This is a genomic window from Streptomyces sp. NPDC017246 (assembly GCF_044331325.1).
Taxonomy (GTDB): Bacteria; Actinomycetota; Actinomycetes; order Streptomycetales; family Streptomycetaceae; genus Streptomyces.
The window spans coordinates 722868-777486 of the sequence record NZ_JBIRMW010000002.1 but is presented as its reverse complement, the minus strand read 5'-3'; the positions used below and the strand labels follow the sequence as shown (position 1 = coordinate 777486).

Sequence of the window (54619 nt, the reverse complement as noted above, 5' to 3'; positions counted from 1 at the left end):
GCGGGAAACGTACGCGATTCGGACATAGGGTTCCGTGCGGGGTTCCGTTCGGGGTTCCTCCCGGCGTTCAGCGCGGGTTCCCCGTCACAGGTGCAGAAGCATCCGGCTGTTGCCCAAGGTGTTCGGCTTCACTCGTTCGAGACCGAGGAACTCCGCGACTCCCTCGTCATAGGAACGGAGGAGCTCGCTGTAGACATCTCCGTCGACCGGGGTCTCGCCGATCTCGACGAAGCCGTGCTTCGCGAAGAAGTCGACTTCGAAGGTCAGGCAGAATACCCGCCGCACCCCGAGCCATCGGGCGGTGTGCAACAACTTGTCGAGCACCTGATGTCCCACTCCGGCGCCCTTGAAGTCGGGATCGACGGCGAGAGTGCGGACTTCCGCGAGGTCTTCCCACATGACGTGGAGTGCGCCGCAGCCGACGACGGTGGCGTCCTCGTCGCGTTCCGCCACCCAGAACTCCTGGATGGCCTCGTAAAGGGTGACGGTCGCCTTGTCGAGGAGGATGCCGCGGCTGACGAAGGGATCGACGAGACGGCGGACCGCGGCGACATCTCCGGTGCGGGCCCTGCGTACGGTGACGGCTTTGGCGGAGGCCGCGGAGGCGGCCTGGGAAGCAGACGGCGACATGGGGGGACGCTATCGCTCCCGGGCCCCGGATCCTTCGGCGCCCTCCTCGGGCGGCGGGGCGGGAAGCGGGTTGTCGCGCTGGACGATACGGATGGCGTCGTTCAGGGCTTCGCGCTGGTCCTGCGACATCATGCCGAAGAAGGCGACGAGCGCGGCGGCCGGGTTGTCGCTCTGAGCCCATCCCTCGTTCATCAGCGCGGCCGCGTATGCGGCACGGGTGGAGACCGCCGTATATCGATAGGCGCGGCCGTCGACTTCTCTGCGGACCCAGCCCTTCTGATGGAGATTGTCCATGACGGTCATGACGGTGGTGTAGGCGATGGACCGTTCCTGCTGAAGGTCCTCCAGAACTTCCCGGACGGTCACCGGACGGTTCCATTGCCAGACGCGCGTCATGACGGCGTCTTCGAGCTCTCCCAAAGGACGGGGCACACCGCCACTTTAGTGCGCAAAACACCTATCAGCGGTCATTGGCGGAGGGAAACGCAAAAAAGGACGTACGACCTCGAAGGGTCGTACGTCCCGGGTGCTGCGGCCGCCCGCGGGGGCTCAGCCGGAGGTGGTGCCGTCCGCCTGGCGCGTGGCCTCGGCGCGGGCGAACGCGGCGTCCACGACCGCGTCCTCCTTGGCCTTGTTCGGACCACCCTGGCTCTTGATGATCGTGGCGACGACGCCGAAGAAGAACACGGCCATCACGATGGGGGGCAGGAGCGCGGATACGTATTCCATGCCGACCAGACTAGCTATCCGGCGACGCGCTCCTCCGGCGGGGGCGGGGGTACGGGCCGCCGGCGTGGCGGGAAGACCTCGGAGGGCTTGGGCACCGGGCGCTCCGCCGGGGCGGGCGGCGTCGGCTTCGGCTCGTCGGCCGCCGCACGGCCGCCGGGGAGGGCGAGCAGCCGGGCTCTGGGGGTGGCGGCCGCGGAGCTGGTGGTGGCCTGGGAGACCCGGGCCAGGCGCGCGCGTACGGAGCGCTCGGCGAGGATCTGGCAGCGGGCGAGCAGCGCGGCGGCGGCGGGGTTGCTGCGGAGCGCGCGCAGGGCGGCGAGGTCGTCGGCCGCGGGGTCGTACCCGGCGGCGAGCGCGTCCCGGAGGAGCTCCAGGTAGCCGCCGAGGGACCCGGGGAGGGCCTCGCGGTAGCGGGCCAGGTCGTCGAGGAGGAAGGCGCGCAGCCGGCCGGCCTCGCGCACGGCCTCGTCGACGGATTCGGCCAGGCGCAGCGCGTCCTGGACGTCCTCGTCCTGGAGGGGGGCGGGGTGGAGGGCGACGGCGAGGGCACGGCGGAGCACACGCAGCTCGTCCGCGCTGAACGCCATGCCGCCGCGGGTTCCGTATGGCGTGGGCATGGGGCGACGATACGCGCTAATCGGACAATTTTCTCTTAGCGATCATTCCGGCGCGCCGACGGCCGGGGTGCCCGACGGGGCGCCCCACCTGCGGCGGCCGGTCCCGCCGGGGCCACCACGGGGGCCCGGGCCGGCGGGGCCCCGGGGTCCGGCGGATGCCCGGCCCGGCCGGCGGATGCCCGGCCCGGCAGGAGCCCGGTCCGGCGGATGCCCGGCCCGGCGGGTGCCCGGGCGCGGGTTCTCACATGCGGGAGACGTTCCGCTCGTACACCAGGCGCAGGCCGATCAGGGTCAGCCAGGGCTCGTGCTCGTCGATCTCCTTGGAGTCGGCCAGGACCATCGGCGCCAGACCGCCCGTCGCGATCACCGTGACGTCCGACGGGTCGCCGTTCGCGCCGACGAGCTCCCGCTTCATCCGGGCGACCACGCCGTCGACCTGGCCCGCGTAGCCGTAGACGATGCCGGACTGCATCGCCTCGACCGTGTTCTTGCCGATCACGCTGCGCGGGCGCGCCAGCTCGATCTTGCGGAGCATGGCCCCCTTGACCCCGAGCGCCTCGACCGAGATCTCGATGCCCGGCGCGATCGCCCCGCCCGCGTACTCGCCGCGCGCGGTGATCGCGTCGTACGTCGTCGCCGTACCGAAGTCGACGACGATCGCCGGGCCGCCGTAGAGCTCGACGGCGGCGACCGCGTTGATCACGCGGTCCGCGCCGACCTCCTTGGGGTTGTCCGTGAGGACCGGGACGCCCGTCTTGACGCCCGGCTCCACCAGGACCGCCGGCACGTCCCCGTAGTAGCGCCGCGTCACCTCGCGCAGCTCGTGCAGCACCGAGGGGACGGTCGCGCAGATCGCGATCCCCTCGATGCCGTCGCTCAGCTCGACACCGAGCAGCGGGTGCATGCCCATGAGGCCCTGGAGCAGGACCGCCATCTCGTCGGCGGTGCGGCTCGGATCGGTGGAGATCCGCCAGTGCTCGACGATCTCGTCACCGTCGAAGAGACCGAGGACCGTGTGCGTGTTGCCGACGTCGATGGTGAGCAGCATCAGGCCCGCACCTCGCGCAGGTCGAGGCCGATGTCGAGGATCGGGGAGGAGTGGGTGAGGCCGCCGACCGCCAGGTAGTCCACGCCGGTCGCCGCGTACGCCGCCGCGTTCTCCAGGGTCAGCCGGCCGGAGGACTCCAGGACCGCCCGGCCGGCGACGAGGGCGACGGCCTCCTCGGTCTCGCCCGGGGTGAAGTTGTCCAGCAGGATCAGGTCGGCGCCCGCGTCCAGGACCTCGCGGACCTGGTCCATCGTGTCGACCTCGACCTCGATGGGCAGCTCGGGGAAGAGCTCGCGCACGGCCTTGAAGGCCTCCGCGACGCCGCCGGCCGCCACCACGTGGTTGTCCTTCACCAGGGCCGCGTCGGAGAGCGACATGCGGTGGTTGACGCCGCCGCCGCAGCGGACCGCGTACTTCTCCAGGGCGCGCAGGCCGGGCGTCGTCTTGCGGGTGTCGCGGACCTTGGCCTTCGTGCCCTCCAGGACGTCCGCCCACGCGCGCGTGGCGGTGGCGATGCCGGAGAGGCGGCACAGGATGTTGAGGGCGCTGCGCTCGCCGGTGAGCAGGTCGCGGGTGCGGGCGGTGACGCTGAGGAGCACGTCCCCGGCCTCGACGCGCTCGCCGTCCTCGACGTGCCGCTCGACCTCGAACTCGTCGGTGCACACGATGGACAGGACGGCCTCGGCGACCCGCAGACCGGCCACGACACCGGCCTCGCGGGCGGTGAAGTCGGCGGTGGCGACGGCCTCCTCGGGGACGGTCGCCACGGTCGTCACGTCGACGCCGCCGTCGAGGTCCTCGGCGATCGCGAGATGGGCGATGTCCTCGACCTGGACGGGGTCGAGACCGGAGTCCGCGAGGAGCTCGGCGAGCGCCGGGTCCAGCCCGCACTCGAACTCCTCGGCGCCGCCGCAGCCACAGCCGTCGCCGCAGCCGCCGGCGTCCCCCTCGGGAGACGCGGACGATGCCGAAGCGGCGCTGATCTGGATCAGAGGGACGTCCACGGGCTGCGGACGGGCTTCCTCGGGCGTGGTCACTTACGGCTCCCTGGGGGCATCGGAGGTGGGGGGAAGGTCATGCGTGGCGGTCGTCCGGACGTCGAGGGTCCGCTCCGGGGTGAGGCGTACGACGAGATGACGGCGCCAGTCCGTGTCGTCGCGGTCCGGGTGGTCCTCGCGCCAGTGGCAGCCGCGGGTCTCCTCGCGGCGGCGGGCGGCGGCGACCAGGACCCGGGCGACGCACAGCAGGTTGGTGGTCTCCCAGGAGTCCACCCCCGGCTCGCCGGCCTTGGTGTCGTCGGTGCCGCCCGCGACGGCGTCGCTGTGCAGGCCGTCGAGGGCCTCGGCGGCCTCCCGGAGGCTGGCCTCGGAGCGCAGCACTCCGGCGCCGGCCGTCATGACCCGCTGGATACGGGTCCGGGCGCCCGCCACGGGCAGCGGCAGGGTCACCGGGGCCGGGTGCGGCACCGGGGCGCCCGGCACGCGCGGGGCGGCGGCCGTGATGTCGTCGGCGATCCGCTCGGCGAAGACCAGGCCTTCGAGGAGCGAGTTCGAGGCGAGCCGGTTGGCGCCGTGGACGCCCGTGCAGGCGACCTCCCCGCACGCGTACAGGCCGGGAACGGTCGTACGGCCCCGCAGGTCGGTGCGGACGCCGCCGGAGGCGTAGTGGGCGGCGGGGGCGACCGGGATCGGCTCCGTCACCGGGTCGATGCCGTGCGAGCGGCAGGCGGCCAGGATCGTCGGGAAGCGCTCCTCCCACATCTCGGCGCCGAAGTGGCGGGCGTCGAGGTACATGTTCTCGGTGCCGTGCTCCTGCATGCGCCGCGTGATCGCCTTGGCGACGATGTCCCGGGGCGCCAGCTCGGCCAGCTCGTGCTGCCCGGTCATGAAGCGGACCCCGTCGGCGTCGACCAGGTGGGCGCCCTCGCCCCGTACCGCCTCGGAGACCAGCGGCTGCTGGCCCTCGGATCCGGCGCCGAGGAAGAGCACGGTGGGGTGGAACTGGACGAACTCCAGGTCGGAGACCTCGGCCCCGGCGCGCAGCGCGAGGGCGACACCGTCGCCGGTGGAGACGCCCGGGTTGGTGGTGGCGGAGAAGACCTGGCCCATGCCGCCGGTCGCGAGGACCACCGCGGGCGCGTGGACGGCGCCGACGCCGTCGTGCTGCCCCTCGCCCATGACGTGCAGGGTCACACCGGCCGTACGGCCCTCGGCGTCCGTCAGGAGGTCCAGGACGAGGGCGTGCTCGATGGTGCGCACCCCCCGGTCCCGTATCGCCTCGACCAGGGCGCGGGAGATCTCGGCGCCGGTCGCGTCCCCGCCCGCGTGCGCGATGCGGCGGCGGTGGTGGCCGCCCTCGCGGGTCAGCGCGATCTCGCCGTCGGCGGTCTTGTCGAAGTCGGCGCCGGTCGCGATCAGGCGGCGGACGGCGTCCGGTCCCTCGGTGACCAGGGCCCGTACGGCCCGCTCGTCGCACAGCCCGGCACCGGCGACGAGGGTGTCGTCGAGGTGCTGCTCGGGGGTGTCGCCGTCGCCGAGGGCGGCGGCGATGCCGCCCTGGGCCCAACGGGTGGAGCCGTCGTCGAGCCGTGCCTTGGTGACGACCACCGCACGGAGCCCGGCGGCGGTGCAGCGCAGGGCGGCGGTGAGCCCGGCGACGCCGGAGCCGACCACGACGACATCGGCTTCGATGGCCCAGCCGGGCGCGGGGGCGTGCAGCCGTATTCCGGTCACTGGGTCGCTCCGAACGTCAGGGGGATGTTGTCGATGAGCCGCGTACTCCCCACGCGCGCGGCGACGGCGAGGATCGCCTCCCCGTCGTGGTCGTCGGCGACCTCGGTGAAGTCGGCCGGGTCGACGAGGGCCAGATAGTCGAGGACCAGCGGCGGCGCGCTCTTCGACGCGTCGTCGAGGATCGCGCGGGCCGCGGCCCGTACGGCCTGGGCGCCGCTGCCGTCGGCGGCCTGCGCGACCGCGTGGGCGTCGGCGGCCGCCCGGGCCTCGCCGAGCCGGGAGAGCGCCTCGGCACGGTTCTGCGTGCCGGGCAGGGCCTCGGCACGCGCGCGCAGCGCCTCTTGGGCGGCGAGCCGGTCGCAGGCGGCGAAGAGCGCGCCGGACAGCGCGAGGGCCGTACGGCGCTCCTCGGACGACAGGTAGCGGTTGCGGCTGGAGAGGGCCAGGCCGTCGCCCTCGCGGACGGTCGGCACGCCGACGATCTCCACCGGGAAGTTCAGGTCGCGGGCCATCCGGCGGATCAGGGCCAGCTGCTGGGCGTCCTTCTGGCCGAAGAAGGCCAGGTCGGGGGCGGTGAGATGGAGCAGCTTGGCGACGACGGTCAGCATGCCGTCGAAGTGGCCGGGCCGGGAGGCGCCTTCGAGGCGCTCGCCCATGGGGCCCGCGGTGATCCGGACCTGGGGCTCCCCGCCGGGGTAGACCTCGTCGACGGAGGGCGCGAAGACGGCGCTCGCGCCCGCCGCGAAGGCCAGCTCCAGGTCGGCGTCGAGGGTCCGCGGGTAGCGGTCGAGGTCCTCGCCCGCGCCGAACTGGAGCGGGTTGACGAAGACGGTGACGACGACGGTGCCGTCGGCTCCGACCTGCTCACGGGCGGTGCGGACCAGGGTGGCGTGGCCTTCGTGGAGGGCGCCCATGGTCATGACCACGGCCCGGCGGGCACCGCTGCCGGAGTCCAGGGCGTGCAGCTCCCGCGCCGTGCGGACGGGCGCGAAGGGCGAGGTCTTCATCGGGGCTCCCCCTCGGCGAGTACGCCCAGCAGGTCCTCGGCCAGCTCGGGCTTGAGCAGACCGTGCGCGAGCGCCCGGTCGGCGGTGGTGCGGGCCATCGCCAGATAGCCGGCGACGGTGCCGGGCGCGTGCTTGCGCAGCTCGGCGACATGGGCGGCGACCGTGCCGGCGTCACCACGCGCGACCGGGCCGGTGAGAGCGGCGTCCCCGGACCGCAGGGCGTTGTCCAGGGCGGCGCCGAGGAGCGGGCCCAGCATCCGGTCGGGGGCGGCGACCCCGGCCTTGTGCAGCAGCTCCATCGACTGCGCCACCAGGGTGACCAGGTGGTTCGCGCCGAGGGCGAGGGCCGCGTGGTAGAGCGGGCGGGCCTCCTCGGCGATCCACTCGGGCTCCCCGCCCATCTCGATCACCAGGGCCTCCGCGGCGAGCCTCAGCTCCTCGGGCGCGGTCACCCCGAAGGAGCAGCCGGCCAGCCGCTGGACGTCGATTGGGGTGCCGGTGAAGGTCATGGCGGGGTGCAGGGCGAGCGGCAGGGCTCCGGCCCGCCGGACGGGGTCGAGGACCCGTGCCCCGTACCGCCCGGAGGTGTGCACGATCAGCTGTCCCGGCCGTACGGCTCCGGTGTCGGCGAGGCCCTCGGCCAGGCCGGGCAGGGCGTCGTCCGGCACGGTGAGCAGGACCAGGTCGGCGAGGGCCAGGACACGCGCGGGCTCGACGACCGGGACCTCGGGCAGGAGGGCCGCGGCGCGGCGCCGGGAGGCGTCGGAGACCGCGGAGACGGCGACGGGGCGGTGCCCGGCGAGCCGGAGGGCGGCGGCCAGGGCGGGGCCCACGCGGCCGGCGCCGACGACGCCGACGGTGAGCCGGGCGGGTCGGTCCTCGGCTCGGGGCTCTGGCGCTGCTGTTGCGTTCACGGTGGGGACGGCCTTCCGTTCCAGTCCTCGGCGGGTACCGGACGATTTCTGGTCATGCTACGCCAGCGTTTCGCGCTGCTCCGTGGCTGTCCACAGGGTGTGGGCGGTGGTGTGATGATCGGCCCATGAATCCTGTGGACCCTGCAGACCCTGTGGACGAGGAAGCGGCCCGGCTCCACCGGGCGAAGGTGTGGGGCGGCGCCGGGCGGAAGCTGTGGCACGCCTCCGCGGACGGCACGGTCGGAACGAGCCTGCGGGAGCTCGCCGACTGGGCGGAGGCCGACGGCCGCGCCGAGCGGCCGCTCGACACGTACGGGGACGGACCGGTCGAGGAGCTCGAACGACGCGTCGCCGAGGAGCTCGGCCTGCCCGCCGCCGTCTTCTTCCCGACCGGCACGATGGCACAGCAGGTGGCGCTCCGCTGCTGGGCGGGACGGACCGGCAGCCCCGTCGTCGCCCTTCATCCGCTCGCCCACCCGGAGGTCCACGAGGGCGGCGCGCTCGGGGCCGTCTCCGGGCTCCGGACCGTCCACCCCACCGACGCGCCCCGGCTGCCGACGGCCGAGGAGGTACGGGACCACCCGGAGCCCTTCGGGACGCTGATGCTGGAGCTGCCGCTGCGGGACGCCGGCTTCGTACTGCCGTCCTGGGAGGAGCTGACCGAGGTGGTGGAGGCGGCCCGGGAGCGGGACGCGGTGGTCCACTTCGACGGGGCGCGGCTGTGGGAGTGCCCGGCGCACTTCGGCCGTCCGCTCGCGGAGATCGCGGGGCTCGCCGACAGCGTCTACGTCTCGTTCTACAAGTCCCTCGGCGGCCTGTCCGGCGCCGTGCTCGCCGGCCCCGAGGACCTCATGGCCGAGGCCAGGGTGTGGCGGCACCGGTACGGCGGGCTGCTCTTCCAGCAGTACCCGGCGGCGCTCTCCGCGCTCCGCGGCCTGGACGTCGAGCTGCCCCGGCTGCCCTCGTACGTGGCGCACGCGCGCGTGGTGGCGGACGCGGTCCGGGAGGCGCTCACGGAGGCGGGCACCGGATGGTTCCGGATCCACCCCGAGACCCCGCACACCCACCAGTTCCGGGTCTGGCTGCCGTACGACGCCGAGACCCTCACGGCGGCGGCCCTCGCCCAGACCGAGTCCACCGGCACGGTCCTCTTCCGCCGCTGGTTCGCCCCGGGCGCGGACGGCCCGCCGGGGGTGGCGGTGACGGAGCTGACGGTGGCGGCGCCGGGCCTGGAGTGGACGGCGGAGGACGTGAAGGCCGCGGTACGGGACTTCCTGGCGCGGCTGGGGTAGCGGGCCCGCTCGCGTCCGGCCCCCGGCGGTCGGGAGGCGCGGAGTCGGAGCCGACGGCGCGGGGCGGCCCGCGGGCCGCCCCCGGTCAGCAGGTGCGCGGGCGCAGCAGACGGCGCAGGGCCGTGCCGGGGCCGCCCCTCGCCGGGCGGCCCGCGAGCACCCGTTCGAAGCGGCGCCGGTCGCGGACCGACCTCAGGACGGCGAGGTCATGGGTGCCGGGCGCCGGCGGCATCGGCTCACCGAGGCGAGCGGCGCGGTACGTGTCGAAGAGGTACTGGTGCATCGCGTTCATGACCTCACCGTGCGCCCCGCTCCGGCCCCCTGGCGCGCCGTTTGACGGGAGCCGTCAAACGGCGTTCCCGGGCCGCCGGACCCGTCGATTGACGGCTCCCGTCAAACGGCGCGACACCGCCCCCGCCCCACCCCGCACCATGGTGGGGTGAGCGTGACCATCGACATCACCGGACTGCCGCGCGAGCGGATCGCCTTCTGCCCCTCGCCGCTGGCCGAGCTGGGCGCCGCCCTGCACGCCCTCGCCGAGCCCGCGCACCACGCCAGGCTCCACGCCTGGACCACCACGACCGCCGCCGCGCTCAAGCCCGGGCTCGCGGACCGGCTCCACGAGGCCGACTTCATGTGGCGCTCCACCCGCTCCGACATCCTGCTGCCCGCCCGGCCCCGCGAGACCCTCGCCGAGGAGCTGGACGACCTCGACCGCATGGACGACGAGAAGTACGTGGGCTCGGCCCTGGAGATCTCCTGCGCCAGCCGCTACTCGGACGGCGCGCCCTCGCCGCTCGTCGACGAGCGGATGCGGCGCCGCACGCTCGATCTGGCCGCCGCGCGCGGACCGCGCCAGGCGGCGTTCGTGGAGCGGATGCTCGCCGACCCGCCCGGTACGCGCGCGTGGATCCGGCGGCTCCTGGAGGACTGCGACGAGGCCTTCTTCGCCGACACCTGGCGCCGGGTCCGGGTCCAGCTCGCCGCCGACGCCCGCCACAAGACGGAGCTGATGCGCCGCAAGGGCCTGGCCGAGGCCGTCGCCGACGCGTCCTCCGCGATGGTCCTGGAGGAGGACGAGGCGGGCTCCCGGATCGTCGTCGACAAGCTGGTCCAGGGCCGTACCAGTGCCGAGGGCTCGGGCGTGACGTTCCTGCCGACCGCCTTCGGCTGGCCGCACCTCTTCGCGCTGCACGCCCCCGGCTGGCAGCCGGTGATCCAGTACCCGGTGCCCGCCCGCGACCTGGGCGGCGGCGCCCCCGTCGACACCGTCAAGCTGCGCCTGGAGGCGGTCGCCCACCCGATGCGGATGCGGCTGAGCCGCAGCCTCGCCCGGGGCTCGTACTCCACGAGCGAGCTGGCCGACGCGTACGGCATCACCGCCCCCGAGGTCTCCCGCCACCTCGCGGTCATGAAGAAGGCCGGTCTGATCACCACCCAGCGCCGCGGCCGCTACGTCCTGCACCAGCTGGACGTGGCCGTCGTCGCCCGCCTCGGCAGCGACTTCCTGGAGAGCGTGCTGCGCTGAGCGATGTCCGGCCGGGACGAACGGGCGAGACGACCGGCCGCGACGACCGGCCGAGACGTCGGGCCGGGACGTCGGGACGGGACGTCGGGCCGAGACGACCGGCCGCGCTTCTAGTCGAAGCGGATGTGGGCGAGGCCGACCCGAAGCCGCCGCAGTCGGTGCCGCAGCGGCCCGTCCGTGTTCGGCACCGGCCGCAGTCCGGCAAGGTCCGCGATCCGGTCGGCCACCTGGGGGACCGTCAGCCGGTCCGTATGGAGGTGATGGGCGAACTCCGGCGCCGCGAGCCGCTCCAGGCACTCGTCCAGCTTGGCCACGGCGAAGCTCTCCCGCTTCAGGCCGCGCCCGAGGCCCCGCTCCGCCAGCCGCCCCAGGACCGTCTCCCGCGCCGCGAGCAGCGCGACGTGGTGCACCCGGTCCGTGCCGTGGTCCGCGCGCAGCCGGCCGACGGTCTCGGCGAAGTACCCCGGATCGGTGAGCGTCATCGGCACGATCACGGGCCCCTGCCCGTACCGCCGCAGCGCCAGGTCCAGTACCTCGTGCACGCCCTGCCGCCAGGCCGCCAGGTCCTGGAAGTCACCGCGCAGCGACGGCGGCAGCGTCCGGTGCAGCCCGAAGCCGATGTGCTCCGGGTCGCACACGACGCTGCCGGGCAGCCGTCGCCGCAGCTCGTACGCGGTCTGGGTCTTGCCGCCCCCGAAGGGACCGTTGATCCACAGCAGCATCGGAACGCCCCGGCTCAGCCGGCCGCGCCGCCGCCCGCCCGGACCAGGCCCGTCTCGTACGCGAGGACGACGACCTGGACGCGGTCGCGCAGGCCCAGCTTGGTCAGGATGCGGCCCACATGGGTCTTCACCGTCGCCTCCGAGAGGACGAGCCGGGCGGCGATCTCGCCGTTCGACAGGCCCTGCGCGACCAGCATCATCACCTCGCGCTCCCGGTCCGTGAGCCGCCCCAGCTCCTTGTGCTCGGGGTCCTTGCCCGAGGACGGCAGCATCGGCGAGAAGCGGTCGAGGAGCCGCCGGGTGGTCGAGGGCGCCACCACCGCGTCGCCGCTGTGCACCGAGCGGATCGCGCCCAGCAGCTCCGCCGGGGGCACGTCCTTCAGCATGAAGCCGCTCGCGCCCGCCTTGAGCCCCGAGAACGCGTACTCGTCGAGGTCGAAGGTGGTCAGGATCAGCACCTTCGGCGCGTCCGGCTGCGAACAGATCCGGCGGGTCGTCTCCACCCCGTCGAGCTTGGGCATGCGCACATCCATCAGGACGACGTCGACCGCCGTCGCGCGCAGCACCTCGAGCGCCTCGACCCCGTCGCCCGCCTCCGCCACGACCTCCATGTCCGGCTGGGCGGCGAGCACCATACGGAAGCCGGTACGCAGCAGCACCTGGTCGTCGACAAGCATCACGCGGATGGACATCAGATTCCTTCGGGGTCGTCAGTGAGCGGGCTTGAGGGGAAGCAGGGCGCTGATCCGGAAGCCTCCGCCGGGACGCGGGCCCGCGTCCAGCGTGCCGCCGACCATGCCGACTCGCTCCCGCATGCCGATCAGACCGTGGCCCCGGCCGTCGGCGCCGCCGTCCTCGTACATCTCCTGCGGGGATCCCCGGCCGTCGTCCTCGACGAGCAGCCCGAGACCGTCGTCGAAGTAGACCAGCCGGACGCTGGCGCCGACGTCGGGACCGCCGTGCTTGCGCGTGTTGGTGAGGGCTTCCTGCACGATCCGGTACGCGGTGAGCTCGACGCCGCTGGGCAGCGGGCGCGGGCTCCCCTCGATCGCGAAGTCCACGGTGAGACCGGCGCTCCTGACCTGCTCGACGAGGTCCTCGATCTGCTGCACGTCGGGCTGCGGCACGTACTCCCCGGCCTCCTGGTGCTCGCCGGTGCGCAGGATCCCGAGGAGTCTGCGCATCTCGGCGAGTGCCTGCCGGCCCGTGGTGGAGATGGTCTCCAGGGCCTGCTTGGCGGTCTCCGGGGAGGAGTCCATGACATAGGCGGCGCCGTCTGCCTGCACCACCATCACCGACACGTTGTGCGCGACGACGTCGTGCAGCTCGCGGGCGATCCGGGCCCGCTCGGCGGCGACGGCGACCTTGGCCTGCGCCTCGCGCTCCTTCTCCAGGCGGGAGGCCCGCTCCTCCAGCTGCGCGAAGTAGGCGCGGCGGGTGCGGAGCGAGTCGCCGAGGACCCAGGCGAGGGCGAACGGCACGGTCATGATGATCGTGAAGAAGATCCTCGCCCCGGCGGAGCCGATGCCCTCCATGGGCCATCTCAGCTGGGAGAGCGTCGAGGCGCAGAGCCCGCCGGCGAGCGCGAGCCGGGACGCCCAGCGGGGTCCGTCGTGCGCCGCGACGGTGTAGATGATCACGAGCATGGCGAAGTCGGCCATGAACGGGACCAGGCCGAAGACGAGCTGCGCGACCCCCAGGGTGATCGCGAGCACCAGCATCTTCTCGGGGGCACGCCGGCGCAGGGCCACGACCAGGGAGAACAGCACGACCACGACGCCGTACGCGACGGGGTTGGTGACCTTCGGGTAGACCGTGCCCACCCACAGCAGGGAGAACCCGAGGAGGACGACGCCCCAGAAGGTGTCGACGCCCGTCGGGTGTCTGCGGATGAAGTCGTAGAGGCGCTGCACGTCACCCAGAGTAGGGAAGGCCGATGGTCCAGGGATCAACCGTGGGGTCGATCCTTGACGCGGGAACCGTACTCCCCGAGGTGGAGACTGGACCGCGTGACGGATGAGACGTGTCAGTGGCAGGGGTGGCGTGAGGCCACGGAACGGGCGCTGTACGGGCCCGGTGGCTTCTATCTGCGCCCCGAGGGACCGGCGGGGCACTTCCGCACCTCGGTGCACGCCTCCCCGCTCTTCGCGGCGGCCGTGGCCCGGCTGCTCGGCGAGGTCGCGGAGGAGCTGGGAACGGCCGAGGTGGCCCTCGTGGACGTGGGCGCGGGGCGGGGCGAACTGCTCTCGGGGGTGCTCGCCGCGACCGACGCTGGTGCCGGGGCCGCAGGGAACGGCCCGCCGGGCGCCCTGAGGGTCCGGGCGTACGCCGTCGAGCGCGCCGCCCGCCCGGCGGGGCTCGACCCCCGCATCGAGTGGACCGACCGGCTGCCCCGGGGGGTGCGCGGGCTGCTCTTCGCGAACGAGTGGCTCGACAACGTGCCGGTGGACGTGGCCGAGGCGGACGCGGAGGGCACGGCCCGGTACGTGGAGGTCAGCGCGGACGGGACGGAACGGCTCGCGGGACCCGTCTCCGGCCCGGACGCGGAGTGGCTGGCCCGCTGGTGGCCGCTGCGGGAGCCGGGCACGCGAGCGGAGATCGGCCGGCCCCGCGACGAGGCGTGGGCGGCGGCGGTGGCCTGTCTGGCGGAGGGCCGCGCGGTGGCCGTGGACTACGCGCACGTACGGGCGGCCCGGCCGCCCTTCGGCTCCCTGACCGGCTTCCGCGCGGGCCGCGAGGTCCCGCCCGTCCCGGACGGGGACTGCGACCTGACCTCCCATGTGGCGCTCGACGCGTGCGCGGCGGCGGTCGGGGGCGGTGCCTGCGTCGGCAGTGGCAGGGGCGAGGACGGGCCGCCCGTGGCCGAGCTGGTCACGCAGCGGGAGGCCCTCCGGAAGCTCGGGGTGTCCGGCGGGCGGCCTCCGCTCTCGCTCGCCTCGACCGATCCCGCCGGGTACGTCCGCGCGCTCTCCTCGGCCGGGGAGGCCGCGGAACTCACCGCCCTCGGCGGCCTCGGCGACTTCCTCTGGCTGACCCAGCGGGTCCGTCCGGCGACGGGCTGACCCGCCGCCGGACCGGACCGGAAAGCAGGGGAAGCAGGGGAAGCAGGAACAGGAACAGGAACAGCTCAGACGATCGTGGTGTAGATGTTCCAGCCCCAGCCGACCTGAGTACGGGCGGCGTGGGGGGTGGCGTGGTAGAGCCAGAGACGGCCGTTCCGGTCGCGCGCGATGCCGTCACCGCGCCAGGTCAGCTGCTTGGTCATCTCGGCCGTCTCCGTGACGACGGTGTACGCGTTCCAGCCGCCGCCGACCCGGACGCGCGGCTTGAACGGGGCCTTCGCGTCGAACTCCTCCCCGTACCGGTCGGCGCCCTTGTGCTCGTACGACCAGAGCACCCCGCGCGCGTCGCGGGCCACGACCCTGTCCGCGAGGTTGGCGACGAGGTCGTAGGCGTTCCAGCCTCCGCCCACGCGCACGCGCGGCTTGAACACCGCCCGGTCATCGACGTTCGTCGTCCGCTCGTAGGCCCAGAGGACGCCGTCGCGGTCCCGGGCGACCAGATGTCCGCGCGTGCCGGTGATCGAGGTGTACGTGTTCCAGCCGCCACCGATCCGTACGCGGGCCTTGAACGGCTGCGCCGGGTTCTGGGAGTTCTCGTAGTACCAGAGCACGCCTGCCTTGTCCCGGGCGACGAGGCTGCCCGTGCCGTTCGCTCGCGTCGGCCGGAGTTTGGTGATCGCGGTGTACGCGTTCCAGCCGCCGCCGATCCGCGTGCGCGCCTTGAACGGCTTGGCGGGGTCGGAGGTGGCCTCGTACTGCCAGAGCACGCCGCTCCTGTCGCGCGCGTGGACCATGGCCCGGTCGTGCGGCTCCGGCGTGCCGGGGACGAAGTCGAGGGTGGCCGGTCCGACGGCCACCACGCGCCCGCTCGCGTCCTTCATCTCCAGCCTTCCGGACCGTTCTCCGATCAGGCTCCATCTGCTGGTGGCGATCCTGAGGTCGTAGGTGAGGGTCCGGGCCGCCTCGGTGGGCGGCAGGGACAGCGAGTAGCCGTCGTCCCAGCTGTCGGACGTCTCGGCGCTCTCCCACCCCCAGCCGCAGTCCTGGTAGGCGCCACCGTTCACCGAGCACGTGGCGGAGGGCAGGTTGCTGTCGCCCGCCGAGGGACCGGGCATGGGGACGAGCAGACCCAAAGTCACCCGGCCGGTCACGGACGCCGGCAGGGTGATGGTGAAGCGCGTCGTCACCGGGGCCTCGTCGCCCACGGGCACGACCAGCGGGCCGCCTTCCTGGACGACCCTCCCCGTCTCTGTTCCGGTCCCTGTCCCGCTTCCTGTTCCCGTCGCGGTGGTCGTCGGTGCGGCGACCGCGACGGCGGTCGGGACGACCGCGCAGACGAGAGCCGTCGCGGTGACCAGTGCGGCACGGAGTTGTGCCATGAATCCCCCAGGTGCGTTCGGGCAGAGCGGGAAGGCGGACCTCCCCGTCTCTCTGACACCGGTGTGACTCCCGACGTACGGCGAAGGTTGCCCCCGCGTCGGTCCGGGCAGGACCTGGGGCCGGGCGGCCCCGGAGCCTGTGGACGGGTCGACGAGGGGCCCGGGGCACGGGGGATACTGACCGCATGACGGAGACGACGGTCGGCATCGGCGGCGCGGCGGAGAGCACCGACATGGTGCTGAACATCGGGCCGCAGCATCCCTCGACCCACGGGGTGCTCCGGCTCCGGCTCGTGCTCGACGGCGAGGTCGTGCGGCATGCCGAGCCGGTGATCGGCTACATGCACCGGGGTGCCGAGAAGCTCTTCGAGGCGCGGGACTACCGGCAGATCATCATGCTGGCCAACCGGCACGACTGGCTCTCCGCCTTCTCCAACGAGCTCGGCGTGGTCATGGCCGTCGAGCGGATGCTGGGCATGGAGGTCCCCGAACGCGCGGTGTGGACCCGGACGCTCCTCGCCGAGCTGAACCGGGTGCTCAACCACCTGATGTTCCTCGGCTCGTACCCCCTGGAACTGGGCGGCATCACCCCGGTCTTCCACGCCTTCCGGGAGCGCGAGGAGCTCCAGGCGGTGATGGAGGAGGTCTCCGGCGGCCGGATGCACTACATGTTCAACCGGGTCGGCGGACTCAAGGAGGACCTGCCCGCCGGCTGGCTGGGCCGAGCCCGGCAGGCCGTCGCCGACGTGCGGTCGCGGATGGACGTGTACGACCGCCTCGTCCTCGGCAACGAGATCTTCCGGGGCCGTACGCGCGGGGTCGGCGTCCTGTCCCCGGCCGCGGTCCACGCGTACGGGGTGTCGGGGCCCATCGCCCGGGCCTCGGGCGTCGACTTCGACCTGCGCCGCGACGAGCCGTACCTGGCCTACGGAGAGCTCCAGGACACCCTGAAGGTCGCCGTGCGCGAGGAGGGCGACTGTCTCGCCCGGTTCGAGTGCCTGCTCGACCAGACGCACAACGCGCTGGACCTGGCGGACGCGTGTCTGGACCGGATGGCGGAGCTGGCGCCGGGGCCGATCAACCAGCGGCTGCCGAAGGTCCTCAAGGCCCCGGAGGGCCACACCTACGCGTGGACCGAGAACCCGCTGGGCGTCAACGGCTACTACCTGGTGTCCAAGGGCGAGAAGACCCCGTACCGGCTGAAGCTCCGCTCGGCCTCGTTCAACAACATCCAGGCCCTGGTCGAGCTGCTGCCGGGGACCCTGGTCGCCGACATGGTGGCGATCCTGGGGTCGCTGTTCTTCGTCGTCGGCGACATCGACAAGTAGCGGGCCCCGGCCGGGGGTCAGTGCCCGCGGCTCATCACGACGTACTCCCGCTCCTCCTTGCCGGGGCGGCGCCGGTCGACCACCGTCCAGCCCCAGCGCTCGTACCGGCCCGTCAGTTCCGGTACGTCGAGGGTCATGAGGAGGGCCCGTCCGGGCGTCCCGGTCGCGAGCAGGGCGTCGTGCAGCCGACGGCCGATGCCGCTCCCCTGGCTGCCGGGGGCGACCACGAGCTCGGCGAGTTCGAAGGCGGGCTCCCCGCCGGTCAGGATGGTGTCGGTCCAGCCGGCCGCGAGCCCGATCAGTGCGTCGTCGGCGTCGAGCGCGATCACCGCGCTGAAGCCGTCCTTGCGCGCGGCCGAGTCGAGCAGCCGGTCCACGGTGCGTACGGCGCCGCGCGGCGGCTCGTGCCAGGGGGCGCCGCAGAACGCCTGGGCGCACAGGGCGAGCAGCTCGTCGCGGTGCCGGGCGGCCTCGCCTGCCGGGAGGACGGCGAGGCGGTGGGTCACGAGTTCACCGCTCCGCGCAGCTCGGCCACGTCGAACTGCTCGGTCTCGTCGTGCGCGGTCAGGTCGATGACCTGGCCGACCGCCTGGGACTGCTCCGGGACACGGGGAGCGAGCGGGTTCCCGGGGGTGCCGGTGGGGCTGATGGGGGTGAGGATCGGCGCACCGAGCGCGGACTGGGCCAGGGCCTCTTCGAGGACCTCTTCGCCCACGACGTCCGCCAGGTCCGTGTTCTGCACGGCCTCGATGGCCGCCGCCTTCTGCGTACCGAAGAAGTCGAAGTTGCCCTCGGGGCGCGGGGCGGGCCTGCGGGCCGCGTACGGGACGATCGCGGACGCGGTCGGCACCGCGGGGACCATGGTGGAGGCGGGCGGGACCGGCGCGGCCGGCGGGAGCGCGAGGGCGGGGGCGGCCGGGCGGGTGTGCTCGGTTCCGGCGGCCGCCGCGTGCTTCCCCCGGGGCTCCTCCGTCTCCCGGGCCCGCTCGGCGAGGTCGCGCGCGCGGGCCGCCTCGGTGGTGCGGCGGGCCTGCTGGGCCGCGGCGTTGCGCGGGAGGTCCCGCAGGGCCTGGGCGGCGCGGCGGAAGGCCTCCGGGGTGGGCGTGGACGCTCCGGCGGGCAGTGCCTTGGCGGTGCCCGCGGACTCGAGCGCCAGGACCCGGGCGCCCTCCAGCGCACTGGCCCGCTCGGTCTCGGCGGTGGCGTACCGGCGGAGCAGGTCGGCGTGCTCGCCGCGCAGCCCGGCGAGCTCCACCCGCTTGGCGCGGAGCTTGGTGTCGAGCCTGGAGCGCAGCGCGCGGGCCTCTTCCAGATCGGACTCCAGCTCGGCGAGCCGTTCCTCGGCCTTCCACTGGTCGGCGGTGCGCGCCCGGTCGAGCTCGGCGACCCGCAGACCGGCGCTCCGGTCCCAACTGCGCATGAGGACGGCGCCGGTGACAGCGGCGGCGGCCGCCGCGGCCGCGAGCAGCCGCACGACGACCAGTTCACCGGGCAGCCAGGCGGCCGCGGCACACACGACCGCGGCGCCGGCGACCGCGGAGGGCGGCAGCAGCTTGTGCAGAGGCGGGGAATGGCGGTGGCGTCCACGTGGCATGGCCTGAAATTTACCGTGCGTAGGCGCTGTGTGGGGTGTCGGCCCGGCAATCTCTTGGCCACTTCTCGTCATCAGAAGTGGATATCCACCGTTCCGGTTCCGTTTCGGGCCGACTCCCCTCACCCGGTGCCTACTTCTTGAGCAGCCCCTTCGTCTCCAGATACTCCTTGGCGACGTCCTCCGGCTTCGCCCGCTCGGCGTCGACCTTGCGGTTGAGTTCGGCGAGATCCGCTGTGGTCAGCACCTTGGTGATCTTGTCCAGGGCGGCGGCTATCTCCGGAGAACCGGCGTCCTTGGCGTTGACCACGGGCAGCACGTTGTCGGCGTTCTGCAGCTTCTTGTCGTCTTCGAGGAAGACCAGGCCGTAGCTGTCGATCGTGGCGTCCGTGGTGGTCGTCAGGACCAGCTGGTCCACCCCGTCCTTCACCGCCTGCTTGGCCTGCGGGGTGCCGACGCCCTTGGGGTCGATCCCGGTCACGTCGATCCCGTACGCCTTCTTCAGACCGGGCGCGCAGAACGGCCGTACCGCGCATTCGTCACCGGCGGCGATCTTCACCTTCAGCTTCGCCCTGCCGAGATCCGAAAGCGTCGTCAGCTTGTTCTTCGCGGCGAATTCCTTCGTCACCGCGAAGGCGTTCTGATCGACCGCCCCACCGACCGCCAGCACCTTCAGACCGCGCGGTTCGGCGAGCTTGCGCAGCGCCTCGACCGTGGCCGTCGCGTCACCGGAGGCGACCGGCTTCTCCTCGGGCGCCTTCGGCCCGTTCACCTTCGCGTTGAGGAATTCCGCGATCGTCGCCGCGTATTCCGGGACGACGTCGATCTCGCCCTTCTCCAGGGACGGCTCGTACAGCTCGCGATTCTTCACCGTGGTGATCGACACGGAGTATCCGGCGTCCCGCAGCGTCTGTGCGTACAGCTCGGCGAGCACCTTGGCCTCGGTGAAGGCGGCGGCACCGACCACCAGCGAGCCCTTCTCCGCGCCGCCGGTGCCCCCTGAGGCTCCCGAGCCCTTCTCCTTGCCCTGCTCCAGGCTGTCGCCGCCGCACGCGGCCAGCGCGACGGTCAGCGCCGCCGTACCCAGCACCGCGCCCGCGATACGCGAGACCCTGTTCACGAGATCACCCATTCCCCAGTCAGCGTTCAGTAAGAAGTTCAGAGACGCGCGAGGCGTCCGAAGAGGCGCTCCGCGCCCACCAGCACGCCCTCCACCAGGAGGGCCAGCAGGGCGACGAGCACCGCGCCCGCGACGACCTGCGCCGTGTCGTACGTGGCGAAACCGGCCGTGATGATCCGGCCCAGGCCTCCCTGGCCGACCATCGCCGCCACCGTCGCCGTGGCGACCACCTGCACCGCGGCCGAACGCACCCCGGTCATCACCACCGGCCGGGCCAGCGGGAGTTCGACCTTCCGGAAGAGCTGACCGCCCGTCATCCCCATGCCCCGCGCGGCCCGGACCGCGGCCCGGTCCACCTCCCTCATCCCCACGTAGGCGTTGGTGAGGAGCGGCGGTATCGCGAACAGCACGAGGGCCACGACGGTCGGCACATAGCCGGCGTTCCTCAGGGGCGACACCATGAACAGGGCGAGCACCGCGAAGACGGGTATCGCCCGTCCCACGTTGGACACGTTCACCGCGAGGGTCCCGCCCCTGCCGAGGTGGCCGAGCCACAGCCCCAGCGGCAGTGCGAGCGCCCCGGCGATCAGCAGCGCCGCCCCGCTCACGTACACGTGCTCGGCGAGCCGCCGCCCGACGCCCTCCTCGCCCGTCCAGTGCGCGCCGGTGGTGAGCCAGCCCCAGGCGTCCGTCACGATGCCCATCTCACCCACCTCCCGGCGCGGTCCGTATCCGGGTCCACGGCGTCAGCAGCCGCTGGAGTCCCAGGAGCAACAGGTCGGCGGTGACGGCGAGCAGCACGCACAGCACCGAGGCGGCGAGCATCTGCGCCTTGAAGAAGGTGGGCAGCGCGTCCTCGATGAGATTGCCGAGGCCGCCGCGGCCGACGACCGAACCGACCGTCGTCAGCGCGATCGTCGAGACCGTCGCCATCCGTACGCCCGCCATCAGCACCGGGAGCGCGAGCGGCAGTTCGACCTGCCAGAGCAGGCGCAGCGAGCCGTACCCCATGCCCCGCGCCGCCTCCCGGGTCTCGGCCGGCACCGCGGCGAGCCCCGCCAGGGTGTTCCGCACGAGGATGGTCAGCGCGTACAGCACGAGTCCGGTCACCACGAGCGCCGACGACAGACCGAAGAGGGGCAGCAGCAGCGAGAACATGGCGAGCGACGGCACCGTGTAGAGCAGGGTGGTCAGTCCGAGGACCGGTCCCGCGAACCGGGGCCTGGCGCGGACCAGCAGGGCGAGCGGCACCGCGACGGCGAGCGCGATCAGCACGGACACGACCGTGATTCCCACATGCTGGAGCGTGGCGTCCGTCAACTCCTCGGCCCGCGTACGCAGATACTCCCCGCAGATCCAGTCGTTCGTGACCAGACAGTTCGGTGCGCCCATCCGTTCCTCCCCCCGGTCGTCAGCCTTCCGAACGTATGTGTGACGACCCTATCCCCCGCCACCGACAATCCCCGAGACCCGCCACAATGCGGCAACACGCCCTTCACACACCCCCGGCGTCCAGGGGCCAGAATGGGGAACCATGATCCGGTTCGAGCACGTGACCAAGCGGTACGCGGACGGCACCACCGCCGTCGACGACCTCTCCTTCGAGGTCGCGGAGGGCGAACTCGTCACCCTGGTCGGGCCGTCCGGCTGCGGCAAGACGACCACGATGATGATGGTGAACCGGCTCGTCGAGCCGACCTCCGGACGCGTCCTCGTCGACGGCGAGGACATCGCCGGCGTCGACCCCGTCGCCCTGCGCCGCAAGATCGGCTACGTCATCCAGCAGGTCGGGCTCTTCCCCCACCGCACGGTCCTCGACAACACCGCGACCGTCCCCGCCCTCCTCGGCTGGAAGAAGGCCGCTGCACGCGCGCGTGCCGCCGAACTCCTCGACCTCGTCGGCCTCGACCCGGCCACCTACGGCTCCCGCTACCCCGCCCAGCTCTCCGGCGGCCAGCGCCAGCGCGTCGGCGTCGCCCGCGCCCTCGCCGCCGACCCGCCGGTCCTCCTCATGGACGAGCCGTTCGGCGCCGTCGACCCCGTCGTCCGCGAACGCCTCCAGAACGAGTTCCTCGCCCTCCAGGCCACCGTCCGCAAGACCGTCCTCCTCGTCACCCACGACATCGAGGAGGCCGTCCGCATGGGCGACCGCATGGCCGTCTACGGACAGGGCCGCATCGAGCAGTTCGACACCCCCGCCACCGTCCTCGGCTCCCCCGCCACCCCGTACGTCGCGGACTTCGTCGGCAGCGACCGGGGCCTGAAGCGGCTCGCCGTCACACCGGTCACCGAGGCCGACCTCGAACCCGTACCGGCGGGGAGTCCCGGCCCGCCGGAGAAGCCCGGGAACCCGGACGGCGCCGCCCCCGTCCCCCTCGGGACCTCGCTCAAGGACGCCCTCGCCGTGCTCCTCCAGCACGACACCGGCCGCCTCACCGTCACCGGCGAGGACGGCCGGCCCCTCGGCGTCCTCACCCCGGAGGGCGTCCACCGCGCCCTGCGCCGGGCGTCGGCCACGGCCTCGTGATCCCCCGCCGGCACCGGCCCGAGCCGTGCTCCCGGCCTGCGCCGGACCCCCGGCCCGGGCCGTACTCCCGGCCGGCACGGCTCAGGTCGCGCTGAGCTTGCCGCCCATCCAGACCATCCCCGGCGGGATCTCCCGGTTCCACGTGTTGAAGTTGTGGCCGCCGCTCTCCAGCGTGATCGACGAGACGCTCGCCGGGCTCTTCACCTTCTTGACGAACTCCAGCGTGCCCCGCCGGTTGTCCTCGCCCCGCTTCGACGTCGTCACCAGGAACGACGTCCTGCCCTGCGGCAGATGGTCCAGGCTCCACAGCAGGTCGGCCCGCTTGCGCAGCCCGTCGTCCCCCTGGAAGAGGTCACCCGTCGTCACGTCCTCCGCCGCCCGGTAGTACGCGGAGAAACCCGCCCCCGCCGCGAACCGGTCCGGGTGGTGCAGGGCGATCTTCAGCGCGCAGTACGCGCCCGTGGAGTTCCCCATGAACCCCCAGTTCCGCGGCTTCGTCCCCACCCGGTACGTCTCCGAGACCGCCTTCGGCAGGTCCTCCGCGAAGAAGGTCTCCGTCTGCGGACCGCCGGGCACGTCCACGCACTCGGTGTCCCGGGGCGGAGCCACCGTCGGCCGCAGCATCACCAGGATCATCGGCTGCATCCGCCCCTCCTTCGCCTGGAGGTACGCCGTCTTCGGGTACTTCAGCCCCTTGATCAGGTTCTCCGCCGTCCCCGGATACCCCGTGAGCACCACCGAGGCCGGGAACGTGCGCTTCGCGTACCGCTCCTGGAAGTACTCCGGCGGCAGGTACACATAGGCCGGCGAGACGATCCCCGACCGCTCCCCCGCCACGACGACCTTCTGTATCTGGCCGCCGACCTCGGGACGGCCGCCGCCCGGCACGTCGAGCGCCTGCGTCCCCACCACCCGTACGTCCTTCGAACCGGCCCCGTGGTCGACGACCACGCCCATGTCCTGCTCCTGCCCGAACAGGTCGGCCCACGAGCCGTAGAAGAGGAAGGAACGGTTCGCCGCCAGCCCCACCGCCGCGAACAGCACCACCTGGGTCACGAGCAGCAGGCCCACCCTCCCCACCACCGCCCGCCAGCGGCGGCGCGCGAGCCGCGGCCAGAGCCAGACCGTGGCGAAGAACAGCGTCAGGGCGAGCACGACCGCCACCACGAGGACTTTGTTGCTGGTGAGACCCATGGGACGACCGAGCCTTCTTTCCGAGAATTTCCTGTGAACCGATGAACCCGACCCCGCACGGCTCCGTCCTAGAAGGCGCACCAACCGGAACGGCCCGCCGAACGCGCCGCAGGGCCCGACCGGAGTCAAGGACCCTTCGCAGGACCACGGGAAGTACGGGAAGCCATGTCTGTCACAGTAGATGGGGACAAATCGGGATTGGTTCCGGTTCGGGTACGCCGTGTTCTCCGCGGCCCCCGACCCGAGAAGGTCCCCGCCCTCGTCGGCACGGCCTGCACCCTGATCGGCCTCATCGACATCGCCGCCGGAGTGTTCCCCCGCTTCCGCGCCAGCCGCATGCACGCCATGGCGGAAGTCCTCCCCGGCACCCTCGGACCCCTCTCCGCCGCCCTCTCCCTCAGCGCCGGCGTGCTCCTGCTGCTCCTCGCCCACGGCCTCAAGCGCCACAAGCGCCGCGCCTGGCGCGCCGCCGTCGTCCTGCTCCCCCTCGGCGCCGCCGCCCAGTTCGTCTGGCGCCACTCGGTCCTCGGAGCCCTCCTCTCCCTCGTACTCCTCACCCTCCTCCTGCGCCATCGGAGTGAGTTCGCCGCCCTGCCCGACCCCCGCAGCCGCTGGCGCGCACTCGCCAACTTCGTCCTCATGGGCGCCGGATCCATCGCCCTCGGCCTCGTCATCGTCAGCGCCCACCCGCGCCGCGTCCTCGGCAGCCCCAGCCTCGCCGACCGCCTCGAACACGTCCTGTACGGACTCTTCGGCGTCGAAGGCCCCGTCGGCTACAGCAACGGCGTCGACTGGACCGTCGGCTACTCCCTCGGCGCCCTCGGCATGCTCACCGCCCTCACCACCATCTACCTCGCCTTCCGCCCCGAGCACCCCGCCGCCCGCCTCACCGACGAGGACGAGGTCCGCCTCCGCGCCCTCCTCGACCAGCACGGCGGCCGGGACTCCCTCGGCCACTTCGCCCTCCGCAGCGACAAGGGCGTCGTCTTCTCCCCCAGCGGCAAGGCCGCCGTCTGCTACCGCGTGGTCTCCGGCGTCATGCTCGCCAGCGGCGACCCCATCGGCGACGTCGAAGCCTGGCCCGGCGCCATCGAACGCTTCATGGACGAGGCCAAGGCCCACTCCTGGACCCCCGCCGTCATGGGCTGCTCCGAGACCGGCGGCCAGGTCTGGACCCGCGAGACCGGCCTCGACGCCCTCGAACTCGGCGACGAGGCGGTCGTCGACGTCGCGGATTTCTCGCTCTCCGGACGGGCCATGCGCAACGTCCGCCAGATGGTGAAGCGCATCGAACGCAACGGCTACACCACCCGCGTCCGCCGCGTCCGTGACCTCGACGACGCCGAACTCGAACGCGTCCGCCGCGCCGCCGCCGACTGGCGCGGCACCGACACCGAACGCGGCTTCTCCATGGCCCTCGGCCGCATCGGAGCCCCCGGCGACGGAGACGCCGTGATAGCGACCGCCCACAAGAGCGACGCCGGCGACGACCCCGACTCGCCCTACGGCGACCTCAAGGCGATCATCCACTTCGTCCCCTGGGGCACCGACGGCATGTCCCTCGAACTCATGCGCCGCGACCGCTCCGCCGACCCCGGCATGAACGAGCTCCTCATCGTCGCCGCCCTCCAGGCCTCCCCCGGCCTCGGCATCGCGCGCGTGTCCCTCAACTTCGCCATGTTCCGCTCCGCCCTCGCCCGCGGCGAGAAGATCGGCGCCGGACCCGTCCTGCGCGTCTGGCGCGGACTGCTCGTCTTCCTCTCCCGCTGGTTCCAGATCGAGTCGCTGTACAAGTTCAACGCCAAGTTCCGGCCCCGCTGGGAACCCCGCTTCGTCGTCTACCGCAAGAGCCGCGACCTCCCCCGCATCGGCTTCGCCGCCATGCAGGCCGAAGGCTTCGTGAACCTCTCCCTGCCCCGCCCCCTCGCCCGCCGGCGCCCCGCCCCGGCCCCCCGCCCCTGCACCCACATCGTCACCGCGCCCGCCGAGCGCGAGATGCGCGCGGCCTGATCCGCTCGCCGGGCCCTACGCTGGACACATGAGTACGACGATCGACCGGGGCACCGCCCGGGGCCTGCCGGAGTGGGACCGCTGCGCGGTCATGGGCGTGGTCAACGTGACCCCCGACTCCTTCTCCGACGGCGGCCGCTGGTTCGACACCACGGCCGCCGTCAAACACGGCCTCGAACTCGTCGCCGAAGGAGCGGACCTCGTCGACGTCGGCGGCGAGTCCACCCGGCCCGGCGCCAGCCGCGTCGACGAGGAGGAGGAACTCCGCCGCGTCGTCCCCGTCGTCCGCGGCCTCGCCGCCGAAGGCGTCACCGTCTCCGTCGACACCATGCGCGCCGTCGTGGCCGCCCGCGCCGTCGAAGCCGGCGCCGTCCTCGTCAACGACGTCAGCGGCGGCCTCGCCGACCCCGGGATGGTCCCCGCCGTCGCCGCCGCCGAAGTCCCCTTCGTCGTCATGCACTGGCGCGGATTCAGCCAGGACATGAACAGCCTCGCCGTGTACGACGACGTCGTCACCGAGGTCGTCGGCGAACTCCGCACCCGCCTGGAAGCCGTCGTCGACGGCGGGGTCGACCCCGCACGCATCGTCGTCGACCCGGGCCTCGGCTTCGCCAAGCTCGCCCCCCACGACCTCGCCCTCGTCGCCCACCTCCCCGAGCTCCGCGCCCTCGGCCGCCCCCTCCTGGTCGCCGCCTCCCGCAAGCGCTTCCTCGGCCACGTCCTCGCCCGGCGGGGCGCCGCCCCGCCGCCCGCCCGCGAACGCGACGCCGCCACCGCCGCCGTCTCCGCCCTCGCCGCCCACGCGGGCGCGTGGGCCGTCCGCGTCCACGAGGTCAGAGCCACCGCCGACGCCGTACGCGTCGCCCGCGCCGTCGAGGGAGCCGCGTGAGCCGCAGCACCGACGAGGCGGCCGTCGAAGCCGCCAACACCGCCTTCTACGAGGCGCTGGAGACCGGCGACTTCGAGCGCGTCTCGGAGCTCTGGCTCGACGACGGGGCCACCCCCATCACCTGCGTCCACCCCGGCTGGCCCGTCCTCACCGGCCGCGGCGAGGTGCTCCGCTCGTACGCGCTGATCATGGCGAACACCGAGTACATCCAGTTCTTCCTCACCGACCTCAAGATCTCCCTCGCCGACGGCACCGCCGTCGTCACCTGCACCGAGAACATCCTCAGCGGCGGACCCGCCGAGGACGGCGCCGAACTGGGACCCCTCGTCGGCCAGCTCGTCGTCGCCACCAATGTGTTCCGCCACACACCGGACGGCTGGCGGATCTGGTCCCACCACGCCTCCCCCGTCCTTGCGGACACCGACGGAACCGAGGACGACGAGCCCGGCGCGGCCGACGCGTAACCCCTCCCCGACCTGCCCTCCTGACCCGCCCGCGGCCCCCAAGGGCAGGCGCTGTCGGTCCCCGCAGGTAGATTCGATGCTGGACACCCGGCCGTCCGCACCCGGCTGCGTGGCCACCCGAACTACGACAGCAGGAGTGATTCGCGTGGATCGTGTCGCGCTGCGCGGCCTCAAGGCCCGGGGCCATCACGGCGTCTTCCCCAAGGAGCGCGAGGAGGGCCAGACCTTCATCGTGGACCTGGTCCTCGGCCTGGACACCCGCCCGGCGGCCGCCGCCGACGACCTGACGAAGACCGTGCACTACGGGATCGTCGCCGAAGAGGTCGTCGACGTCGTCCAGGGCGAACCCGTCGATCTCATCGAAACCCTCGCCGAGCGCATTGCCCAGCAATGTCTCAGCCATGCCGGGGTACAGGAGGTGGAAGTCGTCGTGCACAAGCCGGACGCCCCCATCACCGTGCCCTTCGACGACGTGACCATCACGATCACCCGGAGCCGACGATGATGCCGACGCAGAGCGATCCCACCGTCCAGCCCGTACCGGCCTCCGTCGTCGAGACCGTCGACGCGGCCGACACGACCCTGTCCAACCCCCGCTGGGCCGTCGTCGCCCTCGGCGCCAACCTCGGCAACCGCCTGGAGACCCTCCAGGGGGCCGTCGACGCCCTCGCCGACACCCCCGGCCTCCGGGTCAAGGCGGTCTCCCCCGTGTACGAGACGGAGCCCTGGGGCGTCGAGCCCGGCACCCAGCCCTCGTACTTCAACGCCGTCGCGCTGGTGAAGACGACCCTGCCGCCCTCCTCCCTCCTGGAGCGGGCCCACGCCGTCGAGGAGGCCTTCCACCGCATCCGCGAGGAGCGCTGGGGCGCCCGCACCATCGACGTCGACATCGTCGCCTACGCGGACGTGGTCTCCGCGGACCCCGTCCTCACCCTCCCGCACCCCCGCGCCCACCAGCGCGCCTTCGTGCTCGCCCCCTGGCACGACGTGGACCCCGAGGCCCGCATCCCCGGCCAGGGCCCCGTCGCCGAGCTCCTCACCGCCCTCGGCAGCGCCGGTGTCGCACGCCGCACCGACCTGGAACTCCGTCTGCCCGAGTAGTCGTTACGCTTCGTGGCAGACCGATCGCGACCACATGAAGGACACCCGGTGAAACAACTGCGGCTGAAGGTGCTCGCCGGACTGTTCCTCGTGGCCGGCATCCTCTCCTGGGGTGCCGCCCGGCTCTGGGACGCGGTCGGCACCCTCCCCAGCGTGCCGATCGCCGCGCCCATCGTCCTGGCCGTGATCGCGGTCGTCCTCACCGCGACCGCCCTCTCGATCCGCGCCCGCCTCAAGGCCCAGCGCGACCGCCGCCCCGGCGCCAAGGGCGTCGAGCCCCTGATGGCGGCACGCGCGGTGGTCTTCGGCCAGGCGAGCGCACTGGTGGCCGCCCTCGTCGCCGGCATGTACGGCGGCACGGGCGTCTTCCTCCTCGGCTCCCTCGACGTCCCGGCCCGCCGGGACCAGGCCCTCTACGCGGCCCTCGCGGTCGCAGCGGGCATCGGCGTCATCGCGGCAGCCCTCTTCCTGGAGCGCGTCTGCAAACTCCCGGAGGACGACGACAAGAACCCGGGCAAGGCCCGGGCCTGAGACCGCCCCGCCGGCTCAGCGGCAGAGCGCGTCGATGTCGTCGGAGAAGCTCGCGAACTCCGCCTGGGCCCCCTCGACGATCTCCCGCGCGGGCCGGCGCGGCGTCGTCGCGTAGCGCTCCGCGATCCCGGTCGGCGCCCCGTCCGGGCGGGCCTCCCGCTCCGGGTACAGCGCCGCCTCCATGGGCCCGTGGTGCGTGCGATCGCAAGGCGGAGGAGGGAGGCAACGCGGAGCGTTGTGGACCGACGACAACGCGGCGAGCGTGCGTGCCAGGCCCCGCGAGCCCGGCATGATCCGAAAGACAGGCCCTAGCCGCCTCCACTGACACCACCTGGCGCCGGCCCGGCCCGGGCACTAGCGGGGCTCGCGCACGAGGTGCCCGTTCACCAGGAAGGTCGGGTGCGGGGCCAGCCGGTAGCTGTAGAACGTGAAGGGCTTCGCCCCCAGAGCGGGGCGGGGACGGACCTCTTGGACCTTGATCCAGGCGGATTCGGGCGGAAGGATCGGGTGGTACTCGGGAGTGAAGGTGCCCCGGGTCCCCCAGTGATCCGCTACGCAGAGCTGCGAGGCCCCTTTGGCCTTCGGAGTGAAGCGCGCCCCGATGATGGGGCTACGAATGTATCGATGTCCCGCAGCACGACCCTGGGGAAGCGTTGTCGCATGTGGTGAGCGTCCCCGCCCACATAGTGCCGCAGCGCGTCGGCTGGGTACGAGGAGACCACGCGTACGCGGTAACCAGGCAGGTCCCGCTTCAGGTAGCCGGACGGCCGGGTCACCGCCTCAAGGCGGGCGGGAAGCCTGGTGCAGGACGTGAGTGCGGTCGCGTACCGGGATGCGAAGCGCTCCTCGTTCACGACCAGCGATACGTAGTTCCTGCCCACCGTGCCGTCGACACAGGTGGCGCCCACGAAGTAGCCGAACTCGTACCCCGGCCTGATCGTCAGCCGCTCCCGGCACAACTTCCGCGCATGCGTCCAGGCGGCCGTCTTGCCCGCCGCGTCCGCCGCGTGCGTCCAGCCGTCCGGCGTGGCCAGCAGCAGATCGGGACTGGCGGAGAACGTCATGTGGTCCGTCACCACGTCGACGGCGGCACGCGCTTTCGCCGCCGCCACGTCCACGACCGTGGTCCGCGCCGTCCGGTCCCCGTCCAGCGTCCACAGGGTGTTGCCCGGGACGACGTTCTTCGCCTGGGCACAGCCGTCCACCAGGTTCACCAGCATCTTGCCGGTCAGCCCGTACCCCATACCGATCCCCCTTGATCAGCCATCGGATCCACTGATCAGGGACGGTATGGAGCACGGCGGACAGGCCGCTACTAGCGAGCCAATATCAGGGACATGGCCTCGGCACGTGTAGTAGCGTCACGAAGTTGTCCACGTACCGCCGAGGTGGTCGTCTTCGCCCCCGGCTTGCGGACACCACGCAGAGCCATGCACATGTGCTCGGCCTCTATGACGACGATCGCGCCGCGGGCGTCGAGGATACGCATCAGAGAGTCGGCGATCTGTGTCGTCAGACGCTCCTGCACCTGTGGGCGTCGAGCGAAGACGTCAACGAGGCGCGCCAGCTTGGACAGCCCGGTGATCTTGCCCGATTCAGCCGGAATGTAGCCAATGTGAGCTACACCGTGGAACGGGAGCAAATGATGTTCACATTGAGATGTCAGTTCGATGTCCTTCACGAGGACCATTTCATCGTGTCCCAGGTCGAACGTCGTCGTCAGGACATCTTCAGGCTTCTGCCACAGGCCTGCGAAAAGCTCCTTGTACGCACGCGCCACCCGCGCCGGCGTCTCACGCAGACCCTCGCGGTCCGGGTCCTCGCCGACCGCGATGAGGAGCTCGCGTACGGCTGCCTCGGCGCGCTTCTCGTCGAACTCGCCGATCGTGCCCTCGCCGTCCAGCGTCACCGGGTCGGTCATCTCTGTGCCTCGTTCCGTCTGACTGATGTGCGCGGAAAAGCCGCGCCCCCACAGGCTAAAACCTGTGGGGGCGCGGCAGCCATTCCGGGGTGGGACGGTCAGTCCTCCGGGGTGTCCACCGGGGCGATGTCGATGCCCTTCGTGGTGTCGACCGCGGTGGTCGCCGAGCCGTTCGCGCTGTTCGTCAGGGCGAGCTCCTTGGGGGAGAGCACCGGCGGACGCGTGGACGGGGTACGGCGGGAGGAGCCGGTCCAGGCCGGGCGGGCCGGGCGCCGGACGATGGGGGTGAAGATCTCGGCGATCTCCTCCTTGCCCAGCGTCTCCTTCTCCAGGAGGGCGAGGACCAGGTTGTCGAGAACGTCGCGGTTCTCGACGAGGATCTCCCAGGCCTCGTTGTGCGCGGTCTCGATGAGCTTCTTGACCTCTTCGTCGACCAGCGCGGCGACCTCTTCCGAGTAGTCGCGCGGGTGCGACATCTCCCGTCCGAGGAAGGGCTCGGTGTTGTCTCCGCCGAACTTGATCGCGCCCAGACGCTCGGTCATGCCGTACTGCGTGACCATCGCTCGCGCGGTGGCCGTGGCCTTCTCGATGTCGTTGGCCGCGCCCGTGGTCGGGTCGTGGAAGACGAGCTCCTCGGCCGCGCGCCCGCCCAGCATGTACGCCAGCTGGTCGAGCATCTCGTTGCGGGTGGTCGAGTACTTGTCCTCGTCCGGGAGGACCATCGTGTAGCCCAGGGCACGGCCGCGGGACAGGATGGTGATCTTGTGGACGGGGTCGGAGTTCGGCGAGGCCGCCGCGACCAGGGCGTGTCCGCCCTCGTGGTACGCGGTGATCTTCTTCTCCCGGTCCGACATGATCCGGGTCCGCTTCTGCGGGCCCGCGACCACACGGTCGATCGCCTCGTCCAGCGCGTGATTGTCGATCAGCTTCTGGTCGCCGCGAGCGGTGAGGAGCGCCGCCTCGTTGAGGACGTTGGAGAGGTCCGCACCGGTGAAGCCGGGGGTGCGACGGGCGACGGCGCCGAGGTCGACGTCCGGGGCGACCGGCTTGCCCTTCTGGTGGACCTTGAGGATCTCCAGGCGGCCCTGCATGTCCGGGCGGTCGACGGCGATCTGCCGGTCGAAGCGTCCGGGGCGCAGGAGGGCGGGGTCGAGGATGTCGGGCCGGTTCGTGGCGGCGATCAGGATGACGCCGCCCTTCACGTCGAAGCCGTCCATCTCGACGAGGAGCTGGTTGAGGGTCTGCTCGCGCTCGTCGTGGCCGCCGCCGAGGCCGGCGCCGCGGTGGCGTCCGACGGCGTCGATCTCGTCGACGAAGACGATGGCCGGTGCGTTGGCCTTCGCCTGCTCGAAGAGGTCACGGACACGGGAGGCGCCGACACCGACGAACATCTCGACGAAGTCGGAGCCGGAGATCGAGTAGAACGGCACCCCGGCCTCGCCGGCGACGGCGCGCGCGAGGAGCGTCTTGCCGGTTCCGGGCGGGCCGTAGAGCAGGACGCCCTTCGGGATCTTGGCGCCGACGGCCTGGAACTTCGCGGGCTCCTGGAGGAATTCCTTGATCTCGTGGAGTTCCTCGACGGCCTCGTCCGAGCCTGCGACGTCGGCGAAGGTGGTCTTCGGCGTGTCCTTGGTGATGAGCTTCGCCTTGGACTTGCCGAACTGCATGACGCGGGAGCCGCCGCCCTGCATCTGGTTCATCAGGAAGAGGAAGACGACCACGATGAGGACGAAGGGGAGGAGGGAGAGCAGGATCGAGACGAAGGGCGACTGCTTCGTCGGGGAGACGGTGTAGCCCTTCTCGATCTGCCCGGCCTCGAACTTCTCCTGCAGCTTGTCGGCCAAGTCGGCGCCCTGGGTGCCGATGTAGCTGGCCTGGACCTTGCTGCTCTTGTCGATCTTCTGGCCGTCGATGAGCTCGATCTTGACGATCTGCTCGTCACCGGTGGTGATCTTTGCCTGCTTGACCTGGTTCTTGTCGATCGCCTGGACAACCTTGCCGGTGTCCACCGTCTTGTAGCCCTCGGACGAGCCGACGACCTGCATCAGCACGACCACGGCGAGGACGGCCAGCACGATCCACATGACCGGCCCACGGAAGTATCGCTTCACGTCCATCCATACGGAGCGAGAACGCCCCGTCCCTCCTGCCCGTAGGAAAATGCTGCTGTGAGAGCTGCTGTGTGAAAAAGCTGTTCTTCGGACGGTACCTCAGCATCGTCGCCCGCGACCGCCTTCCCGTGGTTCAACGGGGGGAAGGCGGTGCGGGTTCCCCGGACGGCCTCGGTGTTCAGCCGCCGTAGACGTGCGGGGCGAGCGTGCCGACGAACGGAAGGTTCCGGTACTTCTCGGCGTAGTCGAGGCCGTAGCCCACGACGAACTCGTTGGGGATGTCGAAGCCGATCCACTTGACGTCGATCGCGACCTTCGCGGCCTCGGGCTTGCGCAGCAGCGTGCACACCTCCAGGGAGGCGGGCTCGCGCGAGCCGAGGTTCGACAGCAGCCAGGACAGCGTCAGGCCGGAGTCGATGATGTCCTCGACGATCAGGACGTGCTTGCCCTTGATGTCGGTGTCGAGGTCCTTGAGGATCCTGACGACGCCCGAGGACTGGGTGCCGGCGCCGTAGGAGGACACGGCCATCCAGTCCATGGTGACGGGGGTGGAAAGGGCGCGAGCCAGATCCGCCATCACCATCACGGCGCCCTTGAGGACGCCGACGATGAGCAGGTCCTTGCCCGCGTATTCCGCGTCGATCTTCGCGGCCAGCTCTGCCAGCTTGGCGTCGATCTCTTCCTTGGTGATGAGCACCGACTGGAGGTCGGTGCCCATGTCCTTCTCGTTCACCCGGGTCACTTTCGTTGCAGCGTGCGTCAGCCTTGCCGGATGACCAGTCTGCCACCCTGGCGGCGGGCTTCGACGCGACCGGGCAGGTTGATGGCTCCCTGGCCGCGCCAGCCGGTGATGAGCCGGTCGACTTCTTCGATGTGCCGGGCGAAGAGGGAGCCGGCGGGGGCGCCCTCGGCGATGACGGCGCGGCGCAGCACCCGGCGGCGTACGGCGGGGGGCAGTCCGAAGAGCTTGGCGCATTCGAGGGTGCCCGCCTCGTCGCGTACGGAGGTCTCGGCGTCGGCGGCCCAGGTGTCGAGGGCGTCGGCGTCGTCGCGGGAGAGCTGGGCCGTTCGGGCGAGTGCTTCGACGACGCCCTTGCCGAGGGCCTTCTCGAGGGCGGGGAGGCCCTCGTGGCGGAGCCGTGAGCGGGTGTAGGCGGGGTCGCTGTTGTGGGGGTCGTCCCAGACGGCGAGTTCCTGTGCGACGCAGGCCTTGCGAATGGTCTGGCGGTCGAGCTGGAGGAAGGGCCGCCGGTAGCGGCCGGAGGCGCCGGAGATCGCGGCCATGCCGGAGAGCGAGCGGATGCCGGAGCCTCGGGCGAGCCCGAGCAGGACGGTTTCCGCTTGGTCGTCGCGGGTGTGGCCGAGGAGGATCGCGGTGGCTCCGTGGCGCTCGGCGGCGGCGTCGAGTGCCGCGTACCGGGCGTCGCGGGCGGCGGCCTCGGGGCCTCCTTCGCGGCCGACGGTGACGGAGACGGCCTCGACGGGGGTGAGGCCGAGGGCGGCCATGCGTCCGGCGACCTCACCGGCGCGGGTGTCGGAGCCGTCCTGGAGTCCGTGGTCGACGGTGATGCCGCCGGCGCGCACGGGAAGCTTGCGGGCCTCGAAGGCGAGAGCGGAGGCGAGCGCCATCGAGTCGGCGCCTCCGGAGCAGGCGACGAGCACGAGGGGGGTGTGCGCGTCGCGTGCGGGGGCGGGGTCGGTCTGGTGCTCGGTGAGAACGTCGTGGAGTACGCGGCGGACCGCCAGGCGTATCGCCGCGACCGCAGGATGGGGACCCATGTCCGGTGCCCTTCGTGATGGGGTGGGGTGCCTCGGTCGGAGTCTTAACGGTCGGAAAGGGGGGTTCGGTCACTCAGAGTGCGTCGATGGTGACAGAAACCCGGCCGTTACCCGAGCATTGCACGCCTCACCCCATGCCCAGGGTCCCTCGGATGGGTGATTGGTGAGGTGTTCTGACGTGTTCCTGTGCCGTCTGCCGCACCTGTCTCACGAGTCTGCCTTACGGTGCACCCTCGCGATCCAGTCGGCGGGGGCGGCGATCTCGGTCTTGGTGGGGAGCGTGTTGGGGGAGGTCCACACGCGGTTGAAGCCGTCCATGCCGACCTGCTCGACGACGGCCCGGACGAAGCGTTCGCCGTCGCGGTACTGACGGAGCTTGGCGTCGAGGCCGAGGAGCTTGCGCAGGGCGAGGTCGAGGCGGGAGGCGCCCCGTGCGCGGCGCTGCTGGAACTTCTCGCGGATCTCGGCGACGGAGGGCACGACCTGGGGTCCCACGCCGTCCATGACGTAGTCGGCGTGGCCTTCGAGGAGTGACATGACGGCGGTGAGGCGGCCGAGGATCTCGCGCTGCTCGGGGGTCTGGACGAGTTCGACGAGGGAGGGGGCGGGTTCGCCCTCCTCGCCCTCGGGGCGGCCGCCGGCGAGGGTCTGGGCGGCTTCGCGGAGGCGTTCGACGACGGTGCCGGGGTCGACGTCGGTGGCGGCGAGGAACGACTGGATTTCGCCCTGGAGATGGTCACGTAGCCAGGGGACGGCGGTGAACTGGGTGCGGTGGGTCTCCTCGTGGAGGCAGACCCAGAGCCGGAAGTCGTGCGGGTTGACCTCGAGTTCGCGTTCGACGTGGACGATGTTGGGCGCGACGAGCAGGAGGCGTCCGCCGCCGTTGGTCCCGGCGGGGAGTTCGCGGGTGGCGGGGGCGAAGGTCTCGTACTGGCCGAGGATGCGGGAGGCGAGGAAGGAGAGCAGCATGCCGAGTTCGACGCCGGTGACCTTGCCGCCGACGGCGCCGAGGACGGCGCTGCCGGGGTTGCTCGCCCTGCGTTCCTGCATCTTGCCGAGGAGCGGGGTGAGCAGTTCGCGGAATCCGGCGACGTTGGCCTTGATCCAGCCGGCCCGGTCGACGACCAGGACGGGGGTGTCGTGGTGTTCCATGCCCTCGGGGATCATCCGGGTGTAGGCACGGACGTGTTCCTCCGAGGCCTTGGCGTGCCTGCGGAGTTCGGCGACGACCTCGCGGGCCTCGTCGCGGCTGACTTCGGGTCCGGGCCGCACGAGGCGGGTCGCGGTCGCGACCGCGAGGTTCCAGTCGACCATCCCGGATGTACCTGCGCCACCGATGCTCGTCATGCGTCAACCGTACGGTCTCGAAGCCTGTTCGGTGCGGGTTCGGGACGGCTTCCGTGCGGGTCGGAACCGCGTCGGAACCGGGTCGGGGCGCGGCCCGGGCGAGGTCCCGGCGCGGTCCGGGCGGTGCCGGGGTGCGGCCGCGGGGCGGTCAGCCCTGTCCGGCGAGGGCGGCGGAGAGGCGGTCGAGGGCGGGCTGTGCCTCGTACGGGGAGAGGGTGCGGCCGGCGAGGAACGCGAAGGCGAGCAGACGCCCGTCGGGGGTGACGACGGTCCCGGCGAGCGTGTTGACGCCCGTCAGGGTGCCGGTCTTGGCGCGGACGAGTCCGGCGCCGGCGGTGGCGGGTGCGGTGTCGAAGCGGCCCGCGAGGGTGCCGGTGAAGCCGCCGACGGGCAGTCCGGTGAGGAGGGGGCGCAGGGCGGGGCGCGCGGGGTCGGCCGCCCGGGTGAGGAGTCCGGTGAGGAGGGCGGCGGAGACGCGGTCGCGGCGGTCGAGTCCGCTGCCGTCGGCGAAGCGGGCTCCGGCGACGGGGAGGCCGAGCCCGGCGAGTTCGTCCCGTACGGCCCTGCTCGCGCCGTCGAAGCCGGCGGGCTGTCTGCGGGCGAGGGCGGTCTGCCGGGCGAGGGCTTCGGCGAGGTCGTTGTCGCTGTGGGTGAGGGTGCGCTCGACGAGGTCGGCGAGGGGCGCGGAGTGGGTGACGGCGAGGGGCTCGGCCTTCGGGGTGCGGCCGGGGGCCGGGTCGCCGCCGACCTCGATCCCGGCCTCGGTGAGGAGTCCGGCGAAGGCGGTGGCGGTGTCGCCCGCCGGGTCGCCGCTGCGGGGCGCGGGGCCGCTGGTGCTGTCGTCGAGGCGTCCCTCGCGGGTCATGAGGGCGACGACGGGGGCGATGTTCTCGTTGGGGCCGATGGGGTGGAGCTGGGGGCCCGGGTACAGGGTCGTGTCGTAGGTGAGGCGTACGGAGGTGTGGCCGAGGGCGGTGAGGGCGCGGGCGGTGTCGCCGGCGAGGGCCTTCAGCCGGGCGGGGTCGAGCGTGGGGTCGCCGCCGCCGGTGAGGGTGACGGTGCGGCCGTCGGGGGCGGCGGTGACGGTGGTGGGGATGCGGTGGTCGGGGCCGAGGGCGGAGAGCGCGGCCGCGGCGGTGGCGATCTTGACGGTGGACGCGGGGGTCATGGGGGTGCCGGCGCCCTCGCCGTACAGCTGCCTGCCCGTCGCGGTGTCGACGACGGAGGCGGTGCGCAGCGGGCCGAGTCCTGGGTCGGCGAGGAGCGGTACGAGGAGGGCGGCGAGGTCCGCGGGGCGTCCGGCGGGGGCCGGGGCGTGGAGGGCGGTGAGGACGCCGGGGGCGCTCGGGGCGGGTGCGGGGCGCCGGGGCGGGGCGGGCGCGGGGGCCGGGGCGTGACGTGCGCCACCCGCCTGCGGGGCGGCGGCGCGGGCCCGCTCGGCCGTACGCTGACCCGAGTCCCACGGCCCGGCCGCGGTCACCGCCACGGCGGCCAGGGCCAGTCCGAGGGCGGCGGAGCCCGCCGTGAGCTGCCACATCCTCGGCTCGGGCATTGCTGACCAGCCCCTTTCGCGATCACACACGTGCGTGAGGGACACTTAATCACCGCGCGTCGTCGCGAGCATTCACTTGTGTTGATTCAGGAGGAGCCACCCGTGGAGTTCGACGTTCTCATCGAGATCCCGAAGGGATCGAGGAACAAGTACGAGGTCGACCACGAGACGGGTCGCATCCGCCTGGACCGCCGCCTCTTCACGTCGACGGCCTACCCGACCGACTACGGCTACGTCGAGAACACCCTCGGCGAGGACGGCGACCCGCTGGACGCGCTCGTCATCCTCGACGAGCCCACCTTCCCGGGCTGCCTGATCAAGTGCCGTGTCATCGGCATGTTCCGTATGACGGACGAGGCGGGCGGCGACGACAAGCTGCTGTGCGTCCCGGCCACGGACCCGCGCATGGAGCACCTGCGGGACATCCACCACGTGTCGGAGTTCGACCGTCTGGAGATCCAGCACTTCTTCGAGGTCTACAAGGACCTGGAGCCGGGCAAGTCGGTCGAGGGCGCGGACTGGGTCGGTCGCGCCGAGGCCGAGGAAGAGATCGAGAAGTCGTACGCGCGGGCCAAGGAGCAGGGCGGCCACTGAGCCCCTCCGGTCCGGTCGTCCGCTCGCTGACGACGGTCTGATTCCGTGAAGGCGGTGCACCCCTTGGGTGCACCGCCTTTCGCGCATCTGTCGCACACTCATACTGGAATCCATGGTTCCCAGGGAGTGAGGCGGTCAGAGTGGTGGCGGAGCCGGACGGCTCGAAGGACGGTCCGGGAGGGGTTCCGGAGGACCGGAAGCCCCAGTCGGACGAGGCACGGAGCGCATTCGCGCCCCCCGCCGGTGTGGAGCAGTTCGCGCCACCGGAGGAGGAGCATCCGACCTCCGAGTTCGCCCTTCCCCCGGGTCTCACGACGGAGCCGCCCGCCGAGCAGGAGGGTTCGGCGTTCGCGACGCCGGCCACGTATTCGGCGAAGAACTCGCCGCCCGCCTTCACCCCGGCGTACGGGGTGCCCCTGGTGCGGCTCTCGCAGGACGCCCCGTGGCAGGACCGGATGCGGACCATGCTGCGGCTGCCGGTGGGTGAGCGGCCCGTGCCGGAGGCGGCGCGCAAGGAGGACGAGACCGGCCCCTCGGTGCCGCGTGTGCTCGACCTGACCCTGCGTATCGGCGAGCTGCTGCTCGCGGGCGGGGAGGGCGCGGAGGACGTCGAGGCGGCGATGTTCGCGATCTCCCGCTCGTACGGTCTGGACCGGGTCGAGCCGACGGTCACGTTCACCCTGCTGTCGGTCACCTACCAGCCGTCGCTGGTGGACGACCCGGTCACCGCGAACCGGACCGTACGGCGTCGGGGGACGGACTACACCCGCCTCGCGGCGGTCTACACGCTGCTCGCCGACATCAACGCGCGGGCGCACGAGGTGACGCCCGAGGAGGCGTACCGGCGGCTCGCGGAGATACGGCGCAACCGGCACCCGTATCCCGGGTGGGTCCTCACGGCGGCGGCGGGAGTCCTCGCCGGTGCGGCCTCGGTGCTGCTCGGCGGCGGTCCGACGGTCTTCTTCGTGGCGGCGCTGGGCGCGGTGCTCGGCGACCGGCTCGCGTGGCTGTGCGCGGGGCGCGGGCTGCCGGAGTTCTACCAGTTCCTGGTGGCGGCGATGCCGCCGGCGGCGATGGGCGTGCTCCTGACGATGCTGCACGCGGATCTGCGTCCCTCGGCGGTGATCACCGGTGGTCTGTTCGCGCTGATCCCGGGGCGGGCGCTCGTGGCGGCGGTCCAGGACGGTCTGACCGGCTTCTACATCACGGCCTCGGCCCGGCTCCTGGAGGTCGCGTACTTCTTCGTCGCGATCGTGGTGGGCGTGCTGTCGGTGCTGTACATCGCGGTGCAGTTCGACGCGCAGCTGAACCCCGAGGGGGCGCTGGAGGCGGTCGAACGGCCGGTGACGCAGATCCTGGCGTCGATGGTGCTGTGCGCGACCTTCGCGATCCTCTTGCAGCAGTCGCGGGCGACGGTGCTGTTCGCGACGCTGAACGGCGGGGTCGCGTGGGTGATCTACGCGTCGATAGCGGTGACCGCGGAGGGTTCGACGGTCATGGCGACGGCGGTGGCGGCGGGCCTGGTGGGGCTCTTCGGGCAGCTGATCGCCCGCTACGAGCACACCTCGTCACTGCCGTACGTGACGGCGGCGATCGGCCCGCTGCTGCCCGGTTCGGCGACGTACTTCGGGGTGCTGGCGATCGCCCAGAACAACCTGGACCAGGGCTTCGCCTCCCTCGCGAAGGCGGCGGCCCTGGCCCTGGCGATCGCGATCGGGGTGAACCTGGGAGGCGAGCTGGCCCGGCTCTTCATGCAGGCCCCCGGCGCCGCCGCGGCCCGCCGGGCCGCCAAGCGGACCAGGGGCTTCTAGCGGCAGCGGGGGCCGGTGCCTGGAGGGGGTCTGCGGCTGTCGCGTCAGCGCTTGGCGTGACGGCCGCGGGGGTTCGGGGTGCCGGGGGCGTCGTGGTCGCCCTTGGCCTGCTCCTTCTTGGACTGGGAGCGGGCCCGGAGGAACTCGATCACGATCGGGACCACGGAGAGCAGGACGATCCCGACGAGGATCATCTCGATGTGCTGGTGCACGAAGTCGATCTTGCCGAGGGAGGCGCCGAGCAGGGTCACGCCCGCGCCCCAGAGCACACCGCCGATGACGTTGAACGTGATGAACGAGCGGTAGTTCATCCGGCTGACGCCCGCGATGATCGGCGTGAACGTCCGCACGATCGGGACGAAGCGGGCCAGGATCAGGGACTTCGGGCCGTGCTTCTCGAAGAACTCGTGCGCCTTCTCGACGTTCTCCTGCTTGAAGAGCTTGGAGTTGGGCCGGGTGAAGAGCGCCGGACCCACCTTCCGCCCGAAGAGGTATCCGACCTGGTCGCCGATGACGGCCGCGGCCACGATCAGCGTGCACATCAGCCACAGCGGCATGTCCAGCTTGCCGGTCGTGATCAGCAGGCCGGTGGTGAAGAGCAGCGAGTCGCCGGGCAGGAAGAACCCGATGAGGAGACCGGACTCGGCGAAGACGATGGCCAGGACACCGATCGGACCAAAGGTCTGAATCAGATAGTCCGGGTCCAGCCAGCTCGGTCCGAGGGCAAGCGTATTCACGGGTTCCGGGCTCCTGCGGTCGGTGGGGGCATGGGGGGACGGCTGGCCCCAAGCTATCAACGCGAGCTGAACGCCCTCGGTTCCCCTGTCGCCACAGGATGCGGACGGGACCCTCGCCCCCGAGGCTGGGGGGTCAGGAGGTGCATGCCGATGGGCATCGATGAGTACGGAGGCGGCCAGGGGCCGCAGCCAGACGTGCTGGTCGTGACGACGAACGACGTGCCGGGCTTCGAGGTCCGGCAGGTGATCGGTGAGGTCTTCGGGCTCACCGTCCGCTCCCGCCACCTGGGCAGCCAGATCGGCGCGGGGCTCAAGTCGATGATCGGCGGGGAGCTGAAGGGTCTGACGAAGACCCTCGTGCAGACCCGCAACCAGGCGATGGAACGCCTGGTGGAGCAGGCGCAGGCGCGCGGCGCGAACGCCGTGCTGATGTTCCGCTTCGACGTGACCGAGGCGGCCGACGTGGGCACGGAGGTCTGCGCGTACGGCACGGCGGTGGTGATCGCACCACGCGCCTGAGCGGGCCGCGGGCCCCGGGGCCGGTCCCGGGGTCGGACCTTCCCGGCGCCGGACCTTCCGGGGTCGGACCTTCCGGGTGGACCTTCCCGGCGCCGCGCGTTCCCCCGGACGGCGGCGCCGAGGCGTCCGGGAAGTGCGTCGTGGTGCGCGCGCCGTCCCCGCTCCGTGTCGGCCTCGGGTCTGACATGGCGTGAGGCGGACGTGGGGCGGACCTCCGTTCGACCCGAATTTCGGGATGTTGTGCGGCATTTGCTCACTTATGGTGGGCCGGTGGCCACCGATCACGCTCCGCCCTCCCCGCCGCCCTCCCCCGACATGACCCCCGCGCGGATCCTGTTGCCGCAGGTGCTGCCCGCCCTCGTGGTCGGGGTGGGGTCGAGCCTGCTGTTCCTGGGGATCAGCGCCCTCGCCGAGAAGTTCCAGGGCGTCCTCTGGCACGACCTTCCCGACGCCCTCGGCATCGGCGGCTACTCCTCCCTCTGGATCATCAGCATGCTCACGGCCTCCGGCATCGCCGTGGGCCTCGTCGTCTGGAAGTTCCCCGGCCACGCCGGCCCCGACCCGGCCACCACCGGCCTCAGCGGGGGACCTCTCGCCCCCGGCGTCGTCGTCGGACTCCTCCTCGCCAGCACGCTCACGCTCGCCGGCGGAGTCAGCCTCGGCCCCGAGAACCCGATCCTCGAGGCCAACGTCGCCCTCGCCTACTGGCTCGGCCGCAAGGTCGCCCCCACGGCGCCGGGCGCGGCGTGGGTCGCCCTGGCCTCGGCCGCCACCATCGGCGCCCTCTTCGGCACCCCGGTGGCCGCCGCCCTCGTCATCTCCGAGGCCCTCGTCGGCAAGCCGGGACACGGCTCCCTCTGGGACCGGCTCTTCGCCCCGCTCGTCGCCGCCGGAGCCGGTGCGGTCACCACCCAGCTCCTCGCCGAACCCAGCTTCGACGTGGGACTCACCCCTCTCACCGACACCGGCTGGGAAGACCTCCTCGCCGCCCTGGTGATCGCCTCCGCCGCGGCCCTCTTCGCCCTCGCCTCCTGCTACCTCTTCCCCTACACCCACGCCGCCTTCCAGCGCCTGCGCCACCCCATGCTGATCCTTCCCCTCGGCGGCCTCGTCCTCGGCCTGCTGGGCGCCCTGGGCGGGCATCTGACCCTCTTCAAGGGCCTGGACGAGGTCAAGGAACTCACCGCCTCGATCGGCGGCTGGTCCTCCGGCGAACTCGCCAAGCTGGCCGTGGTCAAACTCCTCGCCCTGCTCATCGCCGCCTCCTGCGGCTTCCGGGGCGGCCGGATCTTCCCCGCCGTCTTCGTCGGCGCCGCCTTCGGGCTGATCGCCCAGGCGCTCGTCCCCGAGATCCATCCGGCGGTCGCCGTCTCCTCCGGAGTCCTCGGCGTCCTGCTCGCCACCACCCGGCAGGGCTGGATCAGCCTCTTCAGCGCCGCCGCCCTCGCCGCCTCCCCCGCGATGCTCGCCCTGCTCTGCCTGGCCTCCCTCCCCGCCTGGCTGATCGTCACCGGCCGCCCCCAGCTCCAGCTCGACGAGCAGGGCCGCTCACTGCACTGACCTCCCCTCCCCACCGGACACAAGGAGTTCCCCATGCCGCTGCACCAGGGTCCCGCCGCCTCCCCCTCCCAGCCCGAACGACGGCTCGCGCTCAACCCCTTCTTCGGGGAGGCCAACCCGGTCGGCGGCATGACCGAGGCCCCACCCCACCACCGGCTCCCCGACGGCCCGCTGCCCCCGTCCAGCGCCTACCAGCTCGTCCACGACGAGCTGATGCTCGACGGCAACTCACGGCTCAACCTCGCCACCTTCGTCACCACCTGGATGGAGCCCCAGGCCGGGGTCCTGATGGGCGAGTGCCGCGACAAGAACATGATCGACAAGGACGAGTACCCGCGCACCGCCGAACTGGAGCGCCGCTGCGTCTCCATGCTCGCCCACCTGTGGAACGCCCCGGACCCGGACACGGCCGTCGGCTGCTCCACCACCGGTTCCAGCGAGGCCTGCATGCTCGCCGGCATGGCCCTCAAGCGCCGCTGGACCGCGCGGAACGCCGACCGCTACCGCGGCGGCGCCCGCCCCAACCTGGTGATGGGCGTCAACGTCCAGGTCTGCTGGGACAAGTTCTGCAACTTCTGGGAGGTCGAGCCCCGTCTCGTCCCCATGGAGGGCGACCGCTTCCACCTCGACGCCGAGTCCGCCGCCGCGCTCTGCGACGAGAACACCATCGGAGTCGTCGCCGTCCTCGGCTCGACCTTCGACGGCTCCTACGAACCCGTCGCCGAGATCTGCGCCGCCCTGGACGCCCTCCAGGAAGGCACCGGCCTCGACATCCCCGTCCACGTCGACGGCGCCTCCGGCGCCATGGTCGCCCCCTTCGTCGACGAAGACCTGGCGTGGGACTTCCGGCTCCCCCGCGTCTCCTCGATCAACACCTCCGGTCACAAATACGGCCTGGTCTACCCGGGCGTCGGCTGGGCCCTGTGGCGCTCCCCCGCCGAACTCCCCGAGGAGCTCGTCTTCCGCGTCAACTACCTGGGCGGCGACATGCCCACCTTCGCCCTCAACTTCTCCCGGCCGGGCGCCCAGGTCGTCGCGCAGTACTACACCTTCCTGAGACTCGGCCGGGAGGGCTACCGGGCGGTCCAGCAGACCTCCCGGGACATCGCCCGCGGCCTCGCCGAACGCATCGAGGCCATGGGCGACTTCCGGCTCCTGACCCGCGGCAACCAGCTCCCCGTCTTCGCCTTCACCACCGCCCCCGACGTCACCTCCTTCGACGTCTTCGACGTCTCCCGCCGCCTGCGCGAACACGGCTGGCTGGTCCCCGCCTACACCTTCCCCGCCAACCGCGAGGACCTGTCCGTCCTTCGCGTGGTCTGCCGCAACGGCTTCTCCGCCGACCTGGCCGGACTCTTCGTCGAGGACCTGAGCCAGCTGCTTCCCGAACTACGGAGCCAGTCCCGCCCCGGCACCCACGACAAGAGCACGGCGACGTCCTTCCACCACTGACCCGCCCTCCCCGCCGAGCCCTGCCGCCGGCCGCCGGTCGGCGGTCGCCGGTCGCCGGTCGGCGGTCGGCGGTCGCCGGTCGGCGGTCGCCGGTCGGCGGTCGGCGGTCGCCGGTCGGCGGTCGCCGGTCGGCGGTCGGCCGCCGCCGGGCAGCCGTCAGTCGTCAGTCGTCAGTCGTCAGCCGCCCTCACCACCAGCACCCACACCAGCGCCACGGTGGCGCCGGCCGCTCCCCCGGGCCTGCGCATCGCACGTCCCCCTGTCCTCCCTCGGGCGGTCCGCGGTGAACCGCTGCTTTCAATACACCGCTCACCGCCCCCGGGTTCCCACCTCCCCGCCGCTACTTCCCGAGTCGCCCGAACTTCCGTACCGCCAGCGGGAGGAAGACCGCCAGGAGCACCAGCGGCCACACCACCGCCGCCCCGATGTGCCCCGGCTCGCCGCCCGGGTTGCCGAAGAGGTCGCGGACCGCCGTCGCCGTCGCCGACATCGGGTTCCACTCCACGAACGTGCCGAGCCAGCCCGGCATCGAGTCCGGCGAGGCGAAGGCGTTGGAGAGGAAGCCGATGGGCCAGACCAGGATCTGCACCGCCTGCACCAGCTCCGCCCGCCCCGCGACCAGGGCGAGGAGGATCCCGATCCACAGCATCGCGAAGCGCAGCAGGAGCAGCAGGCCCAGCGCCCGGAGGGTGCTTCCGAGGCCGCCGTCCGCCCGCCAGCCGATCGCGTACCCGACGCCGACCATCACGAGCAGCCCCACCGCCGACTGGAGCATGTCGGCGGCCGCCCGCCCCACGAGCACCGCGCCGTCGGTCATCGGCATCGCCCGGAACCGGTCGATCACGCCCTTGTTCAGGTCCTGCGTCACCGCCGTCATGGTGCCTTCGAGCCCGAACACCATGGTCAGGGTGAGCATCCCGGGCACCAGGAAGTCGACGTAGTCGCCGTCGACGCTCCGTCCGCCGCCGACCAGATAGCCGAACATCAGCAGCATCATCACCGGGAACACGAGCCCGACCAGGACCTGCACCGGCTGCCGGGCCCAGTGCGCCAGCTCGCGGCGGGTCATCGTCCAGCAGTCGCTCACGACGTACCCGGCACTCATGCCGCCACCTCCCGCTCCCGACGCGTGTCCGACGCGTCCGTCAGGTGCAGAAAGACCTCGTCCAGCGTCGGCCGCCGCAGGGCGACGTCCTCCGCCTCGATCCCGGCCTCCCCCAGTGCCCTCACGGTCTCGGCGAGCGAGGCCATCCGGTCCGCCACGGGCGCGCTGAGCCGTCGCCGGTCGGCGTCCACGCTCACCTCGGCGCGCGCGACGGGCAGCAGCCCGGCGGCCTCGTCGAGCCGTGCCGCGTCCCGGACGACCACGTCGATGCGGTCCACGCCGACCCGCGCCTTGAGCTCGTCGGCGGTGCCGTCCGCGACGACCCGCCCCCGGTCCACGACCGAGATCCGGTTGGCGAGCTGGTCGGCCTCCTCCAGGTACTGCGTGGTGAGCAGCACCGTGGTGCCCCCGCCGACGAGCGAGCGCACCGACTCCCAGACCTCGCCACGCCCGCGTGGGTCGAGTCCGGTCGTCGGCTCGTCGAGGAAGAGCACCTCGGGTTCCGTGATCAGCGAGGCGGCCAGGTCGAGCCGTCGCCGCATGCCGCCGCTGAACTGCTTGACGGGCTTGCGCCCGGTGCCGGTGAGGCCGAAGCGCTCCAGGAGCTCGTCGGCCCGCGTTCCGGCGCGCCGCGCGCCCAGATGGTGGAGGCGGCAGAACATCTCCAGGTTCTGCCGGCCGCCCAGCTCCTCGTCGAGGGCCGCGTGCTGTCCGAGGAGCCCGATCCGCCGCCGTACCTCCCGGGCCTCGGTCCGTACGTCGTGGCCCGCCACCCGCACCAGGCCCTCGTCGTGGCGCAGCAGGGTGGACAGGACCCTCACCGTCGTGGTCTTGCCCGCGCCGTTGGGCCCGAGCAGGCCGTGGACGGTGCCGCGCCGGACGGTCAGGTCGAGGCCGGCCAGGGCGTCCTTCTCCCCGTACCGCTTGCGTGCGCCCTCCATGAGGATCGCGTCCGCCGCCATGTCGATTCCTCCCGAAATCCTCGTAGTCAAATTTGACCAGTCGCTACCGCCGGAGCAAGGTATGCCCTCCTGGGCAGTTAGTCAAACTTGATTAGTGGGGGCCTTTCTCAGCCACGCTCGACCAGACAGCGGCCGTGCGGACGGTCACGTCGCATAGGGGTTCTCCTCCCCTTCGGCCAGGACACCCACGAAGGGATCCCCCTCGCCCGCGAAGACATACGCCCCGCCCTCGATCCGCTCGATCAGCCCGAGCGTCCACTCCTTGCCGGCGTCCGCCGAGTGGACCCACATGTGCATGATCTCGCCGATGTGCCCGAGCTGGCCGGGGCCGCCCTCCGGCGTGTAGTACTCCGTGACCGCGGCCCGCCACTCGTCCAGCGCCCGCACCCGCCGGCGCAGCAGCTCCGCGGCCTCCTCCCGGGGCAGGTCCACGATGAAGCCGATGCCCGCCGACAGCACGTCCATCTTCTGGTCGTACGTGGTCAGCGCCTCGCGCAGCAGCGTGAAGTACTCCTCCGTACCGCGCTCCGTGAGCTCGTACTCGACGCGCGGCGGCCCGCCGACGGCGCTCGGCGCGACCTCGTGCGCGTGCAGCAGTCCCTGCTTCGCCATCTGCTTGAGCGCGTGGTAGATCGAGCCGGGCTTGGCGTGGGACCACTCGTGCGCGCCCCAGTACTCCAGGTCGTTGCGGACCTGGTAGCCGTGGGCGCGGCCGTGCTGCTTCACCGCGCCCAGGACGAGCAGCCGGATCGCCGACATCGCCGTACCTCCTAGTCAATTTTGACCAGGGTACGCGCGCGGGCCCGCCGAAAGGCGGCCCCGGCCCCGCTCACGGCCGGCCCGGCCGCTCTCGCTGTCGGCCCGGCCTCCTGCTCGCGGTCAGCTTCGGCCCGGCTCCGCCGGGTCAGCCCCGGCCCTGCTCCGCCGCGATCAGTTCGAAGGAGCCCTTGCCGTCCAGGGACTCGCGGATGACGTCGGCGTGTCCGGCGTGCCGGCCCGCCTCCTGCACCAGGTGGAGCAGCATCCAGCGCATCGAGACCTGTCCGTCCACGGGGAACCAGGGCGCCTCGGGCAGCGGGAAGGTGTCGTCCAGGCTCGGCACCGAGCGGACGAACTCCTCGGTCTCCTTCGCCACACCCGCCCAGAACTCCACGATCTCCGGGATCGTCTCCCCGTCCACGAGCCGGAAGCCCTCACCCCAGGTCTCCTGGGTGCGCTGCCGCTCGTTCGGCTGCCGCTGGGCCAGCCGGAGCCAGTTGAGCTCGACTTCGGCGACGTGCTTGAGCAGCCCGGAGAGGCTGAGCTCGCTGGCGCTCGGGCGGCTCGCCGCCTGCTCCTCGGTGAGACCGAGGACCGAGCGGCGGATCGCGGCGCGCTGCGCCTCGACGAAGTTGAGGAGCGCGCCGCGCTCGTCGCCGTGGGTCTCCGTGGGAACGAGTGCCACCATGATGTCCGCCTTCCGTACGCCTACACAGATGGGTGCCGGGGAGGCGTTGGCCTTGCGGCCTCGGCCCTTCCGACACCCATCAAGTTACGGACCCTTGCGGACAACCACTGTCCTCAACGAGAAATCAGGGACCCCGAAGGGTCGGAAGGCTCGGCAGACCCGAGAGGGCTCGGAGGACCGGGAGAATCCGGAGGCCCCGGAGACCCGGAGGACTCAGAAGGGGAACCGGCTCCGGCCGTGCTGGATCGAGATCCACTTCTGGGTGGTGAAGCTCTCCACCATCGCCTCGCCGTTGAGCCGGCCGATGCCCGAGTGCTTCTCGCCGCCGAAGGGCACGATCGGCTCGTCGTGCACGGTGCCGTCGTTGATGTGGATCATGCCGGTGTGGACGCGCTTGGCGAGGCGCACACCCCGCTCGATGTCCCCGGTGTGGACGGCGCCGCTGAGCCCGTACGGGGTGTCGTTGGCGATCCGTACGGCCTCCTCCTCACCGTCGAACGGGACGATGAGGGCGACCGGGCCGAAGATCTCCTGGCCGAGGACCGGGGCGTCGGGGGCGAATCCGGTGAGGACGGACGGGGAGACGAGGTTGCCGTCGACCGTGCCGTGCAGCAGCGCCGTCGCGCCGGCCGCGACCGTCTGGTCGACGAGCGAGGAGACGGCCTCCGCCTGCTGGGAGTTGATGAGCGGACCGATGTGGGTGGCGGGGTCGGCCGGGTCGCCGACCCGCAGGGTCTTCACCTTCGCCACGAACTTCTCGGTGAACTCCTCCTCCACGGTCCGGTCCACCAGGATGCGGTTGGCGGCCATGCAGACCTGCCCCTGGTGCACGAAGCGGCTGAAGACGGCCGCGTCCACCGCGTAGTCGACGTCGGCGTCGTCGAGGACGATCAGGGCGCTGTTGCCGCCGAGTTCGAGGACGGCGTGCTTGAAGTTCTGCGCGCAGACCGTGGCGACGTGGCGGCCGACCTTGTCGGAGCCGGTGAAGGAGATGACCTTCGGGACCGGGTGGGTGAGGAGCGCGTCGCCGATCTCGGCGATGTCGGTGACGACGACGTTCAGCAGGCCGGCGGGGAGGCCCGCCTCCTCCAGGACCTTGGCGACGAGGGTGCCGCCGCAGATCGGGGTGTTCTGGTGCGGCTTGAGGACGACCGCGTTGCCGAGGGCGAGCGCGGGCGCGACCGACTTGATCGAGAGGAGGAAGGGGAAGTTGAAGGGCGAGATGACGCCGACGACACCGACCGGGACCCGGTAGACGCGGTTCTCCTTGCCGTCCACCGGGGACGGCAGGATGCGGCCCTCGGGGCGCAGCGCCAGCTGCACCGCCTCCCGCAGGAACTCCTTGGCGAGGTGCAGTTCGAAGGCCGCCTTGAGACGGGTGCCGCCGAGCTCGGCGACGATCGTCTCGGCGATCTCCTCCTCGCGGTCCTCGACGATCCGCAGCGCCCGCTCGAAGACGAGCCGACGGGTGTACGGGTTGGTCTCGGCCCACTCGGCCTGGGCACGCTCGGCGGCCCGGTAGGCGTGGTCGACCTCGGCGGCGGTGGCGACGGTGATCGAGGCGAGCTTCTCCCCGGTGTACGGGTTGAAGTCGATGATGTCCCACGAGCCGCTGCCCGGCTTCCACTCGCCGTCGATGTACTGGTGGGCCAGGTCGGTGAAGTGCGACATGGATCGAGACCCCTCTACCCGCTCTACCTCTGCACGGATGACAGAAGTGACGTCGAAACGCCGAAACGTCGATACTGATGTCACGTCATCGTACTGATGTGTCAGGTGAGTTGAAGGAGTCCCCGGAGAAGGTCTCGGCTTTCGGCCGGATCCGGTCCTTCCTTCTGCAGCCGTTCCATGACCCGCTGGTACTGGGCGACCTCCTCGCGCTTGTCGAGATAGAGGGCGCTGGTGAGCTGCTCCAGATAGACGATGTCGGAGAGGTCCGACTCGGGGAAGCTCAGCATCGTGAAGGCGCCGCTCTCACCGGCATGCCCGCCGAAGCTGAAGGGCATGACCTGGAGCGTGACGCCGGGGTGCTCGGAGATCTCGATGAGGTGCCTCAACTGGCCCTGCATGACGGCCCGGTCGCCGTAGGGGCGGCGCAGCGCGGCCTCGTCGAGGACGGCGTGGAACTGCGGGGCGCGTTCGGAGACGAGCACCTTCTGGCGTTCGAGGCGCAGGGCGACCCGGCGGTCGATCTCGGCGGCGGGGGCTCCGGGCATGCCCCGGGTGACGACGGCCTGGGCGTACGCCTCGGTCTGCAACAGGCCGTGGACGAACTGCACTTCGTAGACGCGGATGAGGGAGGCGGCGCCTTCCAGACCGATGTACGTCTGGAACCAGCCGGGCAGGACGTCGCCGAAACTGTGCCACCAGCCGGCGACGTTGGCCTCACGGGCGAGCCCGAGGAGCGAGCCGCGTTCGGCCTCGTCCCCGACCCCGTACAGCGTGAGCAGATCCTCGACGTCCCTGGCTTTGAAGCTCACCCGCCCCAACTCCATACGGCTGATCTTGGATTCGGACGCGCGGATCGAGTAGCCGGCCGCCTCGCGGGTGATCCCGCGCGACTCGCGCAACCGCCTCAGCTGGGAGCCCAGCAGGATGCGCCGCACCACACTCCCGCTTGCTCCGCTGGATTCGCCTGCGGTCACGGCTCTGCCTCCCCTTTACGGTGTCGAGCCCCCGTCGAGCCCCGGATTCTGCCACCAAACGCTTCGGGGCGTACACATTCGATTACGGAAAGGCGGCGAGATCCGGGCAGTCGCGTGCACGGAACCCCCGACTCCACGGAAAGTTCCCCTCGATGGGGGGACGACTTATCCACAGATTAGGCACGGGGACGGACAGGTCCGGCGCGTGCACGTGCATCTGCCCTTGCATCCAGTGGGCGCATTCGGAACCATGGACCCCGCGCAGCCGCGTACTCGTTCGTGTTGTCGTGTTGTCGCACCACAGTCGCGATTCCCGGGAGTGCCTCGCATGGGGACGAATGGATCGACCGTGCTCGAGCCGTTACGGCAGGGCCTTCCGCCGATCGATCCCGGCGCCGTCTCCACCTCCGCATCCTGCGCCCTGCCCCCGCGGTACGAAGCCGTGCGCGGGGCCCGGAAGTTCACCAGCGCGACGCTGGACCGCTGGGAGCTGACCGAGCGCTTCGACGATGTGGCCCTGGTCGTCTCCGAACTCGTCACCAACGCACTGCGCCACGCGGTGCCCGCGGACGCGCCCCAGGAAGAAGGCCAGAACCCGCCGGTTCGGCTCCACCTGATGCGCTGGTCCTCGCGCCTGGTGTGCGCCGTGCGCGACCCCAGCCAGGCGAGCCCGGAGGCGCGCGGCGGCGAGGAGGACTTCGCCGCCGAGTCGGGACGCGGGCTGTTCCTGGTGGACTCGTTCAGCGACAGCTGGGGCTGGCACCCGCTCGCCGGCACGCTGCGGGGCAAGGTGGTGTGGGCGCTGTTCCGGATAGGGCCGGAGTAGGCGCGACGCCCGGCGGTACAGACGTACAGGGGAGAGGGGCCCGGACGCACAGCGTCCGGGCCCCTCTCCCATGTCCACGCGCGCGTGCTCAGACCAGGTGGTCGAACTCCCCGTCCTTGACGCCGAGGAGGAGCGCCTCTATCTCCGCGGGCGTGTAGACGAGGGCGGGGCCTTCGGGGTGGCGCGAGTTGCGTACGGCAACGTTTCCCCCCGGGAGTTTGGCGAACTCCACGCAGGATCCCTGGGAGTTGCTGTGCCTGCTCTTCTGCCACACGACACCACGCAGCTCCGTGGCCGCCATGCCGTTGTACGCGTGATGCGCATGATGCACTGGTAGCTCCCCGAGTTGCTTGGTGCAGGTGTCAACTTCCTCGGATCATAGCTGTGTTCATATGCCAATGCATGAGCAGATGCACGTGCACGGGGGGTGGCGTAGCGGCTACGCGACTCAGCGTGCTACCAGCGGGTATGCCGGCCGCGTCCGGCGCCGCGTACGCGCGCTGAGCACTCGTGACACACGCCGGTTCGGGGGCGCACACCGCTCGTGACACACGCCGTTCGGGACGCACCGAGGCCAGCCTACGGTTCCTGATCTTGGTTCAGACATCCAGGAAGGCATCGGAGGCGGACCCGCTCCCCCGCGCACAGGCCGGGTGCGGGGCGGCGGCGGGCGTCGGAGTGCAGGCCTCCGACCGGTGCGACGCCGGTGCGCGTGGAACTGGTGAGGAAGGCGAAGCCGCCGGCCTTGTCACGGAAGACGACCGGCTCGTACGGGGGATGGATGGCGGGCCGCATGGGCGGGTCAGCGCTCCTCCCGGAAGTCGACGTGCCGGCGGACGACCGGGTCGAACTTGCGCAGGGTGAGGCGGTCGGGGTCGTTGCGGCGGTTCTTGCGGGTGACGTAGGTGAATCCGGTGCCCGCGGTGGACCGGAGCTTGACGACGGGGCGGAGCTCGTTGCGTGCCATGGTGAGAGAGTAAATGAAAATGGATCCCATTTCCAATATCACGGCGGAGAGGTAGGTCACCCCCCTGTCCGCCCGCCGCCCCCGGGGCTCGCCGGGTACCCCTACGCCGGGTGCCCCTAGCCGCCGGGGAGCGGGGGCAGTGCGGAGAGGAGTCTGCCCGCGCGGTCGTACAGCACCGGGCCGACGTCCCCGTCCCCCTGCCCCGTGTGCGCGTACCAGACGCCCCAGCCGGGGCTGCCCGGCAGTTCGAGCAGGGTGGCGACGGTCGTACGGCCCCCCTCGCCCTTCAACTCGACGCGGCCCGCCGCACGGGTCCCGTAGTAGAGGCCCGAGTGGAAGACCCCCTTCGCGTTCCCCTCGCTCTGGTGGCTCACGCCCGGGCCGCTCAGGTCGATGTTGCCGTCGGCGACGCTGCGGACGTTCTCGAAACCGTCCGGCCCCGCCCAGTGCTTGCCCTCCCGCGTGAGCCAGATCCGCCAGCCCTTCCCCGCGTCCACCCGCTCACCGGCGGCCACCACCCGCTTCGGGCTCGGGGCCGGGGGCGGGGACGGGGGCGGGTCCTCGCTCACCCCCGCGGTCGGCGCCGAGGTCCGCGCGGCGGTCGGCGGGGCAGCGGCGGGAGCCGGGGCGGGGCGTACGGGAGTCAGGGCCACGACCGCCGCCACGGCCGTCGCGACCGTGAGCACCGAGAACGCCGACAGCGAGGCCGTACGACGCCTCCGGCGGAGCCGGCCCGCCCGCCGGACGGCCTCCAGCGGCATCGGTCCCGGGGTGACGTCGAGGGCGGCCCGCGTGAAGGCCGCGCGCACGTCGTCCTCGGCGGGAGCGGGGACGGAATCCGGGGCCGAGTCCGGGGCCTGCTCAGGGTCGGGCGGTGTGGTCGGGGTGGCGGGGGTCATCGTCGGGCTCCGGAAGGGGCGGGGAGAGGCGGGACGGGGGCGGTGACGAGCCTCGGGTGGGCGCGCAGCGCCGCCAGACCACGTCGGGCGTGGGTCTTGACCGTGCCGATCGAGCAGTTGAGCACGCTCGCGATCTCCAGCTCGGTCAGGTCCTCCCAGTAACGGAGCACCATGACCGCACGCTGGCGGGGAGTCAGATCCGCTAAGGCCGCCAGGAGCGAGGTCCGGTCCTCGACCGCGTCGGCATGGCCCGCGGAGGTGTGGCGCAGCGACTCCGGCAGGACCGGGGTCAGCAGATGGACGACCCGCTTCCGGCGGATCCGGCTCAGGTTGTTGTTGATCAGCGCCCGGCGTACATAGAGGTCGATCTCCCCGCGGGGAACCCGCCGCCACCGCCCGTACACCTTGGCCAGCGTCGTCTGCACCAGGTCCTCGGCCTCGTGGAAGTCCCCGGTGAGGAGCTGGGCCGTACGCACCAGACGCGGCCAGGCCGCGACGGCGAACTCGGCGAAGCCGTCGGAGCCGTCGTCCTCGGCGACATCGACGGCCTCGGTGGCCCGGGAGGTCCAGGGAACCTCGGCGACATCGGTGGCGGACTCGTGCGGCACGGTGTCGGACCTCGCGATCGGTCGGCGGTCGTTGTCGGAGAAGGGACGGGAGGGAGGTGAGGGGGAGGGACAGATGGCGGGGCCCGCCCCGTGCCGGGCCCCGCCACGTTCCGCCCCGGTCAGCCGCGGCCGGCCGGGAAGTCGAAACCGGGAAGCTCGGCCAGCAGCTTGCCCGCGCGGTCGTACAGGGCGACGTCGACGTCGCCCCCGCGGCCCTCCACCGGCCCGGTGCCGGTGTACCAGACACCCCAGTCGGGCCTGCCGGGCAGGGCGATCAGGTTCGCGACGGTCTTGTGGCCCTCGGCGTCGGTCAGTTCGACACGGCCCGCCTCACGGGTCCCGTAGAAGAGCCCCGAGTGGAAGACGCCCGTCGCGTCCCCCTCGCTCTGGTGGCTCACGCCGGGCGTGGAGCGGTCGATGTTGCCGTCGACGACGCTGCGGAAGTTCTCGAAACCGTCCGGGCCCGACCAGTGCTTGCCGTCCCTGGTCAGCCACACCGTGTAGCCCCCGCCGCCGTCCACGCGCTCGCCGGAACGGACGGTGCGGACCGGACCCGCCGCGGGAGCGGCGGCCTTGACGGGGGTGACCTTCGCGGGCGCGGCCTCCACGGCGGCGGCGGACAGGGCCGCGGGGGAAGCCTCGGCGGAGGACTCGGTGGACGCCCCCACGGCCGACGGTGCCGCGATCACCACGGCGGCCACGACACCGGCCGCGGCCAGCACGTACTTCTTCATCCGATTGCTCCTGGATCTGGATCTGGACGGACCACGAACGCGAACGGCCGCGACCCTCTCCCCCGTACCAACTCCGCCCGGCCCCGATCCGGATGACACGCACGCGAAATCCGAGGGCCGGACCGGACCGCTATCGCGAGCGCCTGGAATCGGTCAGCGCCGTCGTGACCTCGTCCAGGGCCTCCAGGAGGAGCACCGCGCCCTTGTGCAGCAGGAAGTGGTCCGGTGCGTCGTCCGACCAGGCGTCGACCGTCTCGCGCAGATCCTCCCAGCGCGGTTCCCTGCGCTCCCGTACGTCCTTGGCACCCCGCTCCGTCGCCCGCCGCAGGGACTCCGCGAGGGTCGCGGCGGCGGGCAGGGGCGTGGCTCCGCGCTCCGGCAGATGCGCCTCCATGAGCATCGCCACCCGCCCGAACTCCGCCAGCGCGTGGTCGGCCTGCTCCACCGCCGCGTGCGAGAGCCCCCGGTGGCGCACCGGCTCGTGCGTCGCCCGGTCCACCGCCTCCTGCCAGGCGACCCGGGCCGCTCGGGTGTCCAGGAGCGCCTCCCGTACGTCGGGGCTGGTCGGCCCGGCCGGATCGGCGTACCGCGCGGTGACGACGGCCGCGTACCGGCCGACCGAGGCCAG

The 54619-nt window shown here is 72.1% G+C and carries 58 protein-coding genes and 1 pseudogene (1 of these 59 running past the window's edge); 17 read left to right on the top strand and 42 right to left on the bottom strand.

The features are described 5' to 3' along the window. Nucleotides 1-84: 84 nt before the first annotated feature. The 9 genes from ACH4MY_RS08400 to ACH4MY_RS08360 form a co-directional block, all read right to left on the bottom strand. Nucleotides 85-630: an amino-acid N-acetyltransferase gene (locus tag ACH4MY_RS08400; protein WP_397999263.1), complete on the bottom strand. Its 546-nt coding sequence runs from the start codon at nt 628-630 to the stop codon at nt 85-87. Between the two features lie 9 nt (nt 631-639). Next, the gene (locus ACH4MY_RS08395; RefSeq protein WP_397999260.1) at nt 640-1062 is read right to left on the bottom strand and encodes a BlaI/MecI/CopY family transcriptional regulator; all 423 of its coding nucleotides are present in this window, start codon (nt 1060-1062) and stop codon (nt 640-642) included. A gap of 117 nt (nt 1063-1179) precedes the next feature. Continuing rightward, nucleotides 1180-1359 (bottom strand): hypothetical protein, encoded by a 180-nt coding sequence (locus tag ACH4MY_RS08390; protein ID WP_397999257.1) that lies wholly within the window; start codon nt 1357-1359, stop codon nt 1180-1182. 14 nt (nt 1360-1373) lie between these two features. Beyond that, nucleotides 1374-1946, bottom strand: coding sequence for a hypothetical protein (locus ACH4MY_RS08385; protein ID WP_397999432.1), 573 nt, complete (start codon nt 1944-1946; stop codon nt 1374-1376). Nucleotides 1947-2217: 271 nt separating this feature from the next. Then, nucleotides 2218-3024: a type III pantothenate kinase gene (locus tag ACH4MY_RS08380; protein ID WP_389680552.1), complete on the bottom strand. Its 807-nt coding sequence runs from the start codon at nt 3022-3024 to the stop codon at nt 2218-2220. Further along, entirely contained in the window at nt 3024-4061 is a 1038-nt protein-coding gene (gene nadC, locus ACH4MY_RS08375; protein ID WP_397999253.1) for a carboxylating nicotinate-nucleotide diphosphorylase, read from the bottom strand. The genes ACH4MY_RS08380 and nadC overlap by 1 nt, the downstream gene beginning before the upstream one ends. Further along, on the bottom strand, nt 4062-5756 hold the full coding sequence (locus tag ACH4MY_RS08370; RefSeq protein ID WP_397999250.1) for an L-aspartate oxidase: 1695 nt from the start codon (nt 5754-5756) through the stop codon (nt 4062-4064). Continuing rightward, the gene (gene panC / locus ACH4MY_RS08365; protein ID WP_397999247.1) at nt 5753-6763 is read right to left on the bottom strand and encodes a pantoate--beta-alanine ligase; all 1011 of its coding nucleotides are present in this window, start codon (nt 6761-6763) and stop codon (nt 5753-5755) included. The genes ACH4MY_RS08370 and panC overlap by 4 nt, the downstream gene beginning before the upstream one ends. Next, complete coding sequence (locus ACH4MY_RS08360) at nt 6760-7677, bottom strand: Rossmann-like and DUF2520 domain-containing protein (RefSeq protein ID WP_397999244.1); 918 nt, start codon at nt 7675-7677, stop codon at nt 6760-6762. The genes panC and ACH4MY_RS08360 overlap by 4 nt, the downstream gene beginning before the upstream one ends. Before the next feature lie 125 nt (nt 7678-7802). Between ACH4MY_RS08360 and ACH4MY_RS08355 the strand changes: the two genes are divergently transcribed. Continuing rightward, complete coding sequence (locus ACH4MY_RS08355) at nt 7803-8969, top strand: threonine aldolase family protein (protein WP_397999241.1); 1167 nt, start codon at nt 7803-7805, stop codon at nt 8967-8969. 85 nt (nt 8970-9054) lie between these two features. Here the strand turns inward: ACH4MY_RS08355 and ACH4MY_RS08350 are convergent, their stop codons facing one another. Then, nucleotides 9055-9261, bottom strand: coding sequence for a hypothetical protein (locus ACH4MY_RS08350; protein ID WP_397999238.1), 207 nt, complete (start codon nt 9259-9261; stop codon nt 9055-9057). Between the two features lie 153 nt (nt 9262-9414). Between ACH4MY_RS08350 and ACH4MY_RS08345 the strand changes: the two genes are divergently transcribed. Then, complete coding sequence (locus ACH4MY_RS08345; protein ID WP_397999429.1) at nt 9415-10497, top strand: DUF5937 family protein; 1083 nt, start codon at nt 9415-9417, stop codon at nt 10495-10497. 110 nt (nt 10498-10607) lie between these two features. Here ACH4MY_RS08345 and ACH4MY_RS08340 read toward each other — a convergent pair whose 3' ends face one another. The 3 genes from ACH4MY_RS08340 to ACH4MY_RS08330 are packed head-to-tail and all read right to left on the bottom strand — an operon-like array spanning nt 10608 to nt 13132. Continuing rightward, entirely contained in the window at nt 10608-11219 is a 612-nt protein-coding gene (locus ACH4MY_RS08340; protein ID WP_397999236.1) for an AAA family ATPase, read from the bottom strand. A 14-nt stretch (nt 11220-11233) separates the two neighbouring features. Continuing rightward, nucleotides 11234-11911, bottom strand: coding sequence for a response regulator (locus ACH4MY_RS08335; RefSeq protein WP_397999233.1), 678 nt, complete (start codon nt 11909-11911; stop codon nt 11234-11236). 18 nt (nt 11912-11929) lie between these two features. Next, complete coding sequence (locus tag ACH4MY_RS08330; RefSeq protein WP_397999230.1) at nt 11930-13132, bottom strand: sensor histidine kinase; 1203 nt, start codon at nt 13130-13132, stop codon at nt 11930-11932. 96 nt (nt 13133-13228) lie between these two features. Here ACH4MY_RS08330 and ACH4MY_RS08325 point away from each other — a divergent pair, with 96 nt between their 5' ends. After that, nucleotides 13229-14281, top strand: coding sequence for an SAM-dependent methyltransferase (locus tag ACH4MY_RS08325; RefSeq protein WP_397999227.1), 1053 nt, complete (start codon nt 13229-13231; stop codon nt 14279-14281). Between the two features lie 65 nt (nt 14282-14346). Here the strand turns inward: ACH4MY_RS08325 and ACH4MY_RS08320 are convergent, their stop codons facing one another. After that, nucleotides 14347-15660 carry a hypothetical protein gene (locus ACH4MY_RS08320; RefSeq protein WP_397999224.1) on the bottom strand — a complete coding sequence of 438 codons (1314 nt, stop codon included), beginning with the start codon at nt 15658-15660 and terminating at the stop codon, nt 14347-14349. 185 nt (nt 15661-15845) lie between these two features. Here ACH4MY_RS08320 and ACH4MY_RS08315 point away from each other — a divergent pair, with 185 nt between their 5' ends. Beyond that, on the top strand, nt 15846-16988 hold the full coding sequence (locus ACH4MY_RS08315; RefSeq protein ID WP_397999221.1) for an NADH-quinone oxidoreductase subunit D: 1143 nt from the start codon (nt 15846-15848) through the stop codon (nt 16986-16988). A gap of 17 nt (nt 16989-17005) precedes the next feature. Here the strand turns inward: ACH4MY_RS08315 and ACH4MY_RS08310 are convergent, their stop codons facing one another. The 5 genes from ACH4MY_RS08310 to ACH4MY_RS08290 all read right to left on the bottom strand — a co-directional run bounded on the left by ACH4MY_RS08310 (nt 17006) and on the right by ACH4MY_RS08290 (nt 21091). Continuing rightward, nucleotides 17006-17494, bottom strand: a complete 489-nt coding sequence (locus tag ACH4MY_RS08310; protein ID WP_397999218.1) for a GNAT family N-acetyltransferase — start codon at nt 17492-17494, stop codon at nt 17006-17008. Then, a complete protein-coding gene (locus ACH4MY_RS08305) occupies nt 17491-18582 on the bottom strand; it encodes a hypothetical protein (RefSeq protein ID WP_397999215.1) in 1092 nt (363 codons plus the stop codon). Before ACH4MY_RS08305 ends, ACH4MY_RS08310 begins: the two co-directional genes overlap by 4 nt. Before the next feature lie 130 nt (nt 18583-18712). Next, nucleotides 18713-19711: an ABC transporter substrate-binding protein gene (locus ACH4MY_RS08300; RefSeq protein ID WP_397999212.1), complete on the bottom strand. Its 999-nt coding sequence runs from the start codon at nt 19709-19711 to the stop codon at nt 18713-18715. 26 nt (nt 19712-19737) lie between these two features. Then, nucleotides 19738-20403 (bottom strand): ABC transporter permease, encoded by a 666-nt coding sequence (locus ACH4MY_RS08295; protein ID WP_397999210.1) that lies wholly within the window; start codon nt 20401-20403, stop codon nt 19738-19740. A gap of 1 nt (nt 20404) precedes the next feature. Next, nucleotides 20405-21091, bottom strand: a complete 687-nt coding sequence (locus ACH4MY_RS08290) for an ABC transporter permease (protein WP_397999207.1) — start codon at nt 21089-21091, stop codon at nt 20405-20407. Between the two features lie 142 nt (nt 21092-21233). Between ACH4MY_RS08290 and ACH4MY_RS08285 the strand changes: the two genes are divergently transcribed. Then, complete coding sequence (locus ACH4MY_RS08285; RefSeq protein ID WP_397999204.1) at nt 21234-22226, top strand: ABC transporter ATP-binding protein; 993 nt, start codon at nt 21234-21236, stop codon at nt 22224-22226. A gap of 81 nt (nt 22227-22307) precedes the next feature. On the opposite strand, the gene ACH4MY_RS08280 is transcribed toward ACH4MY_RS08285, so the two are convergent. Continuing rightward, nucleotides 22308-23420: an alpha/beta hydrolase gene (locus tag ACH4MY_RS08280; protein WP_397999201.1), complete on the bottom strand. Its 1113-nt coding sequence runs from the start codon at nt 23418-23420 to the stop codon at nt 22308-22310. Nucleotides 23421-23585: 165 nt separating this feature from the next. On the opposite strand from ACH4MY_RS08280, the gene ACH4MY_RS08275 reads away from it, so the two are divergent. From ACH4MY_RS08275 to ACH4MY_RS08250, 6 genes are all read left to right on the top strand, one after another. Further along, on the top strand, nt 23586-25430 hold the full coding sequence (locus ACH4MY_RS08275; RefSeq protein ID WP_397999198.1) for a phosphatidylglycerol lysyltransferase domain-containing protein: 1845 nt from the start codon (nt 23586-23588) through the stop codon (nt 25428-25430). 28 nt (nt 25431-25458) lie between these two features. Next, nucleotides 25459-26319: a dihydropteroate synthase gene (folP, locus tag ACH4MY_RS08270; protein ID WP_397999195.1), complete on the top strand. Its 861-nt coding sequence runs from the start codon at nt 25459-25461 to the stop codon at nt 26317-26319. Continuing rightward, entirely contained in the window at nt 26316-26783 is a 468-nt protein-coding gene (locus tag ACH4MY_RS08265; RefSeq protein WP_397999192.1) for a nuclear transport factor 2 family protein, read from the top strand. The genes folP and ACH4MY_RS08265 overlap by 4 nt, the downstream gene beginning before the upstream one ends. A gap of 145 nt (nt 26784-26928) precedes the next feature. Continuing rightward, nucleotides 26929-27288 carry a dihydroneopterin aldolase gene (folB, locus tag ACH4MY_RS08260; RefSeq protein WP_397999190.1) on the top strand — a complete coding sequence of 120 codons (360 nt, stop codon included), beginning with the start codon at nt 26929-26931 and terminating at the stop codon, nt 27286-27288. Beyond that, nucleotides 27285-27884: a 2-amino-4-hydroxy-6-hydroxymethyldihydropteridine diphosphokinase gene (gene folK / locus ACH4MY_RS08255; protein ID WP_397999187.1), complete on the top strand. Its 600-nt coding sequence runs from the start codon at nt 27285-27287 to the stop codon at nt 27882-27884. The genes folB and folK overlap by 4 nt, the downstream gene beginning before the upstream one ends. A 48-nt stretch (nt 27885-27932) precedes the next feature. After that, a complete protein-coding gene (locus ACH4MY_RS08250) occupies nt 27933-28415 on the top strand; it encodes a DUF3180 domain-containing protein (RefSeq protein ID WP_397999185.1) in 483 nt (160 codons plus the stop codon). A 15-nt stretch (nt 28416-28430) separates the two neighbouring features. On the opposite strand, the gene ACH4MY_RS08245 is transcribed toward ACH4MY_RS08250, so the two are convergent. From ACH4MY_RS08245 to dacB, 8 genes are all read right to left on the bottom strand, one after another. Next, nucleotides 28431-28598 carry a hypothetical protein gene (locus ACH4MY_RS08245; protein WP_397999183.1) on the bottom strand — a complete coding sequence of 56 codons (168 nt, stop codon included), beginning with the start codon at nt 28596-28598 and terminating at the stop codon, nt 28431-28433. A gap of 368 nt (nt 28599-28966) precedes the next feature. Further along, nucleotides 28967-29659, bottom strand: a complete 693-nt coding sequence (locus ACH4MY_RS08240; protein ID WP_397999181.1) for a hypothetical protein — start codon at nt 29657-29659, stop codon at nt 28967-28969. A gap of 71 nt (nt 29660-29730) precedes the next feature. Beyond that, complete coding sequence (gene folE, locus ACH4MY_RS08235) at nt 29731-30336, bottom strand: GTP cyclohydrolase I FolE (protein ID WP_351901005.1); 606 nt, start codon at nt 30334-30336, stop codon at nt 29731-29733. A 98-nt stretch (nt 30337-30434) separates the two neighbouring features. Beyond that, complete coding sequence (gene ftsH / locus ACH4MY_RS08230) at nt 30435-32453, bottom strand: ATP-dependent zinc metalloprotease FtsH (RefSeq protein WP_397999178.1); 2019 nt, start codon at nt 32451-32453, stop codon at nt 30435-30437. Between the two features lie 172 nt (nt 32454-32625). Then, nucleotides 32626-33165 (bottom strand): hypoxanthine phosphoribosyltransferase, encoded by a 540-nt coding sequence (hpt, locus tag ACH4MY_RS08225; protein WP_030219931.1) that lies wholly within the window; start codon nt 33163-33165, stop codon nt 32626-32628. A gap of 41 nt (nt 33166-33206) precedes the next feature. Further along, nucleotides 33207-34226, bottom strand: a complete 1020-nt coding sequence (gene tilS / locus ACH4MY_RS08220; protein ID WP_397999175.1) for a tRNA lysidine(34) synthetase TilS — start codon at nt 34224-34226, stop codon at nt 33207-33209. Between the two features lie 207 nt (nt 34227-34433). After that, nucleotides 34434-35573 (bottom strand): zinc-dependent metalloprotease, encoded by a 1140-nt coding sequence (locus ACH4MY_RS08215; protein ID WP_397999172.1) that lies wholly within the window; start codon nt 35571-35573, stop codon nt 34434-34436. 148 nt (nt 35574-35721) lie between these two features. After that, nucleotides 35722-37125: a D-alanyl-D-alanine carboxypeptidase/D-alanyl-D-alanine-endopeptidase gene (gene dacB, locus ACH4MY_RS08210; RefSeq protein ID WP_397999169.1), complete on the bottom strand. Its 1404-nt coding sequence runs from the start codon at nt 37123-37125 to the stop codon at nt 35722-35724. Nucleotides 37126-37227: 102 nt separating this feature from the next. On the opposite strand from dacB, the gene ACH4MY_RS08205 reads away from it, so the two are divergent. Together ACH4MY_RS08205 and ACH4MY_RS08200 are read left to right on the top strand one after the other, a co-directional pair. Beyond that, the gene (locus tag ACH4MY_RS08205) at nt 37228-37719 is read left to right on the top strand and encodes an inorganic diphosphatase (protein ID WP_141300520.1); all 492 of its coding nucleotides are present in this window, start codon (nt 37228-37230) and stop codon (nt 37717-37719) included. A 140-nt stretch (nt 37720-37859) separates the two neighbouring features. Further along, the gene (locus ACH4MY_RS08200; RefSeq protein ID WP_397999165.1) at nt 37860-39530 is read left to right on the top strand and encodes a threonine/serine exporter ThrE family protein; all 1671 of its coding nucleotides are present in this window, start codon (nt 37860-37862) and stop codon (nt 39528-39530) included. A 44-nt stretch (nt 39531-39574) separates the two neighbouring features. Here the strand turns inward: ACH4MY_RS08200 and ACH4MY_RS08195 are convergent, their stop codons facing one another. Then, complete coding sequence (locus ACH4MY_RS08195; RefSeq protein WP_397999163.1) at nt 39575-40267, bottom strand: DedA family protein; 693 nt, start codon at nt 40265-40267, stop codon at nt 39575-39577. A 150-nt stretch (nt 40268-40417) separates the two neighbouring features. Between ACH4MY_RS08195 and ACH4MY_RS08190 the strand changes: the two genes are divergently transcribed. The 3 genes from ACH4MY_RS08190 (at nt 40418) to ACH4MY_RS08180 (ending at nt 43798) form a co-directional block, all read left to right on the top strand. After that, nucleotides 40418-40786: a YbjQ family protein gene (locus tag ACH4MY_RS08190; protein WP_189832167.1), complete on the top strand. Its 369-nt coding sequence runs from the start codon at nt 40418-40420 to the stop codon at nt 40784-40786. A gap of 270 nt (nt 40787-41056) precedes the next feature. Further along, entirely contained in the window at nt 41057-42346 is a 1290-nt protein-coding gene (locus ACH4MY_RS08185) for an ion channel protein (RefSeq protein ID WP_397999160.1), read from the top strand. Nucleotides 42347-42379: 33 nt separating this feature from the next. Continuing rightward, nucleotides 42380-43798, top strand: coding sequence for a glutamate decarboxylase (locus ACH4MY_RS08180; protein WP_397999157.1), 1419 nt, complete (start codon nt 42380-42382; stop codon nt 43796-43798). 340 nt (nt 43799-44138) lie between these two features. On the opposite strand, the gene ACH4MY_RS08175 is transcribed toward ACH4MY_RS08180, so the two are convergent. The 6 genes from ACH4MY_RS08175 to ACH4MY_RS08150 all read right to left on the bottom strand — a co-directional run bounded on the left by ACH4MY_RS08175 (nt 44139) and on the right by ACH4MY_RS08150 (nt 49957). Next, nucleotides 44139-44903, bottom strand: coding sequence for an ABC transporter permease (locus tag ACH4MY_RS08175; RefSeq protein ID WP_397999154.1), 765 nt, complete (start codon nt 44901-44903; stop codon nt 44139-44141). Next, entirely contained in the window at nt 44900-45865 is a 966-nt protein-coding gene (locus tag ACH4MY_RS08170) for an ATP-binding cassette domain-containing protein (protein WP_397999151.1), read from the bottom strand. The genes ACH4MY_RS08175 and ACH4MY_RS08170 overlap by 4 nt, the downstream gene beginning before the upstream one ends. A gap of 144 nt (nt 45866-46009) precedes the next feature. After that, nucleotides 46010-46624 carry a PadR family transcriptional regulator gene (locus ACH4MY_RS08165; RefSeq protein ID WP_397999149.1) on the bottom strand — a complete coding sequence of 205 codons (615 nt, stop codon included), beginning with the start codon at nt 46622-46624 and terminating at the stop codon, nt 46010-46012. 145 nt (nt 46625-46769) lie between these two features. Then, nucleotides 46770-47312 carry a DinB family protein gene (locus ACH4MY_RS08160; RefSeq protein ID WP_397999146.1) on the bottom strand — a complete coding sequence of 181 codons (543 nt, stop codon included), beginning with the start codon at nt 47310-47312 and terminating at the stop codon, nt 46770-46772. Between the two features lie 213 nt (nt 47313-47525). Beyond that, nucleotides 47526-48983 (bottom strand): aldehyde dehydrogenase family protein, encoded by a 1458-nt coding sequence (locus ACH4MY_RS08155; protein WP_397999143.1) that lies wholly within the window; start codon nt 48981-48983, stop codon nt 47526-47528. A gap of 101 nt (nt 48984-49084) precedes the next feature. After that, nucleotides 49085-49957: a helix-turn-helix domain-containing protein gene (locus tag ACH4MY_RS08150; RefSeq protein ID WP_397999140.1), complete on the bottom strand. Its 873-nt coding sequence runs from the start codon at nt 49955-49957 to the stop codon at nt 49085-49087. Between the two features lie 328 nt (nt 49958-50285). Here ACH4MY_RS08150 and ACH4MY_RS08145 point away from each other — a divergent pair, with 328 nt between their 5' ends. Further along, nucleotides 50286-50783, top strand: coding sequence for an ATP-binding protein (locus tag ACH4MY_RS08145; protein ID WP_397999137.1), 498 nt, complete (start codon nt 50286-50288; stop codon nt 50781-50783). A gap of 88 nt (nt 50784-50871) precedes the next feature. Here ACH4MY_RS08145 and ACH4MY_RS08140 read toward each other — a convergent pair whose 3' ends face one another. The 7 genes and pseudogenes from ACH4MY_RS08140 to ACH4MY_RS08110 all read right to left on the bottom strand — a co-directional run. Further along, a complete protein-coding gene (locus tag ACH4MY_RS08140; RefSeq protein ID WP_173861569.1) occupies nt 50872-51084 on the bottom strand; it encodes a DUF397 domain-containing protein in 213 nt (70 codons plus the stop codon). 404 nt (nt 51085-51488) lie between these two features. Then, a pseudogene (locus tag ACH4MY_RS08135) lies at nt 51489-51578 on the bottom strand (50S ribosomal protein L31); the annotation flags it as partial. 7 nt (nt 51579-51585) lie between these two features. After that, entirely contained in the window at nt 51586-51750 is a 165-nt protein-coding gene (rpmG, locus tag ACH4MY_RS08130; RefSeq protein WP_384137337.1) for a 50S ribosomal protein L33, read from the bottom strand. A 116-nt stretch (nt 51751-51866) separates the two neighbouring features. After that, nucleotides 51867-52649, bottom strand: a complete 783-nt coding sequence (locus ACH4MY_RS08125) for a hypothetical protein (protein WP_397999134.1) — start codon at nt 52647-52649, stop codon at nt 51867-51869. Continuing rightward, nucleotides 52646-53257, bottom strand: coding sequence for a SigE family RNA polymerase sigma factor (locus ACH4MY_RS08120; RefSeq protein ID WP_397999132.1), 612 nt, complete (start codon nt 53255-53257; stop codon nt 52646-52648). Before ACH4MY_RS08120 ends, ACH4MY_RS08125 begins: the two co-directional genes overlap by 4 nt. Nucleotides 53258-53376: 119 nt before the next feature. Next, nucleotides 53377-53991 (bottom strand): hypothetical protein, encoded by a 615-nt coding sequence (locus ACH4MY_RS08115; protein ID WP_397999129.1) that lies wholly within the window; start codon nt 53989-53991, stop codon nt 53377-53379. 130 nt (nt 53992-54121) lie between these two features. Next, on the bottom strand, nt 54122-54619 hold the final stretch of the coding sequence (locus tag ACH4MY_RS08110; protein WP_397999126.1) for an FUSC family protein. Its footprint extends 1569 nt past the window's final position; the window shows 498 of its 2067 coding nt (coding positions 1570-2067); its start codon lies beyond the right edge, outside the window; it ends in the stop codon at nt 54122-54124.

Bases quoted from the DNA above. Each gene is read 5' to 3' on its own strand.
- ACH4MY_RS08320 (WP_397999224.1), bottom strand. From the start codon at position 15,660: ATGGCACAACTCCGTGCCGCACTGGTCACCGCGACGGCTCTCGTCTGC.
- ACH4MY_RS08125 (WP_397999134.1), bottom strand. From the start codon at position 52,649: ATGACCCCCGCCACCCCGACCACACCGCCCGACCCTGAGCAGGCCCCG.
- ACH4MY_RS08305 (WP_397999215.1), bottom strand. From the start codon at position 18,582: ATGCCACGTGGACGCCACCGCCATTCCCCGCCTCTGCACAAGCTGCTG.
- ACH4MY_RS08160 (WP_397999146.1), bottom strand. From the start codon at position 47,312: ATGGTGGCACTCGTTCCCACGGAGACCCACGGCGACGAGCGCGGCGCG.
- ACH4MY_RS08175 (WP_397999154.1), bottom strand. From the start codon at position 44,903: ATGAGTGCCGGGTACGTCGTGAGCGACTGCTGGACGATGACCCGCCGC.
- folE (WP_351901005.1), bottom strand. From the start codon at position 30,336: ATGACCGACCCGGTGACGCTGGACGGCGAGGGCACGATCGGCGAGTTC.
- rpmG (WP_384137337.1), bottom strand. From the start codon at position 51,750: ATGGCACGCAACGAGCTCCGCCCCGTCGTCAAGCTCCGGTCCACCGCG.
- ACH4MY_RS08340 (WP_397999236.1), bottom strand. From the start codon at position 11,219: ATGCTGCTGTGGATCAACGGTCCCTTCGGGGGCGGCAAGACCCAGACC.
- ACH4MY_RS08300 (WP_397999212.1), bottom strand. From the start codon at position 19,711: ATGGGTGATCTCGTGAACAGGGTCTCGCGTATCGCGGGCGCGGTGCTG.
- ACH4MY_RS08335 (WP_397999233.1), bottom strand. From the start codon at position 11,911: ATGTCCATCCGCGTGATGCTTGTCGACGACCAGGTGCTGCTGCGTACC.
- ACH4MY_RS08355 (WP_397999241.1), top strand. From the start codon at position 7,803: ATGAATCCTGTGGACCCTGCAGACCCTGTGGACGAGGAAGCGGCCCGG.
- ACH4MY_RS08140 (WP_173861569.1), bottom strand. From the start codon at position 51,084: ATGGCGGCCACGGAGCTGCGTGGTGTCGTGTGGCAGAAGAGCAGGCAC.
- ACH4MY_RS08285 (WP_397999204.1), top strand. From the start codon at position 21,234: ATGATCCGGTTCGAGCACGTGACCAAGCGGTACGCGGACGGCACCACC.
- tilS (WP_397999175.1), bottom strand. From the start codon at position 34,226: ATGGGTCCCCATCCTGCGGTCGCGGCGATACGCCTGGCGGTCCGCCGC.
- ftsH (WP_397999178.1), bottom strand. From the start codon at position 32,453: ATGGACGTGAAGCGATACTTCCGTGGGCCGGTCATGTGGATCGTGCTG.
- ACH4MY_RS08400 (WP_397999263.1), bottom strand. From the start codon at position 630: ATGTCGCCGTCTGCTTCCCAGGCCGCCTCCGCGGCCTCCGCCAAAGCC.
- ACH4MY_RS08115 (WP_397999129.1), bottom strand. From the start codon at position 53,991: ATGAAGAAGTACGTGCTGGCCGCGGCCGGTGTCGTGGCCGCCGTGGTG.
- ACH4MY_RS08350 (WP_397999238.1), bottom strand. From the start codon at position 9,261: ATGAACGCGATGCACCAGTACCTCTTCGACACGTACCGCGCCGCTCGC.
- ACH4MY_RS08380 (WP_389680552.1), bottom strand. From the start codon at position 3,024: ATGCTGCTCACCATCGACGTCGGCAACACGCACACGGTCCTCGGTCTC.
- ACH4MY_RS08280 (WP_397999201.1), bottom strand. From the start codon at position 23,420: ATGGGTCTCACCAGCAACAAAGTCCTCGTGGTGGCGGTCGTGCTCGCC.
- ACH4MY_RS08170 (WP_397999151.1), bottom strand. From the start codon at position 45,865: ATGGCGGCGGACGCGATCCTCATGGAGGGCGCACGCAAGCGGTACGGG.
- folP (WP_397999195.1), top strand. From the start codon at position 25,459: ATGAGTACGACGATCGACCGGGGCACCGCCCGGGGCCTGCCGGAGTGG.
- ACH4MY_RS08315 (WP_397999221.1), top strand. From the start codon at position 15,846: ATGACGGAGACGACGGTCGGCATCGGCGGCGCGGCGGAGAGCACCGAC.
- ACH4MY_RS08295 (WP_397999210.1), bottom strand. From the start codon at position 20,403: ATGGGCATCGTGACGGACGCCTGGGGCTGGCTCACCACCGGCGCGCAC.
- ACH4MY_RS08180 (WP_397999157.1), top strand. From the start codon at position 42,380: ATGCCGCTGCACCAGGGTCCCGCCGCCTCCCCCTCCCAGCCCGAACGA.
- ACH4MY_RS08190 (WP_189832167.1), top strand. From the start codon at position 40,418: ATGGGCATCGATGAGTACGGAGGCGGCCAGGGGCCGCAGCCAGACGTG.
- ACH4MY_RS08275 (WP_397999198.1), top strand. From the start codon at position 23,586: ATGTCTGTCACAGTAGATGGGGACAAATCGGGATTGGTTCCGGTTCGG.
- ACH4MY_RS08165 (WP_397999149.1), bottom strand. From the start codon at position 46,624: ATGTCGGCGATCCGGCTGCTCGTCCTGGGCGCGGTGAAGCAGCACGGC.
- ACH4MY_RS08240 (WP_397999181.1), bottom strand. From the start codon at position 29,659: ATGGGGTACGGGCTGACCGGCAAGATGCTGGTGAACCTGGTGGACGGC.
- ACH4MY_RS08145 (WP_397999137.1), top strand. From the start codon at position 50,286: ATGGGGACGAATGGATCGACCGTGCTCGAGCCGTTACGGCAGGGCCTT.
- folK (WP_397999187.1), top strand. From the start codon at position 27,285: ATGATGCCGACGCAGAGCGATCCCACCGTCCAGCCCGTACCGGCCTCC.
- ACH4MY_RS08290 (WP_397999207.1), bottom strand. From the start codon at position 21,091: ATGGGCGCACCGAACTGTCTGGTCACGAACGACTGGATCTGCGGGGAG.
- ACH4MY_RS08245 (WP_397999183.1), bottom strand. From the start codon at position 28,598: ATGGAGGCGGCGCTGTACCCGGAGCGGGAGGCCCGCCCGGACGGGGCG.
- panC (WP_397999247.1), bottom strand. From the start codon at position 6,763: ATGAAGACCTCGCCCTTCGCGCCCGTCCGCACGGCGCGGGAGCTGCAC.
- ACH4MY_RS08215 (WP_397999172.1), bottom strand. From the start codon at position 35,573: ATGACGAGCATCGGTGGCGCAGGTACATCCGGGATGGTCGACTGGAAC.
- ACH4MY_RS08390 (WP_397999257.1), bottom strand. From the start codon at position 1,359: ATGGAATACGTATCCGCGCTCCTGCCCCCCATCGTGATGGCCGTGTTC.
- hpt (WP_030219931.1), bottom strand. From the start codon at position 33,165: ATGGGCACCGACCTCCAGTCGGTGCTCATCACCAAGGAAGAGATCGAC.
- dacB (WP_397999169.1), bottom strand. From the start codon at position 37,125: ATGCCCGAGCCGAGGATGTGGCAGCTCACGGCGGGCTCCGCCGCCCTC.
- ACH4MY_RS08155 (WP_397999143.1), bottom strand. From the start codon at position 48,983: ATGTCGCACTTCACCGACCTGGCCCACCAGTACATCGACGGCGAGTGG.
- ACH4MY_RS08385 (WP_397999432.1), bottom strand. From the start codon at position 1,946: ATGGCGTTCAGCGCGGACGAGCTGCGTGTGCTCCGCCGTGCCCTCGCC.